Genomic DNA, 55981 nt, shown 5'->3' on the forward strand with positions numbered 1-55981 from the left:
GCTGCCGCAGCGCGTGCTGTCCGACACGCCGTTTCCCACCGCGCAGCATTTCGTGACGAGCGAGCTCGCCCGCACGATCGGCGAGCGCAACGATTCCGACGAACACCACGACCGCAGCCAGCAGCCGGGCCTGTTCGCGCCGCTCAGCGCGCACCGCAACGACATGCTCGGTTATGCGAACCTGTTCCAGTTCGCGGCCCCCGAAAACCGGCACGGCATGCGCGCGGGCGACATCGAGCTCACGCTGTCCGACACGCTGAACCGTCTCGACGTGCCGCCCGAGGTGCGCATCCAGCTCGGCGATCTCGTCAGCGGCAAGGTCGCGATGCGCGCGAGCGCGCAACGCGGCGACTACTACCGCGTCGCGTTCGATACGAACGACGGCACGCCGCGCCTTACCGCGCTCGAGCTGCGCGTCGCGGGCCGCACGTTCGGCGCGATCTGGTTCCGCGCGCCGGGCGCCGAGCACGGCGCATACTACGCGCTCGACGGCTCGCCGCTCGAAGCCGCCGCATTCACGATGCCGGTCAAATGGACGCGCATCAGCTCGTTCTTCGGCGAGCGCATCCATCCGCTGTCGCAGGCGATGGCATTCCACACGGGCGTCGATCTCGCCGCGCCGACCGGCACGCCCGTCGACGCGGCGGCCGACGGCGTCGTGTCGTTCGTCGGCACCGATCCGGGCGGCTACGGCCGCTACGTGATCGTCGATCACGCCGACGGTTACTCGACCTACTACGCGCACCTGTCGGCGTTCGCGCACGGCCTCAAGACGGGCGAAACCGTGAAGCAGGGCCAGCGCATCGGCTCGGTCGGGATGACCGGCGCCGCGACAGGCCCGCACCTGCACTTCGAGGTGCGGGTCGCGAACAACCCGGTCGACCCGCTCGTCACGCTGGCGAGCGCGCAGACGGCGCTGTCCGACATGCAGCTCACCGCATTCCGCCAGGAAGCGGCGCAATGGCGCTTCCGTCTCGCGTCGATCAATACGGCGCCGTTCGCGTTCGCGCAGAACGACGGGCCGCTGTGGGGCGATTTCGCGACCGACACGTCGACGCTGCGCGCGGTCTTCAATACGCACTACGCCGCGTCGTGACGCACCGGCCGCCCGCCGTCGCTCGACGAACAGCGGCGCGCGGCCGCCCCTCCCCCTTCCTTGTGCGTGCTGCCCGTAGGGCCCGACCAGCCCGGCGCGTTGTCCGCCGCGAAGATTCCCCGACACTGCCGCCTCACCGGCACGTCGATGCGGCCGCGGCTCGCCGTTACCGCGCCGGTTCCGTGTACTCGGCCGCCGCATCCGCGGCGCGTTGCGTGCGCGGGCGGCGTGACAACAGCCAGCGTGCCGCGCCGTCGAGCGACGTACACAGCACCAGGTAGATCAGCGCGACGAACAGGAAGATCTGCGCCGGATACACCATCAGCCGGTTGTTCACCTGCGTCGCGACAAACGACAGTTCCGGCACGCCGACGATATAGGCGAGCGACGTGTCCTTCACGAGCGCGACCCACTGATTGATGAACGACGGCGTCATGATCCGGATCGCCTGCGGCAGCAGCACGTAGCGCACCGTCTGCCAGCGCGTGAGACCGAGCGACAGCCCGGCCTGCCATTGCCCGTCGCCGGCCGCGACGATGCCCGCATGCACCGCGTGCGCGAGATACGCGCCGCCGATCAGCGCGAGCGCGCACACGACCGTCGCGAGCCCCGGCACGTCCATGTGCAGCAGCACGGGCATCAGGAAGTAGGTCCAGAAAATCAGCATCAGCACGGGAATCGCGCGGAAGAAGCCGATGAACGCGAGCAGCAGCACGCGCACAGGGCCGCGCGCGAGCGCCATGGCAACGCCGAGCGCGATGCCGAGCACGGCCGATGCACCGGCCGACGCGATCGCGAGCAGCAGCGACAGCGCGGCGCCGCCGAGCGGCCCTTCCGGGAACGCGCCGACGAGCAGGTACGGCAGATTGGCGAGCAGCAGCGAGAAATCCATCGTCAGCGCCCCGCTCCCAGCCGGTCGCGCCATTGCGTCGCCGCATACGCGCCCGCTTCGATCGCGGCCACCGCCGCGACGTACAGCACGGTCGCCACGCCGAATGCGGCGAAGGTCTTGAACGTTTCGGTCTCGACCTGCCGCGATGCATACGACAGCTCGGCCACGCCGATCGCCATCGCAAGCGACGAGTTCTTCACGAGATTCATGTACTGGCCGAACAGCGGCGGCAACGCGATGCGCACGGCCTGCGGCAGCACCACGTAGCGCAGCGACTGCATCGGCGTGAGGCCGAGCGCGGCCGCCGCATCGTGCTGTGCGCGCCGCACGCCGCGCAGGCCGGCTTCGCATTCCTCCGCGACGAACGCGGCCGTATACGCGCTCAGCCCGACCCAGCCCGCGACGAATTCGAACGACGGCCATGCGAGCGTGAACGGACCCATGCTCAACGCATGGCGCGCGTTCAGCCATGCGACCCACGTGTCGGGCAGCAGCGACGCGACACCGAAATACCAGAACAGCAACTGCACGAGCAGCGGCGTGTTGCGGAACGTGACGACGTACGCGGCTGCCACCGCGCGCGGTGCCGTGCCGCGCGCATGCCGCATGACCGCGAGCAGCAGACCGCCGGCGGTCGCGGCGACGGCCGACGCGGCCGCGAGACCGAGCGTCAGCAGGAAGCCCTGCCAGAGCCAGGACAGATATTTGGGAGCCAACCCGAGCATGCTGTGTTGCGGGCGCGAAGCGCGCGATCGGAAGAAAACGGAAAGCGCCGCGAGGCCGGTGATCCGGCCGGTCGCGGCGCGCGTGCGATGCGGATCAGGTCTTGTCGCCGATCCGGAAGATGCGCGTGAGCGGCGTCTTCGTCGTCGGCCCGAACCATGCGTCGTAGATCTGCACGGCGCGGCCGTTCGCCTCGAGCCCCTTCAGCGTGTCGTTGACGAAGCCGAGCAGGCGCGTCTCGCCTTTCGGCACGCCGACGCCCATGTAGTCATTCGAGATCGTGAACGCCGGGATCTCGTAGTTCTGCTTGTCCGGCACGTTCGCGAGCAGGCCGATCAGCTTCGGGCCGTCCTGCGTGATCGCCTGCACGTTGCCGGCGCGCAGCGCGGCGAACGCGAACGGCGTGTCGTCGTACGCGACGATCGTCGCCTTCGGGAATTTCTCGCGCAGCGTGATCTCGTTGGTCGTGCCCTTGTCGGCGCCGACGCGCAGCCCGTTCAGCTGGTCGGCCGATTTCAGCACGCCCTTCTTCGCGAGAAACTGCTGGCCCGACGAGAAATACGGGATGCTGAAGTCGACCTGCTTCGCGCGCTCGTCGGTGATCGTGAAGTTCGCGAGCACGAGATCGACCTTGCCGGACGTCAGGAACGGAATGCGGTTCGCGGGATTGGTCGGCTGGAGCTGCAGCTTCACGCCGAGCTTGTCGGCGAGCGCCTTCGCATAGTCGACGTCGAGACCGACGATGTGATTGCTTTTGCCGTCGACATAGCCGAACGGCGGGTTGCTGTCGAACGTCGCGACGCGCAGCACGCCGGCCTTCTTGATATCGTCGAGACGGTCCGCATGCGCGACGGTGCCTGCGGTAATGAGCGCAGCCCCGACGAGCCACGTAGCGAGAGTGTGGATTTTCATGAGCACGACCTGATTTGTTATGAAGGCCGCCGCGGATCGCGCGGCGGCCCGGTTCGAAGAACATCGCGACGGAGTGTGTCGTCGCGAAGCCGCTAACGTATCAGCGCGTGCGGCGAATCCGAACCAACAAATGGTGCTTTGCTCAGCGGGTTTCGTGATGAGGCTGGCGGCGCGGTCACGCGCCGTCAGCGCCCTCTTCCCCGTCCGCGGACGCCGCACACAGGAATTCGCCTGCGTCCGTGTCTTGCAGATAATCGAGCGAGCGGTCCATGCTGAGGAACGACAGCGTGCCCGCAGCGCCCAGTGCGTAGAGCGTGCGATGGTCTGGCGCGAAGATCACCTGCGACACGCCGCCCGCCACCGGAAATTCGCCGACCGTTCGGCGGGTCGCCACCTTGATCACGCGCATCGGCGAACCGTCGTACGCGGTCACGGCGATCAGCTTGCCATCATCGCTGCCGTCGAAGCTGTGTGCCGAAGTCTGGCAGACCGGATAGGTCTTCAGCGACGCCAGGCTCGCCGGGTCCACCCATTTGACCGACGACGCGCCGTAGAACCATGTTCCCGCGCCCGACGCGCCCGGTTCCGCCCGGATGAAACCTGCATCGAGCGGATACGAGCGGAGCGGCTCGTTCGTCGACGTATCGAACGCGACGATCGTGCCTTTCTGCATCGCGTTGACATTCAGTTGCTTGCCGTCCGGCGACAGCCACATCGACAGTGACCGCCCGAACTCGACGCCCGCCCCGTCGCCATCACCCAGTTTCAGCGTCGCGACCACCTGCGGCCAGTGCGTAATGCTGACGACGGACACCGTATCGTCGACGCCGTTCAGCACGTAGAGCCTGTCGTGCGATGCCGATGCGACGATCGCACGCGGAAACCGACCGAGCACCGCACTGTCGACGATCTTGCCGCTCGCCAGATCGATACGTACGACGCTGTCCTCGCGCATCGACGTCACATACGCGTAGCGCTCATCCGGGCTGACAACTACTCCGCTCGCGCCGCGGCCGCGGCACATGTTGCTTGGACAACCGTTGAGCCCCGTCTTGAATGGCTCGCCGGCAATCGTTTGGACCACCGTGCGCTTGTCGACGTCGACGACGACGAGCGTGTTCTCGTCGTTGTCGGTGATGTACAGGCGCTTGCCCGACGCTCCCATGACCATTGCATAGGTACCCTTGCCGACCGGAACGACCGTGCCTGCGGCCAGTTCCGCGGACACGGGTGCGGCGCGATGCTGCTCGTCCTCGCGGATCTGCTCGGCGATCGTGTCCGCATCGCGCTTCGCCTGCTGCCGCGCGTCGTCCTGCGCACGCTCGCGATCCACGGCCGTGCGTAGCTCCTGCAGCTCCGCGCTGCCCGCGCGCTGCGCCGCAAACAACATCACGCCGCTACCCAGCACCGCCAGCGTGACCGGCAGCACCGCGCCACGCAGCGAAGCGCCCGAAGGACGAAAACCGTACAGTATCCAGCCGGCGACGAAACCCGTGACGACACCGCCAAGATGCGCAGCCTGGTCGATACCGGAAATGAAGAATCCCGACGCCAGGTTGATGGCGATCACCTGGGCCACCGCGCCGAGATTGATGACGACGCCCGCATCGCGACCGCGGTCCGCACGCCGGTGCAATGCGAGCGCGGCGGCCGCGCCGGCCAGCCCCATCAGCGCGCCCGACGCACCGACGCTGACGACCGGGCGGATGCCGCTCGTCGGCATCACGATGCCGAACGCGACCTGCATTGTGCTGACCTCGTGATGCCCGGACCAGAGCGCGCTCAGCAGCGAGCCGCCGAGCGCCGACAGCAGGTACGCGACGCCGAACCGCAGTGAGCCGCCCGCGCGCTCGAGCACGGTGCCGAGCACGATCAGCATGTAAAGGTTCAGCGCCAGATGCAGCCAACCGCCGTGCAGGAACGCGCTGGTCAGCAGGCGCCACGGCTGCCCGGTCAGCGTATATGGCGCGAAGTTGGCGCCCCAGCCGAGCAGCAGACTGTTCGTCAGCGCACCGTACGATGCCTGTCGCCACATCAGCACGAAGACGGCGAGGTTGACGACGGCCAGCAGGATCGTCAGGCCCGGAACGGATGATCGTTGTTCTTTCATGGATATTTTTTCAATCGTCGATGGCGCCTCGGACAGGCGTTGGCGATTGTATATCCTGGACACGCGAATGATCGGAACAAAAAAAGACGCCCGCTGCACGCAGCGGGCGCGAATCCCAGTCAAGGAGGTGTCACACGAACTACGGGTTCAGGTTACGGAAATCGTCCGCAACGGACAACGAATCGATTTCGATAACGATATGACGCGACACGCTCACGCCGGCTGCTGTTGCGTGGTGCAGTGGATGCCGCCGCCACCCGCGGCGATGCCGTCGATGTTCAGCTGGATGACCTCGCGGCCGGGAAACAGGTCGACGAGCGTGTCGCGCGTATTGCGGTCGGCACGGCTGTCGCCAAATTGCGGCGCGATCACCGCGCGATTGCACACGTAGAAATTGATGTAGCCGGCCGCGAACTCCGCGTTCTCGTATTGGTGCCGGACGGTCTTCGGGCCCTGCAGCACGACGACCTTCAACGGGCGCCCCTTCGCATCGGTGGATTTCCGCAGGATCTCCAGATGCTGCCGCGTCACCGCGTGGTCGTACGACGAAGGGTCCGTGTCGAGCCCGGCCACCACGACGCCCGGGCTCGTGAAGCGCGCGTAGAAATCGGTATGCCCGTCGGTGATGTCCTTGCCGGCGATGCCCGGCAACCAGATGATCTTCTTCAGCCCGAGCAGGCGGCTCAGCTCGGCTTCGCACTGGGCCTGACTGACGCCCGGATTGCGGTTCGAATTGAGCACGCAGCTGCGCGTGATGATCGCCGTGCCTTCGCCGTCCACCTCGATGCCGCCGCCTTCCAGCACGAGCTTCGTGTCGATCAGCCGCGCACCGGCGCGTTCGGCCACGAACGGCGCGACTTGCACGTCCTGGTCGTGTTCCTGCTTGTTGCCCCAGCCGTTGAAATTGAAGCTCACGCCACCGAGCTGGCCCGACGCGTTCTTCACGAACACGGGCCCGGTGTCGCGCATCCACAGGTCGTCGACCGGATGCTGGACGAGCTCGACCGACGAGCCGCACAGGCGCGACGCGACCGCGTAATCCTCTTCCCGCACCAGCATCTTGACCGGCTCGTGCGCGGCGATCGCTTTCGCGACCGCGGCAAGATGCTCGCGCACCACCGGCAGCAGCCGCGCGCCCCAGATGTCCGCGCTCGGGCCGAACGCCATCCAGGTCGCCGTGTGCGGCGCGCCTTCGTCCGGCATGTGCCAGGTGGCGCCCTGCTGCGCATGCGCGGCGCGGCCGAACAACCCGCCCATCGCGCCGGCGGCCAGCGCCGCGCCCGAGACGGACAGGCCGCGTTTCAACAGTTGACGTCGTGTAGTCATGGCATTCCTCTTTCGCTTGCCGGTTATTTCGGTTGTTTCGGTTGTTTCAGGGCGGGCCGTCACGGTCGCGCCGTCTTGAAGCCGAGCCAGGTCCGGCCTTCGAGACGCATCGCGGCCGGCGATTCGGCGATCGGCGTGAACAGCCTGCGCCGCGTCGATTCGTCCGGATAGACGCCCGGATCGCGCACCAGCGCCGGATCCATCAGCTTCAGCGCGCCCTGGTTCGCATTCGCGTAGCGTGTCGAGTTCGAGATCTTCGCGATCACGTCCGGACGCAGGATGTAGTTGATGAACGCATGCGCGTTGTCCGAATGTTTCGCGGATGCCGGAATGACCATCGCATCGAACCACATCAGGGTGCCGAGCCGCGGAATGTCGTACACGACGTCGCGCTTCGGATCGCGCGCCTTCGCCTTCTGCGCGGCCAGGTTGATCGCGCCGGAAAAACCGACCGTTACGCACAGCTCACCGTCGATCAGCTCGTTGGCGTCGGACGAACCCACGAACTCGCGGATGAATGGCCGGATCTTCATCAGCATCGCCTGCGCGGCCGCGTAGTCCTGCGCGGACGGATGCATCGGATCGCGGCCGACATAGCGCAGCGCCAGCGGCAGCACTGTGCTCGCGGAGTCCTGCAGGCCCAGGCCGCACTTCGCGGCGACGCGCGACGCGATCTCCGGCTTGAACAGCAGGTCGAGGCTGTCGGCCGGCATGTCCTGGCCGAGGATCGCGCGCACCCTGGCGCGGTCGTAGCCGACGCCCACGGTGCCCCACATGTACGGCACGCCGTACTGGTTGCCGGGATCGGACTGCGCCATCTGCTTCAGCAGCGACGGATCGAGATACTTCAGGTTCGGCAGCCGGTGCTTGTCGAGCTTGCGAAACACACCCGCCTGGATCTGCCGGGCCATGAAGTCGTTGGTCGGCCACACGAGGTCGTAACCGCTGTTGCCGGTCAGCAGCTTCGACTGCAGCGTCTCGTCGCTGTCGTACGCGTCGTAGCGCACCTTGATGCCGGTTTCCTTCTCGAAGCCGGCCAGCGTATCCGGCGCGAAGTAATTGCTCCAGTTATAGAGGTTCAGCACCTTCTCTTCGTCGGCGCGCGCCGTTCCCGCCAGCACGCACAGCGCGACGCCCGGCGCCGCGACACGCAACCATCCTTGCCGTTTCATCGGGCCTCCCTCATCGATAGCAGGACGATACGCCGTCGCTGGTCAGCAACGTGCGATACATCTCCGGACGGCGATCACGGAAGAAGCCCCACGATTGCCGGTCGGCGCGGATCGCGTCGAGATCGAACGTATGCACGAGCACCGCCTCGTCGGTGCGGTTCGCCTCGGCCAGCTTCTCGCCGGTGTGATCCGCGATGAAGCTCGACCCGTAGAACACGCCGGTGAGCCCCTGCTGCTGCGGATTGCCGTTGCCGAAACCGGCTTCGCGGCCGATCCGATTGGCCGCCACCACCGGCACCATGTTGGCGGCCGCGTGGCCCTGCATCGTGCGCTGCCAGTGGCCGGACGAATCGAACGCACTGCTGAACGGCTCCGAGCCGATGATGGTCGGAAAGCACAGGATCTCGGCGCCCATCAGCGCGAGGCAACGCGCCGTCTCCGGATACCACTGGTCCCAGCAGATACCGATGCCGATCCGGCCGAAGCGCGTATCCCACACCTTGAAGCCGGTATCGCCCGGTGTGAAATAGAACTTCTCCGTATAACCCGGCCCGTCCGGGATATGCGTCTTGCGATAGACGCCGAGCACGCGCCCGTCCGCGTTCGCCACGGCGATCGAGTTGTACGCGGCATTGCCCGCACGCTCGAAGAAGCCGATCGGCAGCACGACGCCGAGTTCGCCGGCCAGCGCCGCGAAACGGGCGATCTGCGCGTTGCCTTCGAACGGCTGCGCGAGTTCGAGATGGCGCACGTTCTGGTCGAGGCAGAAGTACGGCATCGCGAACAGCTCCGGGCACAGCACGAGATTCGCGCCCTGCGCGGCGGCCGCGCGGATCAGGCGCTCCGCGGTGGCCATGTTGTCTTCGAGATTCCAGCTGCCCGACGCCATCTGGACGGCGGCGACGGTAATGTGTTTGGACGGCATTGCGATTGCTCCTCGATGGAACCGGAAACCGCTGACGGGACGTCGCTCAGTGCGCGACGGACGGCTGCTGCTGCGTCGAACAGTGGATGCTGCCGCCGCCGATCGACAGCGTCGGGATCGGCAGCATCTGCACCTTGCGCGTCGGGAACGCCCGGCTGAAAGCGTCGCGTGCGGCCTCGTCCTGCTCGACGCCGAATGCGGTCACGATCACCGCGCCGTTCACCAGAATGTAGTTCGCATAGCAGTCGCAGTAGCGCTCGGAGCCGAAGCGTTCGCTGACGATCGGCGACGGCAGGTCGAGCAGCTCGAAACGGCGCCCCGCGGCATCGGTCGCGAGCTCCAGCGCGCGGCGGTTTTCCCGCATCACGCGGAAATAGTCGCCCTGTTCCGGCAGTGCGGTCTGGCACAGCATCCGGCCGGGTGCGATGAACGACGCGATGCCGTCCACGTGCCCGTTCGTCTCCACTTCGTCGGGGTTGCCCGGCAGCCACACGATCTTCTCGACGCCCAGCATGCGGCGCAGCTCCGCCTCGATCTCCGCGCGGCTCAGGTGCGGATTGCGGTTGGGATGCAGCAGGCAGCTCTCGGTCGTGACCAGCGTGCCCTGCCCGTCGACGTAGAACGAGCCGCCCTCCAGCACCATGTGCGAATTGAAGATCTCGGCGCCGGCCGCGCGCGCGATGTCCTGACCGGCCTGCTGGCAGCCGTCGTACGGCTGGTACTTCTCGCCCCAGCAGTTGAAGCGAAACACGGCCGCGCCCAGCCCGTGCCGTTCGCTCACGAGGAAGATCGGCCCGCAATCGCGCAGCCAGTTGTCCTCGGCCGCGACCGGCAGCACGTCGACGCTCGGGCCCACCAGTTCGCGCGCGGCATCGGCCTGGCTGTGGTGCACCGCGACCACGCAGCGCTGATAGCGCGCGATCGTGCGCGCGACCAGCGCGAATTCGCGGCAGACCTGCGCGTAATGCGCCCCCCACAGGTCCTCGCGATTGTCGAGCACCGGCCATCCGAGCCACGTCGCGTGCATGGACTCCCATTCGGCGGGCATCCGGTAACCGCGCTGGCGAGCATCAAAGCGACCCATCGATCCGACTCCGTTGTGATTGATGAGCGATTTTCCGCCAGGTTAAACTTGATGAATATTGATATTTTTTGGCCGAATCAATCAATTCACCTCATATCTCGATGCAACGCGTTCCGTCCCTGAAACTACTGACCGGCTTCGAAGCCGCGGCCCGGCTGGGCAATTTCTCGCGCGCGGCCGACGAGCTGCACCTGTCGCAGTCGGCGATCAGCCATCAGATCCAGCAACTCGAAGCACAGCTCGGGCAACCGCTGTTCCGCCGGCGCGGCCGCGGCGTCGAGCTGACCATCGCCGGCGAGGTCCTGCAGCGCAGCGTCCAGCGCGCGATGGACACGTTGCGCGGCGGGCTCGACCGCATTGCGACCTACCTGAACCCGGGGCTCGTCGTGCTGGTGTGTCCGGCGCCGCTGCTGCACGGCTGGCTGCAGCCGCGCCTCGAGCAGTTGCAGCAGGCGCTGCCGGACCTGTGCCCATTGCTGTCGACCGACGAAACCGCGCGCTACGTCGACGAGATTGACGTCGACATGACGATCGGCACGCGGCCGATGCTGCAGCCGGGCCTGGTCGATATTCCGTTCATGCGGGACGAATGGGTGACGGTATGCGCGACGCCGCTGGCCGAGACGCTCGCCCGCGTGCCGCGCGCCGAACACGCGCGGCACGCGGGGCTCGTCTGCCTCGAAGCGAGCCTGACCGACGAGCGCATGGCGACCGTCTTTCGCGAGCAGCTGTCGGATTTCCGGATGCAGGCGATCTACGACGACCAGCGGCTCGTGCTGGACGCCGTGCAGCGCGGCCGCGGCATTGCGTGCCTGCCGCGCCTCGTCGCGCAGGCCGGCCTCGACCAGCACGTGCTGACCGTGCTCGCCGACTACCCGCGCCTGCCCGGCACCACATGGTGGCTGTCGCGGATGGAAGGCCCGTCGCGCTCGCCGATCGTCGAGCAGATGTTCGACTGGCTGGTCCAGCAAGGCATCCTGTCGAGCGTGGCCGACCTGGCGCCCGACCACGCACCGCCTCCGCCCGCGTAACCGAACGCCGAAAAAAAACGTCCCGCCGGCTGGCGGGACGTTCGTCATGAGGCGAATGCGTACGACGCGCGGTCGATCACGGCTCGTGACGCAGGTACCCTTCCTTGCTCGGATCGCGCATCCGCCACGACACGATCAGCGAGATCGCGCACAGCACGGTCACGTACCAGTAGAAGGTTTCCTCGCTGCCGATCGACTTGAACCACAGTGCGACGTACTCGGCCGAGCCGCCGAAGATCGCGTTCGCGACCGCATACGACAGGCCGACGCCCATCGCGCGCACTTCCGGCGGGAACATCTCGGCCTTGATCAGCCCGCTGATCGATGTGTAGAAGCTGACGATCGCGAGCGCGACCGTGATCAGCACGAATGCCGCCACCGGGCTCGTCACGTCCTTCAGCGCGTGCATCAGCGGCACCGTGCCGATCACCGCGAACGAGCCGAACAGGATCATCGACGTGCGGCGGCCGATCCGGTCGGACAGCGCGCCGAACACCGGCTGCATCAGCATGTAGACGAGCAGCGCGACGGTCATCACGTTGCTGGCCGTCTTCGCATGCATGCCGGCCGTGTTCACGAGGTACTTCTGCATGTACGTCGTGAACGTGTAGAAGATCAGCGAGCCGCCGGCCGTGAAGCCGACCACCGTGAAGAACGCCCCCTTGTGCTGCCACACGCCGCGGATCGTGCCCGCGTTTTTCTTGTCGCGCGATTCGGACGTCGACGTCTCGTCGAGCGACTTGCGCAGGTACAGCGAGATCAACGCGGCCGCCGCGCCGACCACGAACGGAATGCGCCAGCCCCACGCCTTCAGTTCGTCGCCCGACAGCGTCTGCTGCAGGATCACGAGCACGAGCAGCGCGCACAGCTGGCCGCCGATCAGCGTCACATACTGGAACGACGCGAAGAAGCCGCGGCGGCCCTTCAGCGCCACCTCGCTCATGTAGGTCGCGCTCGTGCCGTATTCGCCGCCCACCGACAGCCCCTGGAACAGCCGCGCGACCAGCAGCAGCGCCGGCGCGAGCGCGCCGATCTGCGCATAGGTCGGCAGCACCGCGATCACGAGCGAGCCGCCGCACATCATCAGCACCGAGATCATCATCGCGTTGCGGCGGCCGTGGCGGTCGGCGATGCGGCCGAACAGCCAGCCGCCGATCGGACGCATCAGGAAGCCGGCCGCGAACACCCCCGCCGTGTTCAGCAGCTGCGTCGTCGTGTTGCCGCTCGGGAAGAATGCCGGCGCGAAGTACAGCGCGCAGAACGAGTAGATGTAGAAGTCGAACCACTCGACGAGGTTGCCCGACGAGGCGCCGACGATGGCGAACACGCGCCGCCGGGTGTCATGCGCGGACAGCGCGGCTTGTTCGGTCTGGACGTCCATGGATTGGTCTGTTCCTTGTAGTACTTTCTGGGCGAGGCGGCTGGGCCGCCGCGTGCGGTCGAACGTGGCACCGGTTCCGGCGCACGGCGCTACGGGATTTTAGCGAAATGTAAAGTAACAGGCTCTCCGGGTTCGTCCGGATGTAGAAAATTTTTCTCCCGCCATGCGTTCGTCATATGAAAACGCCAGCCCGCAGGCTGGCGTTCGATGCAAACTTCCCGCTGGCGATGTTCAGATCCGCACCTCCGGCGGCACGTAGCGGCACTCGTAGCGCTTGCGCACGGTACCGGCCTCGTCGACGCTTTCCAGGAACACGTCGAATTGCCAGAGCCGGGCCATGTGCTTGAGCACTTCGTCGCTGTCGTTCGACAGGTGACGGTTGTCGGTCATGAAGTGGCGCAGCGTGAGGCTGCGGTCGCCGCGCGTGTTCACCGCCCACACCTGGATGTTCGGTTCGCGGTGATGGATGTCGTACTGCCTCGACAGTGCCTGCCGCACATACTGGTAGCCCGAATCGTCGTGGATCGCCGACACCTCGAGCGAATCGCGCATGTCGTCGTCGAGCACCGAGAAGAGCCGCATGTCGCGGATCAGGCTCGGCGACAGGTACTGCGCGATGAAGCTCTCGTCCTTGAAGTTGCGCATCGCGTAGTGCATCGCCGGCAGCCACGGGGTGCCCGCGATCTCGGGAAACCACTTGTAGTCTTCCTCCGTCGGCGCTTCGCAGATCCGCCGGATGTCGCTCATCATCGAAAAGCCGAGCGCGTACGGGTTGATCCCGCTGTAGTACGGCTTCGTGACGGGCGGCTGGTAGACCACGTTGCTGTGCGAATGCAGGAACTCCATCATGAAGCTGTCTTCCAGCTTCCCCTGGTTGTACAGCGTATTCAGCAGCGTGTAGTGCCAGAACGTCGCCCAGCCTTCGTTCATCACCTGCGTCTGCCGTTGCGGGTAGAAATACTGGCCGATCTTGCGCACGATGCGGATCACTTCCCGCTCCCACGGTTCGAGCAGCGGCGCATTCTTTTCCGCGAAATACAGCAGGTTCTCCTGCGGCTCGGGCGGATAGCGGTCTTCCTGCTCCTCCATCAGCTCGGGCTTCTTGCCCGGCAGCGTGCGCCACAGTTCGTTCACCTGCGACTGCAGGTACGCCTCGCGTTCGCGCCGCAGCGCGGCCTCCTTCGACAGCGAAGGCTTCTGCGGCCGCTTGTAGCGGTCGACGCCGTAGTTCATCAGCGCATGGCACGAATCGAGCAGTTCCTCGACACGATCGAGACCGTAGCGCTCCTCGCATTCCGCGACGTAGTTCTTCGCGTACACGAGATAGTCGATGATCGCGTGCGCGTCGGTCCACAGCCGGAACAGGTAGTTACCCTTGAAGAACGAGTTGTGCCCGTACGCCGCGTGCGCGATGACGAGCGCCTGCATCGTCATCGTGTTCTCTTCCATCAGGTACGCGATGCACGGGTTCGAGTTGATGACGATTTCGTACGCGAGGCCCATCTGGCCGCGACGGTAGCTCTTCTCGGTCGACAGGAAGTGCTTGCCGAACGACCAGTGACGGTAGTTGACGGGCATCCCGACCGACGCATACGCGTCCATCATCTGCTCGGCGCTGATCAGTTCGAGCTGGATCGGGTAGATGTCGAGCTCGTATTGTTCGGCGACCTGCGAGATGTGCGTGTCGTATTCCTCGAGCAATTCGAACGTCCAGTCGGACGGGCACGGCAGCGGCTTGCGTTCGGCAACGTTCATACGCGCTTCCTTTTGCCCTGGGCCGGGCAAATCGGCGGCCGGCGGCGGCGGTTCGGCCTGCCCGCGTTGCTGCGGTGCGGCAGGGCCGGCCGTGTCGTCGCCGGAAGGGCGCGGCGCATAGCCGCGCGACTCGTTGTGCAGATGGCGGGTCGTCATGACATTTCCACCTGCTTTTCGAACAATTCGCGAAACACCGGGTAAATGTCGGCAGCCGATTCCACTTTTTTCATCGCGAGATGCGGCTGAGACAGGGCCAGTTGCGCGTATTCCAGCCACAGGTTCTGCTCTTCCGGCGCGACCTGGATATACGCGAAGTAACGCACCTTCGTGAGGATATCCTCTTCCAGGATTTTGCGACACTTGGGCGAATCGTCAGTCCAGTTGTCGCCGTCGGACGCCTGCGCGCCGTAGATGTTCCACTCGGTCGGCGAGTAGCGCTCGTTCATCACCTTGCGCATCAGCTCGAGCGCACTCGACACCACCGTGCCGCCGCTCTCGGTCGAATGGAAGAAGGTGTCCTCGTCGACTTCCTCGGCACGCGTGTGGTGGCGGATGAACACCACCTCGATGCGCTCGTAGTTACGCTTGAGGAACAGGTAAAGCAGGATGAAGAAGCGCTTCGACAGATCCTTGCGCTGCTCGTCCATCGAGCCCGACACGTCCATCAGGCAGAACATCACGGCCTGGCTCGACGGTTGCGGCTGCTTCACGCGGTTGATGTAGCGCAGGTCGAACGGATCGATGAACGGAATCCGCCAGATGCGCCCCTTCAGGTGATGGATCTCGGCCTCGAGCACCGCGATCTCCGCGCGCCGGTCTTCCGGGTCGCTCTTCATCGCCTCGAGCTGCGCCTCCAGCTCTCGTAGTTCGTTGACGAGCGGCGAGCCGAGCGCGATGCGACGCCCGAGTGCGCTGCGCAGCGAACGCACGACGTCGATGTTGTTCGGCGTGCCTTCCGCCGACCAGCCCGCGCGCACGTTCTTCCAGCTCGGCACCGTCAGCAGGTGCGTCTTCACGAGGCGAGGCAGTTCGAGATCGTCGAAGAAGTACTGCATGAACTCGTCGCGCGACAACTCGAACACGAAGTCGTCCTGCCCTTCGCCCTCGTTGCTCGCCTGACTGCCTCCGCCGCCCGAGCCGCCCTGCGGGCGCGGGATCTTGTCGCCGCGCACGTAGTCCTCGTTGCCGGGGTGCACGTATTCACGACGCCCGCCAGGCGCGTGCCGGAAATTCGGCTCCGCGATGTCCTTGCGCGGGATCGTGATGCTCTGCGTGCTCTGGATATCCTTGATGCTACGGTCGCGCACCGCGTCGGACACGGCACGACGAATGTAGTTCTTGACGCGACGCAGAAAGCGTTCGCGGTTGGCGATGCTCTTGTTCTTGCCGGCCAGCCTGCGGTCGATGATTTGATGAAGCACTCCCGGTCTCCCGCTCGAAAGTCGATCTGCCGGGGCACTCGCCGCGCATGCCGTCTGCCGTCATGCGGGCGGCGCCTCTGAAAGCGCCCGTACGGTCTCGCCGTACGGGCGCAGTACCGCGCGCGTCATGATGACTTGCGCACGCGCAGGTACCAGTCGCAAAGCAGCCTCACCTGCTTCGGCGTATAGCCCTTCGCGACCATCCGGTTCACAAAGTCCTCATGCTTGCGCTGCTCCTCCGCCGAACCCTTCGCGTTGAACGAAATCACCGGCAACAGTTCCTCGGTATTCGAGAACATCTTCTTCTCGATCACGACGCGCAACTTCTCGTAGCTCGTCCACACGGGGTTCTTGCCGGCGTTCGCCGCCCGTGCACGCAACACGAAGTTCACGATCTCGTTGCGGTAATCCTTCGGATTACTGATGCCGGCCGGCTTCTCGATCTTCTCCAGCTCCGCGTTCAACGCGGCGCGGTCGAAGCTCTCGCCCGTATCGTGATCGCGGAATTCCTGGTCCTGGATCCAGAAGTCCGCATACGTGACGTAGCGGTCGAAGATGTTCTGGCCGTACTCCGAATACGACTCGAGGTAGGCCGTCTGGATCTCCTTGCCGATGAAATCCGCGTAGCGCGACGCCAGTACGTCCTTCACGAAGGACAGATACTTCTGCTCGGTTTCCGGCGGGAACTGCTCGCGCTCGATCTGCTGCTCGAGCACGTACATCAGGTGCACGGGGTTGGCCGCGACCTCGCTCGAATCGAAGTTGAACACGCGCGACAGGATCTTGAACGCGAAGCGTGTCGACACGCCCGTCATCCCTTCGTCCACGCCCGCGTAGTCGCGGTATTCCTGGTACGACTTCGCCTTTGGATCGGTATCCTTGAGGTTTTCGCCGTCGTACACCTGCATCTTCGAGAACAGGCTCGAATTCTCCGGCTCGTGCAGGCGCGACAGCACCGAGAACTGCGACATCATCTTCAGCGTGCCCGGTGCGCAGACGGCCTCGGCCAGCGACGAGTTGCGGATCAGCTTCTCGTAGATCTTGGTCTCTTCCGATACGCGCAGGCAGTACGGCACCTTCACGACGAAGATCCGGTCGAGCAGTGCCTCGTTGTTGCGGTTGTTGCGGAACGCCTTCCATTCCGACTCGTTCGAGTGCGCGAGGATGATCCCGTCGAACGGAATCGCGCCGAAGCCCTCGGTGCCCTTGAAGTTGCCTTCCTGCGTGGCGGTGAGCAACGGGTGCAACACCTTGATCGGCGCCTTGAACATTTCGACGAACTCGAGCAGGCCCTGGTTCGCGAGGCACAGGCCACCGGAGTAGCTGTACGCGTCGGCGTCGTCCTGCGCGTACTGTTCGAGCTTGCGGATATCGACCTTGCCGACCAGCGACGAGATGTCCTGGTTGTTCTCGTCACCCGGCTCCGTCTTCGCGATGCCGATCTGCCGCAGGATCGACGGATAACGACGCACCACGCGGAACTGGCGGATGTCGCCGTTGTATTCGTGCAGGCGCTTGACGGCCCACGGACTCAGGATGTTTTTCAGGTAGCGGCGCGGAATGCCGTACTGTTCCTCGAGGATCGGGCCGTCTTCGTCGTAGTCGAACAGCCCGAGCGGCGATTCGTTGACGGGCGAACCCTTCAGCGAATAGAACGGCACGCGCTCCATCAGTTGCTTCAGACGCTCGGCGATCGACGACTTGCCGCCGCCCACCGGGCCAAGCAGATAGAGGATCTGCTTCTTCTCTTCGAGCCCTTGCGCAGCGTGACGGAAATATGCGACCACCTGCTCGATCACTTCCTCCATTCCGTAGAACTCACGGAATGCGGGATAGACCTTGATGACCTTGTTCGCGAAGATCCGCGACAGGCGCGGATCGTTGCGGGTATCGATGTGTTCAGGTTCCCCGATTGCTGCCAGCATGCGTTCACCAGCCGTCGCGTACGCGGATGGATCGTTCTTGCAGAGCGCGAGATACTCCTCCAGCGAGAGCTCTTCCTCTCGCGTTTTTTCGAAGCGGTTCGCGAAGCTGCTGTAAATATCCATGCTACCTCCCTCGCCTGAGTCTGAAGACGTGCCTGCCTTCGTACGACTGCGCAGAAGCAAGCGCGTTCGAATTCATCCTAAACCCTTTCTTATTTTTTTTCACGAACTCTTCGTATGAAGTTCGTCATTCTCGACAACACCGCTTGGACAACGCATTTCGTCGTTTTACAATCGATCTCCCGAGCCGCAGAAACTGCATCCGTCGCGTCTCGTCGAACAACGGAACGTCTTGTGCGTTGGACACATCCGACGTCGTCACTTCCCCCTTCATCCCTATACGTTCGAGCAGCCGTTTGCGACGACACGTTGCGCGCGCCGTTACAAATTTTTTTCGCAGCGCCCTTACGGAGATACCCGTACGGCGAATGCGGGAACTTCACTCGCACCAGTGCGCAACTTCCGTCGATGCAGATCGCTCGATGCACGCAACCCTGCACGATCGTCGTTCATGTACGTCGACTGTCACATTTCTCCGCCGCAGAAACGACGACGCCCGCGTGTTGCGGGCGTCGTTCGCTACCAAATGGGGATAGATGCGCGGCACGCGCGAATCAGAAGGTTTCCCAGTCGTCCGCGCCACCGGTAGCGGCCGCCTGCGCGGGCGCAGCGGCGGCCGCGACGGGCTTGCGCACCGGTGCCGCCGCAGCCGCGCGTTTCGGCTGGGCATCGCGATCGTCGCGCGCAGCAGCGACAGGCGCGGCAACCGCCGCGGAAGACGCACGCGGCGCCTGACGCACCGCAACCGGTGCCGCGGCACCCGGCCGCGACGTGTCGTCGGCGAGCTGGAATACCGCTGCCGTTTCACGCAGGCGCCCGGCCTGTTCGTCGAGCGACTGCGCGGCGGCCGCGGCTTCCTCGACGAGCGCCGCGTTCTGCTGCGTGACCTCGTCCATCTGCGCGACCGCGCGCGCCACCTGGTCGATCCCGCCGCTCTGCTCCTCGGATGCCGCCGCGATCTCGCCCATGATGTCCGTCACGCGCTGCACCGCGCCGATCACGTCGCTCATCGTGCGCCCTGCCTCGTCAACCAGCGTGGAACCCGACCGGATGCGCTCCACCGACGCGTCGATCAGCACCTTGATCTCCTTGGCCGCGGCCGACGAACGCTGGGCCAGGCTGCGCACCTCGCCCGCGACGACCGCGAAACCGCGGCCTTCCTCGCCGGCCCGCGCGGCTTCCACTGCTGCATTCAGCGCAAGAATGTTGGTCTGGAACGCGATTCCCTCGATGATCGCGATGATGTCCGCGATCTTCGCCGAGCTGTCGTTGATCTCGCCCATCGTGCCGACCACCTGGCCGACCACCGTATTGCCCTTGTTTGCAATCTCCGACGCATTCGCGGCCAGCGAACTCGCCTGGCGTGCATTGTCTGCGTTCTGCTTCACGGTGCCGGTCAGCTGCTCCATGCTCGACGCGGTTTCCTGCAGCGCCGCGGCCTGCTCCTCGGTGCGCGACGACAGGTCGATGTTGCCGGCCGCAATCTGGCGCGCCGCGGTCGCGATCGACTCGCTGCCGCCGCGCACGGTGCGCACCGTCTCGACGAGCCCGCGCTGCATCTTGCCGAGGCCCTCGAGAAGCTGGCCCATCTCGTCACGCCGGTCCACGACGATCGGCCGGCGCAGGTCGCCGGCGGCAATCGCGTCGAAATGCGCGAGCGCGTCGGCAATCGGGCGGCCGATCGCGCGGCTCAGCGTCAGCCACGACACCACCGCGGCGGCGAAGCCGGCCGCCAGCGCGACGATCGCCAGCACACGCAGCGTCTCGTACACCGATTCCGCATGATCGAAGTTGGCTTGCGCGTCGCTGAACTGGTAGTTGCGCAACGCCTCGCTCGCCGTCGAGAGGTCGGTGTAGCGCGCCTGGAGCTGCTTTGCGCCGTCGCCGATGCGGTCGGCCTGATTCGCCCCGAGCACGCTCGCGAACGCGTCGCACTCGTGCTGCAACGCCTGCCGCTTCGCGGCGACGTCCTGTGCGATGCGATCCTCCTCCGGGCCGCGCGGCAACGCGAGATACTTTTGCCACCAGGTGTCCGACTGCGCGCGCATCCCGCGGCTTCGCTCGATGGCAGCCGCCGCATCGGGCGTGCCGGCCAGGAGCGCCGCCCGGTCGAGGGCCAGGCGTTCGCGCGCCGAATAGATCTCGGCAAGCGAGACATCGACCGCGCTTGGCATCTGATTCTTGAAAATCTCGCGCGTCGTGCCGTTCGCGCGCGTCATTCCATACACGCCGAGCCCACCGATCACACCGAGGAGCACCGCCAGAAACGCCATCGTGAAACCGATGCGCGCACGAATCGTCAGGTTTTTGAACGCCATCATCCTTCCTGTGTTGCGTCGTGATGGACGGGACGGACCCGTCGCTTCGAAGCATTGCTTCACTTGATGCATTTACGACCATGCATCGCACAACTTGATGGCGTTTCCGCTATTTTTTCGAATTATTCGTCTGTTTATTACAAATAGCTGAACGAAAATACGTGCATCGCCGTGCACTAGAGCGCACATCGATGGAAGGCCCTCCGTCGCCGGCGCGCATCGCGGATACGCGGCCGGCCGTCGTTTGCGACGAACCGGCTGCGATGCGTGATCAGGCCCTATCCGGCCAGTTCGGCAAGCGTGGGAATCGACGGTTGCGCGCCCGCCCGCGTGACCGACAGTGCCGCCGCGCGTTGCGCGAAGCGGATCGCCGTATCGACGTCCGCGCCGGCCGCGAGCCGCGCGGAAAAGCCGCCGATGAAGGTGTCGCCGGCCGCCGTCGTGTCGACGGCCTGCACGGCCGGCGCCGGATAATGCCGCGCGGCGCCGTCGGCCGTCAGCGCAAGCACGCCGCGCGCGCCCAGCGTGACCAGCACGTTGCGCGCGCCGCCAGCCTGCAGCGCGCGGGCGGCGGCTTCCGCCTCCGCCGGGTCGCGCACCGGCAGCGCGGTCAACGCGGCCGCCTCGACCTCGTTCGGGATCAGGTAATCGACGAGCGGCAGCCAGCCGTCCGGCAGCGGCGCGACGGCCGGGGCCGGATTGAGCACCACCGTGCGGCCGAGCCGACGTCCGGCCGACAGCGCCGCGAACACCGCATCCGGCGGCGTCTCGAGCTGGCAGATCACGACGTCGGCCGACGCCAGCGCGGCCTCGTGCCGCGCGACCGTATCGGTCGTGACCTCGCCATTGCCGCCCGCGACGATCACGATCGCGTTCTGGCTCGCATCGTCGACGACGATCAGCGCGACGCCGGTCGACGCCGACGCGCTCGTCGCGAGCCCCGCGCAGTCGATCCCCTCGGCTTCGAGACCCGCACGCAGTGCCGCGCCGTGCGCATCCGCGCCGACGCAGCCGATCATCGCGACCTGCGCGCCGAGCCGCGCGGCAGCGACGGCCTGGTTGCCGCCCTTGCCGCCCGCCGCCTGCGCGAACGCATGACCGGCGAGCGTTTCACCGGGCAGCGGCAGGCGCGGCGCCCGCACGACGAGATCCATGTTGAGGCTGCCGACCACCGTCACGCGGCCGGCGCCCGCTGCGGGCGCCGTCATGCGCGACCGCCGGAAGCCGGCGGCTCGCGGTAGATCGCCGTCGATTCACGCAGCACGAGACGCGGCGACACGACGCGACGGCGGCTCGGCACGGCCGACGAGCCGCCGCCGATGCGCTCGATCAGGGTCTGCGCCGCCATTTCGCCGAGCGCGCGCACCGACTGGCCGACCGTCGACAGCGCCGGATAGGTGTAGCGGGAGAATTCGATGTCGTCGAATCCGATGATCGAACAGTCGTCGGGCACACGCATGCCGCGCTCGGCCGCCGCACGCAGCGCGCCGACGCCCATCAGGTCGTTGCCCGCGAAGATCGCGCTCGGCCGCACCGATTCGAACAGCCGCGACGCCGCGTGATAACCGCCGAGGCACGAGAAGTCGCTTTCCGCGATCGCGCCCGGCACGATGTCGACACCGCGCTCGGCCATCGCACGGATGAAACCGTGCACGCGCATCGCGCTGACCGCCGTGTCGGTCGGCCCCGTGATGCAGCCGATCTTCGCGTGCCCGAGCTCGAGCAGGTGGCGCGTCGCCAGGTACGCGCCGCGCTCGTGGTCGATCTGCACGAGGTCGGCCGCGAGCCCCTCGATGTTGCGATCGACGACGACGAGCGGCGCATGGATGTCCGCAAGCGTCTGCGCGAGCACCGCATCCTCGCCCGCCGACGCGACGATCAGCCCGTCGATGCGCTTTTCCTGCAGCACGCGCAGGTAGTTGCGCTGCTTCACGGGATCGTCGTCCGAGTTGCAGAAGAACACGCAATAGCCATTGGCCGCGCACTGATCCTCGATGCCGCGCGCAAGTTCCGCGAAATACGGATTCGTGCTGTTCGGCACGACGAGGCCGATGGTCGCCGTCGCACGCGCCTTCAGCGAGCGCGCCACGGCCGACGGCACGTAATTCAGCTCGCGGATTGCGCCCTCGACCTTCGCACGCACATCCGCAGACACCGGCCGCGAGTTGTTCACCACGTGCGAGACGGTCGTAAACGACACGCCCGCCATGGCTGCCACATCCTTGATCGTCGCCATTTCCCGTTTCTCTCTGGTCTGTTCTGTCTGTCTTTCTACCGCACGCGCGTGCGCCGGCTGCGATACGTATCGAGCACGACCGCCACCACGATCACCGCGCCGGTGATGATCCGTTTCGTCGGCTCGTTCGCGCCGATCTGCGCCAGCCCCGCGGCCAGCACCGAGATGATCAACACGCCGAAGAACGTGCTGATCACCGAGCCGCGCCCGCCCATCAGGCTCGTGCCGCCGATCACGACGGCCGCGATCACCTGCAGTTCGAGGCCGACGCCCGCGTTCGGGTCGGCCGCCTCGAGCCGCGAAATCTGGAACAGCGACGCGAGCCCCGCGAGCGCGCCCATCAGCGCGAATACGAGAATTTTATACGGCCTCGGGTTAACCCCGGCAAGTCGGACGGCTTCTTCGTTCGTGCCGATCCCGACGAGATAGCGTCCGAACACGGTGCGCGTCAGCACGAACTGGGCCGCGATCATCACCGCGACCGCGATCAGGAACGCCGGCGAGATGCCGAGCGCGATCGGGTTCGACAGGAAATCGAACGCGTCGCCGATATAGGCGGTGCGCGAATTCGTCAGTTGGTACGCGAGGCCGCGTGCGGCCTCCAGCACGCCGAGCGACACGATGAACGACGGGATCCGCCAGCCGACCGTGACCGCGCCCGTCAGCGCGCCCGTGACGGTCGCGACCGCGATGCCGATCAGCGCGGCCGGCAGCGGCCCCCACTGCCATTTCAGCGCGGCGACGCTGACCATCGACGCGGCGAGCGCGAGCACCGAGCCGACCGACAGGTCGATCCCGGCGATGATCAGCACGAAGGTCATCCCGACCGACATCACGACGAGATCGGGAATCTGGTTCGCGATCGTGCTGAACGTATCGTAGGTCAGGAAATGCGAGCTCAGCGTCGAAAACAGCACGATCATCGCGGCAAGCGCGCCGGCGAGCCCAAGATAGTTCGACAGGCCGAGCCGCGTGCCGGACAGCGTGCGCGCGCGGCGCCCCGTCACGTCCTGCTGCGCGCCTGCGTCGGTCGGGGATACGGGAGGCTGGGTCATTGCTGTCGTCCTGTCGTCGAAGTGCCCGGAGCGGCGCCTTGCGCCTGCCCCGCGTCCGGATGCCGTGCGCCGTCCGGCGGCGTCTCGCGGCCGAAGCCGGCGAATGCCGCGGCCAGCAGTGCATCCTGGGTCCAGTTGCCGCGCTCGAACACGGCGGTCATGCGCCCGGCCGACATCACGCCGATCCGGTCGCAGATCAGCATCAGCTCACGCAGGTCGCTCGACACGACGACGAGCGCGCGGCCTTCGCGCGCGAGCGCGCCCATCAAAGTGTAGATCTCGAACTTCGCGCCGACGTCGATCCCGCGCGTCGGCTCGTCGAACAGCAGCACGCCCATGTCGCGCGCGAGCCAGCGGCCGATCACGACCTTCTGCTGATTACCGCCCGACAGCTCGCCGACCGCCTGCGCCGCACCGTGCGTGCGGATTCGCAGCGCGTCGATCTGCTGCTCGGCGAGCGCCGTTTCACGCGCGCTGTCGACGATGCCGCCGCGCGCCAGCCGGTCGAGCTGGCCGAGCGACACGTTCGCGGTGATCGACTGCGTGAGCAGCAACCCTTCGCCCTTGCGATCCTCGGTGATCAGCGCGATGCCGTGCTTCACCGCCTCGACGGGCGAGCCGATCCGCACCGGCTTCGGCGGCTGGCCGATCGCGATCGTTCCCGCATCAGGCGCATCCGCGCCGTAGATCAGCCGCAGCAGTTCGGTACGTCCCGCGCCGATCAGCCCCGAGATGCCGAAGATCTCGCCCGCGCGCACCTCGAGCGACACGTCGCGCACCGCCGTCCCGCGGGCGAGGCCCGACACGACGAGCCGCGGTGCGCCGATACGGCGCTCGCCGAGATCGATGTGCTCGCCGATCTCGCGCCCGACCATCAGCGTGACGAGCCCGTCGGACGTCGTCGCCGCCATGTCGCCCGCATGGACGAGCCGGCCGTCGCGCAGTACCGCGACCCGCTCGGCGACACGCGCGAGCTCCTCGAGCCGGTGCGAGATGTAGATGATCGTGACCCCGCGTGCCTTCAGCCGGTCGATCTGCTCGAACAGCAGCTCGACTTCACGCGCGGTCAGCATCGCGGTCGGTTCGTCGAGAATCAGCACGCGACAGTCGCCGATCAGGTTGCGCGCGATCTCGACCATCTGCTGATGGCCGATGCCGAGCGCGCCCACCGGCGTATCGGGATCGACCGTGTCGAGCCCGACCTGCGCCATCGCGGCCCGCGCGTCGTCGCGCAACCGCGCGCGGTCGATGATCCCGAAGCGCCGCGGCAGGCGGTTCAGGAACAGGTTTTCGGCGACCGTCAGGGTCGGCAGCAGGTTCAGCTCCTGCATCACCATGCGCACGCCGAGCGCCTCGGCCTGCGTCCGGCTCGCCGGCGCATAGGGCTGGCCGCCCAGCTGCATCGTGCCGACGGTCGGCTCGACGAGCCCGCCGATGATCTTCGACAGCGTGCTCTTGCCGGCGCCGTTCTCGCCCGTCAACGCAAGCGCGTGGCCCGCCTCGAGCGTCAGCGTGACCTCGGCGAGCACGGGTTCGGCATAGGTCTTGCCGATGCCGGATACGGACAGCACGGGAGCGGCTGCGCGGGAGGGTTGGGAAGTCGGGTCCATCGCGATCCTGATTGCGGCCGCGCGCACGCGGCGCGCGGGTATGACGCTCACAAGTGCATGTGCATGCAGTGGCCGTGATCGCGCTCACCCCTGATAACGGCCGCCGCGCCCGATTCTTGAGGGCGGCGGCCGTATCGGGGTTGCGTCACTTCGTCACGAGATCCACCGGCGTCTCGACCACGCCCGACATGTCGGCCTGCTTGCGATGCTCGGAGATCGCCTTGAGCGCCGTGTCGATGCCGAACACGGCCTGCTTCGCCGCGTACTGATCGGCCGTCGCGAGCACGCGGCCGTCCTTCAGCATCGGCTTGATCGCGTTGATGTTGTCGTAGCCGACCACGAACACCTTGCCCTGCTTGCCGGCCGCGCGCACGGCCGACACGGCGCCGATCGCCATGTTGTCGTTGCCGCACAGCAGCGCCTTCAGGTTCGGGTATTCGTTGAGCATCGCGGCCGCGACCGCATTGCCCTTGTCGATCTCCCATTCACCGGACTGCACCGATACGACCTTCATCCCGCCCGCCTTCATCGCATCCTCGAAGCCGGCCGTGCGCTGCTGCGCATTGGTCGTCGTCGACACGCCCTCGACGATGCCGACCTGGTCGCCCGCCTTCAGCCGCTTCGCGAGGTAATCGCCGATCTTGCGCGCGCCCTTGCGGTTGTCCGGGCCGACGAACGGTACGTTCAGGTTCTTCGATTTGAGCACGTCGGGATCGAGCCGGTTGTCGATGTTCACGACGATGATGCCGGCGTCGACCGCCTTCTTCACGACCGGCACGAGCGCCTTCGAATCGGCCGGCGCGAGCACGATCGCGTCGACCTTCGACACGATCATCTGCTCGACGATGCGGATCTGGTTCGCGGTGTCGGTCTCGTCCTTGATGCCGTTGGTGATCAGGTCGAACTGGTTCGCGTTGTGCTTCTGGTATTCCTTCGCGCCCGTTTCCATCGTCAGGAAGAACTCGTTGGCGAGCGACTTCATCACGAGCGCGACCTTCGGCTTGGCCGATGATTGCGCATGGACGGCCGGTGCGGCGGCAACCGCGACGGCGGCGAGCGCGGCGGTCAGGAAGCGACGGCGAAAGAGGACATTCATACACATCTCCTGGCGACCGGCCCCAAGGACCGGACTATTGTTTGACTGTTGTTTTAATGTGAGCAAACGTTTGCGCCACACTACCCGGGCAATGGCCATCGATGCTGCTGTCGGTACCACGGAATGGAAGCGAGGCAGACGGCCGACTGCCTGACGCGTGCTGTTGTTTACGCGCCGCCGCCGGCGGGAAGCCGGCGGAGTGAAGGCTATGCTGTACCGATTCGCGTCGGCGCGCAACCTGTCTGATCAATATTTAAGGGTTTATTCGGAGCGCGTGTCACGCCGGATCCCGCGGCGCCGGCTCGTCTTCATCGGCTGACGGCGGCTCGCCGAATCGGTTCGCATGCGGCGTGCCGGCGATGAAGCCGTTCATCACGAACAACGCGAGCGCGCCGACGATCGGCACGAACACCAACAGCATCCACCATCCCGACTTGTCGATGTCGTGCAGCCGCTTCACACCGACCGCAATCGACGACCACGCCGCGACGACGGCGACCACGATGAGCACCAGCATCGCCAGCAGCGGCAGATCGTCATCCGGCGAGCGGTACGAATCCGCATCGAAAAACACGCTGAGCAACGCGGAAACCAGTGCGTAGATCCACCACGGCAGGCGTCCGATCCGGCCTTCGAAGGAAAAGAGAAACCATTTCAGGTTCATTGTTTACCTCGTCGTCACGCGTGTTGCGTGCTGTGCGCCATGCTGCCGAATGTGTCCGAACAGGCAATCCGCGTGCGGTGTGTTGCGAATGCGAACGGGCTGTCGGTCATGTGCCCCGCGCTTCGTTCCGGCGTCGCGAAGGGTGTCGTTGAAGCGGGCCGGCCGGTCGGGATGGTGCCGGAGAGTCGCGGCAACACCCGTCAGCCGGTATTCACGCGCATTGAATCACAGACAAGGAGAAACGGGGCGGCCGGTATGCAGGATGGCAAGGCCCGATGCGAGGCGCTCGAACGTACCGTCTTGATTTCTCGCTGGCAGGCGAGCGCATGTCGTGCGCCGGGTGCGGGGATGAATCGGCAGGAAACCGCGATTGCGGCCGGTGATTCGATGAGTCTGGGTCGAACAACCAGGCGGCGGCAGATCGCCTGCCGCCGCCTGGTGCATGACGGGACGTCGCGCCATCCGCGGTGATCGCGCGGACGGCGCAGGACGTACTGTCGTCAAACGGCTTCGCGCAACAGCCCCGCGATTTCCGCTTCGTTCAGGTGCGGCGCGAACATCTCGATCAGCCGGTACGCATACGCACGCAGGAATGCGCCCTTGCGCAGGCCGACCCGCGTCGTGCTCGCCTCGAACAGGTGCTGCGTATCGAGCGCGACGAGCCCCGTGTCGCGCTGCGGATCGTAGGCCATCGCCGCGACGACGCCGATCCCCATTCCGAGCTCGACATAGGTCTTGATCACGTCGGCGTCGATCGCGGTCAGCACGACGTCGGGCACGGCACCCGCCTGCGTGAATGCCTGGTCGATGTGCGAGCGGCCCGTGAAGTCCTGGTCGTACGTGATGATCGGGTACTCGGCGATTTCCTCGAGCGTCAGGTTCTCGCGACCGACGAGCGGATGGCCCTTCGGCACGACGACCGTGTGGTGCCACGAATAGCACGGGAACGTGACGATGTCCGGATAGCGGTCGAGCGCTTCGGTCGAGATGCCGAGATCGGCCTCGCCGTTCAGGATCATCTGCGCGATCTGCTGCGGGCTGCCCTGGCGCAGCGCGAGATGGACCTTCGGGAACACGTCGGTAAACTGCCGGATCACCTTCGGCAGCGCGTAGCGCGCCTGCGTGTGCGTCGTCGCGACGACGAGGTGACCGCTGTCCTGGTCGGCGAACTGGCGCGCGACGCGGCGCAGGTTCTCGGCATCGAGCAGCATCCGCTCGATCAGCTGGTGCACGGCCTTGCCGGGCTCCGTGAGCCCCGTCAGCCGCTTGCCGCGCCGGATGAAGATATCGACGCCCAGCTCATCCTCGAGATCCTTGATCTGCTTGGACACGCCGGACTGCGACGTGTACAGCACGTTCGCGACTTCCGTCAGGTTCATGTTCTGGCGCACCGCTTCGCGCACGAACCGCAATTGCTGAAAATTCATGGGTATGCCTCTTAGGCTGTCGTTGTTTGATTGTCTGATCGGAGCGCGCTCCGCCCCCTGCCCTGCATTCTGGCGTCAACGCGCGGGAAACACACGCACCGCGCGCGGCACGGCCGTCGCACCGTCGCCGACCTGCAGCGACAGCGCACGCCATGCGTCGCGATCGAGTTCCGCCTCGAGCGCGCCGCCCGCGCGCGCCTCGAGCTCCACGCGCACCGAACCGCCGAGCGGAATCACGCGGCGCACGTCCACCGCGATGCCGTCGCGGTGCCCCTCACCGGCCGGCCAGAGCTGCAGGTCGTGCGGCCGCACGTACGCGTTCGCCGGTCCCGCGAAATCGGCATCGACCTCGATCGGCGCAGCCGCGCCCTCGGCCACGAAGCCGCGCCCGGCGACCGTGCCCGGCAGCCGGTTGGCCGCGCCGAGGAACTCGTAGACGAACGCGCTCTGCGGATGATCGTAGACGTCCTGCGGGCTGCCGACCTGCTCGACGTGGCCGCGGTTCAGCACGACGATGCGGTCCGCGACTTCCAGCGCCTCCTCCTGGTCGTGCGTGACGAAGATCGTCGAGATGTGCAGGTCGTCGTGCAGACGGCGCAGCCAGCCGCGCAGTTCCTTGCGGACCTTCGCGTCGAGCGCGCCGAACGGCTCGTCGAGCAGCAGCACCTTCGGCTCGACCGCGAGCGCGCGGGCGAGCGCGATGCGCTGGCGCTGGCCGCCCGACAGTTCCGACGGATAACGCTGCGCGAGCCAGTCGAGCTGCACGAGCTTCAGCAGCTCGTGCACCTTGTCGCGGATCGCGCTTTCCGACGGCCGCTCGCGGCGCGGCTTCACGCGCAGCCCGAACGCGACGTTCTCGAACACGGTCATGTGGCGGAACAGCGCGTAGTGCTGGAACACGAACCCGACCTGCCGATCGCGCGCGCCGACCGACGCGACGTCGAGCCCCTGCAGCACGACCTGGCCGGCGTCCGCGTGCTCGAGGCCCGCGATCACGCGCAGCAGCGTGGTCTTGCCGCAGCCGGACGGCCCGAGCAGCGCGACCAGTTCACCGGGCGGGAAGTCGAGCGACACGTTGTCGAGCGCCGTGAAATCGCCGAAGCGCTTCTGAAGGTTACGGACGGTGATACCCATTCTGGTTGCCTCTTTACGATTTCGACGAAACGGCGGCGGGGCCGGCGTGTGCGGGAACGGTGTCGCTCGCGCCGGCCAGTTCGGCGGCGAGATGACGCTCGGCGATCAGTTTCAAGGCGAGCGTGACGAGCGCGAGCAGCGCGAGCACCGACGCCACCGCGAACGCTGCCGCGAAGTTGTACTCGTTGTACAGGATCTCGACGTGCAGCGGCATCGTGTCGGTCACGCCGCGGATGTGGCCCGATACGACCGACACCGCGCCGAACTCGCCCATCGCACGCGCGTTGCACAGGATCACGCCGTACAGCAAACCCCACTTCACGTTCGGCAGCGTCACGCGGCGGAAGATCTGCCAGCCCGACGCGCCGAGCACGCGCGCGGCTTCTTCCTCGTCGGTGCCTTGCGCCTGCATCAGCGGAATCAGCTCGCGCGCGACGAACGGAAACGTGACGAAGATCGTCGCGAGCACGATGCCCGGCACCGCGAAGATGATCTGCACGTCGTGCGCCTGCAGCCACGGCCCGAGCCAGCCCTGCGCGCCGAACAGCAGCACGTACACGAGACCCGAGATCACCGGCGACACCGAGAACGGCAGGTCGATCAGCGTCGTCAGCAGCGCCTTGCCGCGGAATTCGAATTTCGCGATCGCCCACGACGCGCACACGCCGAACACGAGGTTCAGCGGCACGGCGATCACGGCGACGGTCAGCGTCAGCTTGATCGCCGACCACGCGTCGGGATCGGCCAGCGATTCGAGATAGAAGCCGACGCCTTTTCTCAGCGCCTCGACGAACACCGCGGCGAGCGGCACGACGAGGAAGAACGCAAGGAACGCCAGCGCGATGCCCGTGAGCAGCCAGCGCACGACGCGCGACTCGCTGACGGGGTCGAGCCGCTTCGCAGCGCGCCCTTGCTCGGCCGAAGACGGGGTTTTCAGCACGACGGTGGCCTCCTGGCTCATTGCTGGCCTCCTGCTGCGGCGGCGGTGACGGTAGCAGGCGCGGGACCGCTCGCACCCTTGCTCGTGCGGCGCTGCAGATACCACTGCAGCGTGTTGATCAGCAGCAGCATCAGGAACGACACGACGAGCATCACGACCGCCAGCGCGGTCGCGCCCGCGTAGTCGTACTGCTCGAGCTTCGTGATGATGAGCAGCGACGTGATCTCGGATTTCATCGGCACGTTGCCGGCGATGAAGATCACCGAGCCGTATTCACCGAGCGCACGCGCGAACGCGAGCGCGAACCCGGTGAGGAGCGCCGGCAGCACGGCCGGCAGCACGACACGGCGGAACGTCAGCCAGCGCGACGCGCCCAGGCACGCGGCCGCCTCTTCCTGCTCGCGCTCGAAATCCTCGAGCACCGGCTGCACGGTGCGCACGACGAACGGCAACCCGATGAAGGTCAGCGCAACCAGCACGCCGGCCGGCGTGAACGCGATCTTGATGCCGAGCGGCGCGAGATACTGGCCGACCCAGCCGTTGGTCGCATAGACGGCCGCGAGCGAGATGCCGGCAACCGACGTCGGCAGCGCGAACGGCAGGTCGACGATCGCATCGACGAGGCGCTTGAACGGGAACGTGTAGCGCACGAGCACCCACGCGACGAGGAAGCCGAACACGGCGTTGATCAGCGCGCCGCCGAGTGCGGACGTGAACGTCAGCCGGTACGACGCGAGCACGCGCGGCGACGCGACGGCGGTGACGAACTGGTCCCACGACAGCGTCGCGGTCTTCAGGAACGTGGCGGCGAGCGGTATCAGCACCACGAGGCTCAAATAGGCCACCGTGATGCCTAGCGTCACGCCGAAACCGGGCAGCGCGCTCGGCTTGCGAAAGGTGTACGTCGTCATCGGATGCTCTTGCTGGGTCGATGCTGCTCATGGGTCCGACGCAAACGCCGGCGCGATGCTTTGCGCCGGCGGCCCGCCGAGGGTGCGGCGCGCTGTCGTGGCGCGCCGCTGTCGTTATGGTGTTACTGCGGCTTGTAGATCGAATCGAACACGCCGCCGTCCGCGAAATGCGTCTTCTGCGCATTCGTCCAGCCGCCGAAGGTATCGTCGACCGTGTACAGCTTCAGCTTCGGGAACTGCTTGGTCAGCTCCGCCGGCACGTTCTTCGAACGCGGCCGGTAGTAGTTGCGTGCCGCGATCTCCTGGCCCTGCGGGCTGTACAGGAAGTTCAGGTACGCATCGGCCAGCTTGCGCGTGCCCTTCTTGTCGACCACCTTGTCGACCACCGCGACGGGCGGCTCGGCCAGGATGCTCACCGACGGCACGACGATCTCGAACTTGTCGGTACCGAATTCCTTGACCGACAGGAACGCCTCGTTTTCCCATGCGATCAGCACGTCGCCGATCCCGCGCTGCACGAAGCTCGTGGTCGCGCCGCGTGCGCCCGAATCGAGCACGCCCGCGTTCTTGTAGAGCTTCGTGACGAATTCCTTCGCCGTCTGCTCGTTGCCGCCCGGCTTGTGCACCGCGTACGCCCATGCGGCCAGGTAGTTCCAGCGTGCGCCGCCCGACGTCTTCGGGTTCGGCGTGACGATCGAGATGCCCGGCTTGGTCAGGTCGTCCCAGTCCTTGATCCCCTTCGGGTTGCCCTTGCGCACCAGGAACACGATCGTCGACGTATACGGCGACGCATTGTCGGGCAGGCGCTTCTGCCAATCCTTGTTGACGAGGCCCTTGTTCGCGAGCGCGTCGATGTCGTACGCCAATGCCAGCGTGACGACGTCGGCCTGCAGGCCGTCGAGCACCGAGCGCGCCTGCGCGCCCGAACCGCCGTGCGACTGCTTGAAGTTGACGGTCTCGCCCGTCTTCGCCTTCCACTCCTTGCCGAACGCCTGGTTGAAGTCCTGATACAGCTCGCGCGTCGGGTCGTACGACACGTTCAGGAAGGTCGTATCGGCCTGGGCGTGCGTCGCGACGCCCAGCGCCGCCGCCGCGCCCAGCGCGAGTGTTGCGATCAGGCGGCCCACTCCGCCCACCAGCCCCGTATTGCGCTTGCCCATCCTTGGTTCTCCAGTGTTGTCGGTATTGCGATGTCGGGCCAGTCTAGCGAACGGGTTACATGATTAAAAATAATCGTTCCTCATTTTTTAATACTCAAAAGTGCTAACGCAGACGGGATGGACGGTTGCGGCAGATGAACCGGCGTCCGGACGTCGCAAAATCACGTCGGAACCGGCGTGATCGCGTCGAACCTCACGTAACACTTGAAATTCGCGAACTACTGTATAAAAATACAGCTCACTGTCTATCCATACAGTTGAGCCATGACCAAACTCACCGCCCGTCAGCAGCAAGTGTTCGACTTGATCCGTCGCGCGATCGAGCGCTCCGGATTCCCGCCCACCCGTGCCGAGATCGCGGCCGAACTGGGCTTCAGCTCGCCGAATGCGGCCGAAGAGCACCTGCGCGCGCTGGCGCGCAAGGGTGTGATCGAGCTGGCCGCCGGCGCGTCGCGCGGCATCCGCCTGCTCGGCATCGACGATGCCCCGCACCAGTTCACGCTCCCGCACGCCGGCCTGATGCAGCTGTCGCTGCCGCTCGTCGGCCGTGTGGCAGCCGGTAGCCCGATCCTCGCGCAGGAGCACATCTCGCAGCATTACGCGTGCGATCCCGCGCTGTTCACCAGCAAGCCCGACTACCTGTTGAAAGTGCGCGGCCTGTCGATGCGCGACGCCGGCATCCTCGATGGCGACCTGCTCGCCGTGCAGAAGCGCACGGAAGCGAAGGACGGCCAGATCATCGTCGCGCGTCTCGGCGACGACGTCACGGTCAAGCGCCTGATGCGCCGGCCGGGCGGTCTCGAGCTGATCGCGGAGAACCCGGATTACGAAAACATCTTCGTCAAGGCCGGCAGCGCGGAATTCGCGCTGGAAGGCATCGCCGTCGGGCTGATCCGCTCGGGCGAACTCTGACATTCCGTCTCGCTGAGGAGAACATCATGGAACGCCTTGCCCGCCTGCTGCCTTTCCGTCAATTCGGTCGCCTGCGTCACCTGCGCGGCCGCACGCCCTGCGCACCGCTGTCCGCGGCGGCGCCTGTGCAAGAAGAAGTCGCAGTCGAACGGCAGGCGTCCCTGCTGCCGTCGGCGCTCCCCGCTTTCGCGCGGGTATCGCTGAACGCCGGCCTGAATCACGCGGAACCCGCGCGTCGCGCGCCGGTGCGCGTCTATCACGGTCGGTCGCGCCTGATCATGGTCGGCACGATCGATGCCGTGTGCCGGATGATCGATCGCTGCATTGCAGAGGAACGATCGGCTACGCCTGGCGGTCTCTGATTGCGGAACATCCCCGCACCGGAGGCAACGTGACCGGATCTTCGGGCCGCGCATGGCGGCTCAAACCCCTGCTGATCATCGTGCTGGCCATCGCCGCCGTTGCGGCGATCGGCTATGCCTACGCGTCGCCGTACGTCGCGCTCGGCCGCCTGAAAACAGCGATCGATGCGCGCGATGCGCAGGCCATCAGTGAATATGTCGATTTTCCGTCGCTGCGCATCAGCCTGAAGCAGCAGGTCACGGAAGAGCTGATGCGCCGGATCGACGCGGTGAAGAAGAGCAATCCATTCGCGGTGCTCGGTGCACTGATCGGGTCGGCATTGATCGGCCCGCTGGTCGATGCATACGCGACCCCGGAGGGTGTGGCCGCGCTGATGAGCGGATTGCCACCGCGTGGCAATCCGGGAGAGCGTCCACCTGACTTGTCGAATCTGCCACCAGGCAGCGATGCATCGGGCAACACGCCGGCCGCACCGGCGCCCAATCAGGCTTCGGCAAGCGCAGCCGCTCCGGGCAGCAACGCGGTAGCCGCATCATCGCCGCCCCCTGCTGCTGCCGCGCCGGCCAGCCCGGTCGAAGCACCGCATTCGCCGCATCAGCAGCAAACCAGCGCCGGCTACCGGAATATCGATGAATTCGTCGTGACCTACCAGCGCAGTGCCGACGGCACGCGCTATGCGGCGATATTCCACCGCTTCGGCCTGTTCTCGTGGAAGTTGTCCGCAATCGACCTGCACGCTTGACAGGGCCCGACAGGACTTGACTGGCTCGGGGGCGTCGCCCGAGCCACTGAGGCGGCGTGACTGCCCGACCGGCACGGTTCGCCAGTCAGGCAGTCATCGAATCATTGGATCATTTGCCGTTCGCCGTGGCCGCTTCACGCTCGCGTGCGATTTCAGCCTTCTGCTCTTGCGCCGACGAACACGCGACCAGAATGCTGCAGTTCACGCGATCGAGCAGTTGTGTGTTGCCCGAGCCCATCCACCATCTCGACAGCCCGCTGCGGCACCGGTGGCCGACGACGACGAGATCGGCGTTCAGTTCCGTCGCGAGATTCGCGATTTCGTCGATCGGATAGCCGAATGCGAAATGGCCTTCGGCCTGCACGCCGCGCTCGCGCAGCCAGTTCACCCCTTCCTGCAGGATTTCACGCGCGGTTTCCTCAAACCGGCCGCACGCGACGTCGGTCAGCAAACCCGCGCTCTGTGCAATGCTCGAGCGCATGTCGACGACCGACAGCAAATGCGTTTCGGCCTTCAGGTCCATCGCGAGATTGGCGCCGCAGCGCAGTGCCTTGCGCCCTTCGAGCGTGCCGTCGTAACACAGCAGAATCTTGTTGTAGCTAGCCATGAAACCTCCCTATCGCAACAACGAGCCTACGCATTCATCATGGTGCGCCGCAATTCAGGACGCAAGGGATGGAAAACGCTGATTCGCCCCGCTCGGCGCGTGCGCGATGATGCGGTGCACGATCGGTGCGCGCATGCATCGCACCGCGCAGGCATGCCCTGAAGAGACGCAGCCGATGCACTAGAATGGCCCGTTCGTACTCCAGCGGGCCACCAGGCGCCGGCGTCGTGCGCTTCGGTCATGCCCGTGTGACAGGCAATCGTCCGATCGGTTCGCCAACCGGCCATGCATCCGGCAGCGGAACGCTGCCGCGCCCGCTTACAACGACAACACACCCATGCTCGTTGCACCGATCGATTTCCGGAACGTCGAAAAGCGCTATGGCGACAAGCTCGTCGTCAACGGCCTGTCGTTCACCGTGCAGGCCGGCGAATGCTACGGCCTGCTCGGCCCCAACGGCGCGGGCAAGACCACCACGCTGAAAATGCTGCTCGGACTCACGCACCCCGATGCAGGCACCATTTCGCTCTGCGGCGAACCGGTTCCATCGCGTGCGCGGCATGCGCGCCAGCGTGTCGGGGTCGTCCCACAGTTCGACAATCTCGACCCCGACTTCACCGTGCGCGAGAACCTGCTCGTCTTCAGCCGCTATTTCGGCATGTCGGCGCAGGCTGCGCACGCGCTCGTGAAACCCCTGCTCGAATTCGCGAAGCTCGAGAACAAGGCCGATGCGAAGGTCGGCGAGCTGTCGGGCGGCATGAAGCGCCGGCTCACGCTAGCCCGTGCGCTCGTCAACGATCCCGATGTGCTGGTGCTCGACGAGCCGACGACGGGCCTCGACCCGCAGGCGCGCCACCTCATGTGGGAACGCCTGCGCTCGCTGCTCGCTCGAGGCAAGACGATCCTGATCACCACGCACTTCATGGAAGAAGCCGAGCGCCTGTGCGACCGGCTATGCGTGATCGAGGAAGGCCGCAAGATCGCCGAAGGAGCGCCGCACGCACTGATCGAATCGGAAATCGGCTGCGACGTGATCGAGATCTACGGGCCCGATCCGGCCACGCTGCGCGACGAGCTGGCGGCGTTCGCGAAGCACACCGAGATCAGCGGCGAGACGCTGTTCTGCTACGTGAGCGACCCGGAACCGCTCAGTGCGCGACTCAAGGGTCGCACGGGGTTGCGCTATCTGCATCGCCCGGCCAATCTGGAAGATGTGTTCCTGCGGCTCACGGGCCGCGAAATGCAGGACTGATCGATCATGGACGTGCGCAACTATTCCGCCACCGCCCCGTCGGCACCGCCACGCGTGTCACGCTTCGCGATCGCGATGCCCGCGAACGCAACCAACTGGATCGCCGTCTGGCGGCGCAACTATCTCGTCTGGCGCAAGCTCGCGCTCGCGTCGATGTTCGGCAATCTTGCCGATCCGATGATCTATCTGTTCGGCCTGGGGTTCGGGCTCGGCCTGATGCTCGGCCATGTCGACGGCGTGTCGTATATCGCATTCCTCGCGGCCGGTACGGTCGGCTCGAGCGTGATGATGTCCGCGAGCTTCGAGTCGATGTATTCGGGTTTCTCGCGGATGCACGTGCAGCGCACGTGGGAAGCGATCATGCATACGCCGCTTGCGCTCGGCGACATCGTGCTCGGCGAGATCGTCTGGGGGGCCAGCAAGGCGATGCTGTCGGGGGCCGCGATCATGCTCGTCGCGGGGGCGCTCGGCTATGCGCAGTTTCCGTCGATGCTCGCGGCGCTACCCGTGATCGCGCTCGCGGGCCTCGCGTTCGCAAGCGTCGCGATGATCGTCACGGCGCTCGCACCGTCCTACGATTTCTTCATGTTTTATCAGACGCTCGTGCTGACGCCGATGCTGCTGCTGTCGGGCGTGTTCTTCCCGACCACGCAGCTGCCGCCGATCGCGCGGCACGCGGCGCAGGCACTGCCGCTCGCGAACGCCGTGGAGCTGATCCGGCCCGCGATGCTCGGCCGGCCGGCGACCGACGTCGCGCTGCATGTCGCGGTGCTCGCCGGCTACGCGATCGGCGGGTTCCTGCTGTCCGCCTGGCTGTTCCGGCGGCGGATGATGCGCTGACGGCCGGCGCACCGGGCGCCGGCTTCATGCGACGACGTTACTCGTCGTCGTCGCTCCACGGGATCTCGACGTCGGTCAGGAACGCCACGGTCGCGAGCGGGCCACCTTCCTGGCGGCCGAGCTTGCCGTCCGCGCGATGCCATTCGACGCGGAACTGCGTGCCCGGATCGTCGGCGACCAGATAAACCGAGCGCAGCTCTTCCTTGTCGGCCTCGTCCACCGGGCCGTCGAACGACACCAGCATCTTCTGCGGCCACAGGCCGTTGACCGGATCGTAAATGCGGTCGCCTTGCGGAATGTCGATGCTGGCCTCGACGCCGATCGTTGCGGAGGCCTCGATGATCATCGTGCCGAGTGCGTTCAGCACGGCAGTCGCCCGCGCGGAATTGGCCTGACGGATCGCGAGATCGCCGCGCGTCAGCGCCTTTTCGAGTCGAGGATGAATCTTCGGTTGGGTCATGCGTTTTCCTGTTTGCTTCTTGTAAATGGCGCCGCACGCGTGAAACGGCGGCGCCGGATGAATACGACGATTGCGCCCGGCCGGCGCACCGCTTGCGCGCGTCAGAACCCGAGCGCGATCGCGAGCAGGCCGCTCGCGATCCCGAACACGACGACGAGGATCGCGACGATGGCCAGCATGTAAGGCTTGAACGAACGCGCGAGCATCGCGAGCGACGGCACGCTGATCGGCGGCAGCGTCATCAGCAGCGCGGCGGCCGGGCCGACGCCCATGCCGAGCGACAGCATCGCCTGGATGATCGGCACCTCGCCCGCCGTCGGGATCACGAACAGCATGCCCGCGACCGCGAAGGCGACGATCCAGCCGAGATGATTGCCGATGTCCGGGCCGATATGCGGGAACAGCCATGCGCGCGCGGCGCCGAGCAGCAGCACGAGCACGATGTATTCGGGTACGAGCCGCACGGCCATGCGCGCGAGCAGCTTCATCCAGCGGACGAACGGATTGCCGGCCGCGGCCTGCTCGGCCGCCAGCGCGGCGAGCTGCGCATCGTCGATGCGGGCGTCTTCAGGGCGCGCGATCCGGTTCAGCAGATAGCCGATCCCGAATACCATCGCGACGCCCAGCACGAGGCGCAGCGCACTCCAGTGCCAGCCGAGCACGAAGCCCATGAAAACCAGCGCCGCCGGGTTCAGCACCGTGTTGCCGAGCCAGAACGCGACCGCGCCGCCCGGCGAGGCATGACGTGCACGCAGCCCCGCGACGACCGGCGCCGCGCAGCACGTGCACATCATGCCGGGCAGCGACAGCAGGCCGCCCGCGGCGACGCTGCCGAAGCCGGTGCGGCCGAGCACGCGCGCGACCCAGTGCGCGGGCAGCAGCGCCTGTACGGCCGAACCGAGCAGCAAGCCGAGCACCATCGCCTGCCAGATCGCCTTCCCGTACGCCCATGCGTAGTCGAGCGCGGCCTTCAGCGACGGCTCGGGCGCGGCCGCCGACGTGCCCATCAGGATCGACTGTCCGATCGAGTGATGCTCGGCGGCAACGAACGCCTTGTTGTAGTACGGGAACCATTTCACATAGAACAGCCCCGCGACCGCGATCAGCAGGAAGGTCATCCAGCCGAGTGCCGGATTGGGTTGGGTGCGTGTGGTCGTCATCGTGTGATCGTCGATTGGTTTTTGTCGGTGGCGGGCTTCACGCCTGCCGCAAGCGCGGCCGACGCGGGCAGCCCGGCCTGCGCGAGTTGCGCCAGCAGCGTGCGCGCCTGGTCGCACACATCGGCCGCGTTGGGCCGGAAGGTGAACGTCAGCGCCCGGTTCGGCTTGTTGTACGTCGCGCGATAAGTGCGCGCATAGGCGGGATCGTAATGCTTGTCGATCAGTTCGGTGAACAGTTCGGCACGCGCGCCGGCATCGATCAGCGCCTTCCAGTGCGTCACCTGTTCGCGGCTGTGCAGGCCGATCAGCCGGTGCAGCTGTGCCTTGAACGCGTCCGGTTCGTCGAACAGGTGCGCGTAATCGTCGAGGAGGAACGCGATGCGCTCGTCGTGCGCCGCGTCGACATGCACCCACGGCCCTGCGTGAAACGCTTCGATCAACGCGATCGGCAACTGCACGAGCCCGATCCTGCGGCTTTCCGACTCGACGAACACCGGCCATTCGGGGTCGAAACGCCCAAGTGTTTCGACGAGCCCCGAATCGAACCCCTTCTGCGCCGGCTGCGGCTTGCCCGGCAGCGCGCCGAGCAGCGAACCGCGATGGCACGCGAGCGCCTCGAGATCGAGCGTCTGCGCGCCCGCGTCGCGCAGCGCGTTCAGCAGGCGCGTCTTGCCGCAGCCCGTATGGCCGACGAGCGCGATGTAGCGAAAGCGCGTCGGCAGCGAGTCGAGCGTCGCGCATACCGACTGGCGGTATGACTTGTAGCCGCCGTCGAGCTGGCGCGCCTTCCAGCCGATCAGGTTGAACCAGGTCGTCATCGAGCCCGAGCGCTTGCCGCCGCGCCAGCAGTAGATCAGCGGCCGCCAGTTGCGCGGCCGGTCGGCGAACGTCGTGTCGAGATGACGCGCGATGTTGCGTGCCACCATCGCCGCGCCGACGCGCGTCGCCTCGTACGGCGACACCTGCCGGTACATCGTGCCGACGAGCACGCGCTCCTCGTTGCTGAGCACGGGCGCGTTCAGCGCGCCGGGGATATGATCCTCGGCGAACTCGAGCGGCGTGCGCACGTCGATGATCTCGTCGAACTCGCCGGCGCGATCGAGGGTGACAATCAGGTTCTTCAATTTGGCGTCGAACAGGGGCGATGCGGCTCGATGAGCCGCATGGGCACGGAAGGCGGATTGGCGATTATCTCACGGGCCGGCGTCTCGGGCCGCGCGCGGCGGCCGGCGGCGGCGATGCGGCCTGCATCGCGTCGATCAGATGGTCGCGGAACGCGCGAACCGACGCGGGCAGATCGCGCCCCGCCATCGTCTGTACCTGGATGCTGCGCTCGCGCAACTGCGGGTTCGTCACGGGCACGACGACGAAGCCGTCCGCGGCGCAGCGGTCGCGCACCGACAGCAGCCCCGTGAACATCACCGCGCCCGTGCGCCGCGCATAACCGTACATCGCCGCCGTGTTGTTGCTCGTCAGTTCAGGCTCGAGCAGCAGCCCGTCGAGCGCGCATGCGATGTCGATCAACTGGCGCACCGTGGTGCCGGCCTCGGGCAGCACGTGCGGGTGACGCGCGACATCGGCGAGCGACACCGCTTCACGCGTCGCGAGCGGATGGTCACGTCGCACCAGCGCGAAGATCGGCGCGCGCTCGGTATGCTCGACGCGCACGCCCTTCTCCGGCGCGAGGCTGAAGCTCAACGCGATGTCCACGTCGCCGTCGCGCACGCGCCGCGTCGCGTCCGCCGGCGACACGACCCACACCGAGAAATCGACGCCCGGATGACGCGCCTTGAAGCGCGCGAGCGTGCCGGGCAGGAAATCGATCGCGAACCCTTCCGAGCAGGCGATCTTCAGCAGGCTGCCGTGCAGCGCGTCGAGCCCGCCGATGTCCTTCATCACGTGCTCGGCCTCCAGCAGGCTGCGCTGCGCGAACGCCAGAAGCCGCTCGCCGGCCTCCGACAGCGCCATCCCGCGCGGCCGGCGCTCGAACAGCGGTGCGCCGAGCTCGCTCTCGAGTTTCGCGATCTGGCGGCTGATCGCCGAGACGGCCACGTGCAGCCGCGCGGACGCGTCGCTGATCGAACCGGTGCGCGCCACCTCGACGAAATACCGCAACGCCAGGCCATGCAGGAAAGCCGCCATCGTTCTGTCTCCACCCGGCTGCCGGCCGCGCTGCTTTGCCTTTTCGGCAAAGAAAGGTTCGAAATTCGATCATTGTGACAAAAAAAACGGCTTTCTAGAATCGATCGCACTTCACGCTGCACACACGATCCGCGGCGTGCAGCGAACCCGACAGAGGAGACACGACTTGAGCCGTACCGCCGCCATCCAGCACGCGCTGAACCAGTTCGAATCCTGTGCGTTCTTCACGACCCTGAGCCGCCGCGTCGGCTTGCGAACCGAAAGCCAGGAGAGCGGCAACGGTGCCGCGCTGCGCGCCTACCTGACCGACGAGATCGCACCCGAGGCCGCGCGCCTCGGCTTCACGTCGCGGATCGTCGACAATCCCGTCGACGGCGGCGGCCCGTTCCTGCTCGCATCGCGCCACGAAGACGATGCACTGCCGACCGTGCTGATCTACGGCCACGGCGACGTCGTGCGCGGCTACGACGCGCAGTGGCGCGCACCGCTGTCGCCGTGGACGCTGACGGCCGACGGCGACCGCTGGTACGGCCGCGGCAGCGCCGACAACAAGGGCCAGCACACCATCAACCTGGCCGCGCTGGCGAGCGTGCTCGATGCGCGCGGCGGCCGGATGGGCTTCAACGCGAAGCTGCTGATCGAGATGGGCGAGGAAACGGGTTCGCCGGGCCTCGACGCACTGTGCCGTCAGGAGCGCGATGCGCTCGCGGCCGACGTGCTGATCGCGTCCGACGGCCCGCGCATCGCGGCCGCGCGCCCCACGGTGTTCCTCGGCTCGCGCGGCTCGGTCAATTTCAAGCTGAGCCTGCGCGCCCGTGACGGCGCGCATCACTCCGGCAACTGGGGCGGGCTGCTGCGCAATCCGGCGATCGTGCTCGCGCACGCACTCGCGAGCCTCGTCGACGCGCGCGGCGCGATTCGCGTCGCGGGGCTGCGTCCGCCGCCGATCCCGGCCGCCGTGCGCGAGGCGCTCGCCGATCTCTGCGTCGGCGGCGGCCCCGGCGATCCGGCGCTCGACGCCGGCTGGGGCGAGCCCGGCCTCACCGCGCCCGAGCGTGTGTTCGGCTGGAACACGTTCGAGATCCTCGCATTCAAGGCCGGCAACCCCGAGCACCCCGTCAATGCGATCCCGCCCGCCGCGTATGCGCACTGCCAGTTGCGCTTCGTCGTCGGCACCGACTGGCAGGCGCTGCATGCGCACCTGCGCACGCACCTCGATGCGCACGGCTTCGCCGACATCGAGATCGACGTCGAGCGCGGTGCACCGGCGACGCGCGTGTCGCCGGACGATCCGTGGGTCCGCTGGGCGGTCGCGTCGCTGGCGCGGACCACCGGCAAGAAACCCGCGATCCTGCCGAATCTCGGCGGCACGCTGCCGAACGAAGTGTTCGCCGACACGCTCGGGCTGCCGACCCTGTGGGTACCCCATTCGTACCCCGCGTGCTCGCAGCACGCGCCCGACGAGCACCTGCTCGCGAGCGTCGTCAGCGAGGGGCTGCAGATGATGGCCGGCCTCTTCTGGGATCTCGGCGAGGACGCCCCGACCGTTCGCCGCGCGGCGCCCGCCGCGGCCGGCGCCACCCTGTAACGCGCTTCGCCCCTTTCACGGGATCTGCCCACACGATGAACACGACCCCCCTGACCTCGCGGGAAGCCGCCCACCCCAGCGCCGCGAAGATCCGGCGCATCATCTTCGCGGCGTCGATCGGCAACGCACTCGAATGGTTCGACCTGATCGTCTACGGCTTCTTCGCGGTGACGATCGCCAAGCTGTTCTTCCCCGCCACAAGCGAAGCGACGTCGCTGATGCTCACGCTCGGCACGTTCGGGCTGTCCTACCTGATCCGGCCGATCGGCGGCTTCGTGCTCGGCGCGTACGCGGATCGCGCGGGCCGCAAGGCGTCGCTGCTGCTGTCGATCGCGATGATGATGGCCGGCACGCTGCTGATCGCGTCGATGCCGACCTATGCATCGATCGGCATACTTGCGCCGCTCGGGATCATGTTGTCACGGCTGATGCAGGGCTTTTCCGCGGGCGGCGAATTCGCGAGCTCGACCGCGTTCCTCGTCGAGCACGCGCCGCAGCGGCGCGGTTTCATGTCGAGCTGGCAGTTCGCGAGCCAGGGCCTCGCGACGCTGCTCGCGTCGGGCTTCGGTGCGCTGCTGACGTCCACGCTGACAACCGCGCAACTCGAAAGCTGGGGCTGGCGCGTGCCGTTCCTGTTCGGGCTCGCGATCGGCCCGGTCGGGCTGTACATCCGCCGTTACGTCGACGAAGGCGTCGAGTTCAAGACGCAGGCACGCTCGGAAGCGCCGGTGCGCGAACTGTTCGCGGATCAGAAGCTGCGGCTGCTGCTGTCGATCGGCGCGCTCGTGATCTCGACCGCGATCAACTACATGGTGCTGTACATGCCGACCTATGCGATCAAGCAGCTCGGCCTGCCCGCGTCGACGGGCTTCGCGGCGACGCTCGCGACCGGTTTCGTACTCACGCTCGTCACGCCGGTCGTCGGCCACCTGTCCGATCGCACGGGGCGGATCCGCATGATGGCGGCCGCGGCCATGCTGATGCTCGTCAGCGTGTGGCCGACGTTCGCCTGGCTCACGCGCCACGCGTCGTTCGCAACGATGCTCGCCGCACTGGTCTGGATCGGCGCGCTGAAGGCGATGTACTGCGGCGCGCTGCCGGCGCTGATGGCCGAGCTGTTCCCGTCGCAGACGCGCGCAACGGGGCTCGCGGTCAGCTACAACACGGGGGTCACGCTGTTCGGCGGCTTCGCGCCGTTCGTCATCACCTGGCTGATCAGCGCAACCGGCAACCGGCTGTCGCCGGCGCTCTACCTGATGGGGTGTGCGGTGCTGAGCCTCGTCGCGCTGTTCGTCGCGCGCACCCGGCTCAAGATGCGATAACGGAAGAAACGACGGCGCGGCGACGCGCCGCCGGTGCGGCCCGGCGCGGCATCGTCGCCGCGCGGGCCGCGCGCCGTTTACGGCGCCGGGTTCGGCTGCCGTTCGTGCAGCGCATCGATCTCGGCGAGGATCTCGTCGGACAGCTTCACGTCGACGCTGCCGATGTTCTCCTTCAACTGCTCGAGCGACGTCGCGCCGACCAGGTTGCTGCGCACGAACGGCCGGCTGTTGACGAACGCCAGCGCGAGCTGCGCGGGCGACAGCCCGTGACGCCGCGCGAGCGCGACATAGCGCGACGTCGCCTCGACGGCCTGCGGCTTGCTGTAGCGCTGGAAACGCTCGAACAGCGTGATGCGCGCACCGGCCGGACGCGCACCGTTCTCGTACTTGCCGGACAGCCAGCCGAACGCGAGCGGCGAATACGCGAGCAGGCCGACGCCGTCACGATGCGTGAACTCCGACAGCCCGTTCTCGAACGTGCGATTCACCAGGCTGTACGGATTCTGGATGCTCGCGATGCGCGGCAGCCCGAGCATCTCGGCCGCGCGCAGGAACTGCGCGACGCCCCATGGCGTTTCGTTCGACACGCCGATCGCGCGTACCTTGCCGGCCTTCACGAATTCCGCGAGCACGCCGAGGGTTTCCTCGATCGGCACCGTGTAGGCGTCGTCGACCCACGGATAGGCGGGACGGCCGAACGTCGTCGTGCTGCGGTCGGGCCAGTGCAGCTGATAAAGATCGACGTAGTCGGTCTGCAGGCGCTTGAGGCTGCCGTCGAGCGCTTCGGTCAGGTTCTTCCGGTCGAACTGGTTGCCTTCGCCGCGAATATGGCGCGGATTGTGCGGCTGCCGCGCCGGCCCCGCGATTTTCGTCGCAAGCACGATGCGCTCGCGCTGCGCGCGATGCTGCGCGAGCCACGTGCCGATGTACTGTTCGGTGCGCCCCTGCGTATCGGGCTTCGGCGGCACCGGATACATCTCCGCGGCATCGATCAGCGTCACGCCTTGCCCGATCGCGTAGTCGATCTGCTCGTGCGCATCGCGCTCCGAATTCTGCTCGCCCCACGTCATCGTGCCGAGGCCGATCAGGCTGACCTCGATGCCCGAATCGCCGAGTGTGCGGTATTCCATGCTGTTCCTGTCGCGTCAGTGGAAAGCAGAAACGCTATCACATTGAAGCGACCGCTTCAGACAGGTGCCGCACACGCTTACAGGCGGCCTTCGGTAAAGGTGCGAGCGTTCACGCGCAGGGCCCGAACGAAGGCATAGCAGCCCCCGTTACTGCGGCCGCTGGATGAAACAGGTCGCCGACGCATGCGCGACGATCTTGTCATCCGGCGTCTTCAGCGTGCCCTCGGCAACGCCCAGCGAACGCGACAGGTGAATCACACGCCCTTCCGCAACCAGCTCGACGTCGCGCGGCACGGGCCGCAGCATCTTCACATGCAGATCGACCGTACCGTAGCCTACGCCCGCATCAAGCATCGAATGCACCGCACACCCCGTGACCGAATCGAGCACCGTCGCCGCGAACCCGCCGTGCACGCCGCCGAGCGGGTTCAGGTGCCGGCCGTCCGCCCGCGCCGAAAATTTCACATAACCGAGCTCGACGTCGAGCGGACGCATCGGGATCGTCTCGGTAATCGACGCGAGCGGCGCATCGCCCGATACCGCTGCGCGCAGCAGATCGAGACCAGACAGGGAAAGCGGGTTCATCGGGTTGTCTCCGGGTTGAAAGCGCGTCGCCGCGCGAGTAAGTTCCAAATTGGAACTGATTATTCACAACGATCACGGTCGTTGTCAACGTGGCCGGGCTCGTTGCAGTCGAAGGCGGGTTCTATAATCGAGCCCGCTATTTCGCTGAACCGCCGCAAGAGACTCGACGATGAAATGGGATGACATCGGCACGCTGAACTGTTCGGTCGCGCGTACGCTTGCCGTGCTCGGCGACCGCTGGACCATGCTGATCCTCCGCAACGCGTTCCTCGGCTGCCGCCGTTTCGACGCGTTCCAGACCCAGCTCGGCGTCACGCGCCATGTGCTGGCGGAGCGGCTCGCGCGGCTCGTCGACGAAGGCGTGCTGGCCAAGCGCGCTTATCAGGAACGCCCGCCGCGTTTCGAATATCGTTTGACGGACAAGGGCCTCGACCTCTATCCGACCCTGCTTGCGCTGACCGCATGGGGAGACCGCTGGAAAGACGACGGCCAGGGGCCGCCAGTGCAGTTGCGTCACCGTACCTGCGGCCATCTGATGCACGCGGTCACCGTATGCTCGGCGTGCGGCGAGCCGCTCGACGCGCGCGACGTGCAGCCGGAGCGTGGCCCCGGATGGGTCGCAGCCGAAGCTGCCGGAAGGGCTGCGGCCGAGGACTGACGCATCGCGCATACTGGAGCGCGTGACGCACACGGATCGTTCGTTGCGTTCGCGTTGCTGTCGCCGGTTCCAGCGAGCCTACCTGGTTGCACTCTCGCACGGCTTGCACGCCGACACCCTGCTGCCACCGCACGCGCATTCACGCGCTGCCATCGCCCCCATCCGCCGATCGCCCCGATCGCACACACGGATCCCGCACAACGCAACTTTGCGTCACCGCCTCTGCCATCGCCGGTCTTCGCGATGCGTCATCCCGTTGCATCCGCACGTGACCGGGCCGCCACGTGTGCGTTACACTCACGGCCCGCTGTCTCGAAATTATTCGCTGTCCAAGATGTTGTCGCGCAATCGCCTCGCCGCTGCCTGTCTCGCCGCCTCCCTGCTCGCCACACCGTTCACCGCTTTCGGCAAGACGCAAAGCGAATCGCTGCTCCAGCAGGCGATCGACTTCGTGTCGCAGTGGCTACCGGCCCCCACTCACGAAGCGCCCGCAACACAGGTCGTCGAATCGGCATTTTCGCCCGATGGCGGTGCCGAAGCGCTGGTGCTGAAAGCGATCGGCGCCGCGCGCAGTTCGATCCGCGTCGCCGCCTATTCGTTCACGTCGCCGCCCGTCACGCGCGCACTGCTCGCCGCCAAGCGACGCGGTGTGAATGTCGCGGTGGTGGTCGACGACAAGGGCAATCGCGCAAAGAGCAGCAAGCAGGCGTTGAACCTGCTCGTCAACGCAGGCATCCCGACACGCACGATCGACGCCTATGCGATCCATCACGACAAGTACCTCGTGATCGACGCCGAGCACGTCGAAACGGGTTCGTTCAACTACAGCGCGTCGGCGGCCAGCCGCAATTCCGAGAACGTCGTCGTGGTGTGGAACAACCCGCAACTCGCGTCGCGCTATCTCACGCACTGGCAAAGCCGTTTCGACCAGGGCACGCCGTACCGCTCCAGCTACTGACACGCGCCGCGCTCACCCTCGCGTTCGATCCGCCGTATTGCAGATGATCGGCGAGCATCGCGCGAAGCTCAATTCGGCCGAATGGCCAACGCGTCGCCTTGCTTAATGGATTTCAGCCGTCCGCCCGGTCGCGGCACCGGCCTGCGTCATCGGCGTGCAGCGATTCGCATGCGCACCCGCGCCGCGTACCGACGACGTCGACAAGCCGCTGGCGCCGCCCGGCAGCGCGTTGCTCACACATACGACGCCGAACGCCAGCGTGTTCTGGACCATCGGATAAAGCAGATACAGCGCAAACGCGAGATAGCCCGCGTACAGAATTCGAACCATGGTGGAGTGGGAGGCGATGAACGATTGGACTCGCCCTGTTTACGGCACTGCGCCGGGCACCTTGAGACGTCGCGCACCGGATTGCGCATCGGGGCGAAACGCGGGCCCATGACGCCCGCTTCTCACCGCATCTGCAACGATCCGGGCCAGGCCGAAACCGCCCGCTTCCGGATTGCCGGAATGGCGATGCGCCGCGCAATGCGCGATACTGTCCGGCATACGATCCCGTGACCGGCCTCGCAGCCGGGACAAAGGACACGACCCATGCAAATTGCACCGAAACCGGCCGACGAGGCGGCCCGGCTCGATACGCTTCATTCGCTCTCGATCCTCGACACGCCGCCCGAAGAACGGTTCGATCGCCTGACGCGTCTTGCACGCAGGCTGTTCGACGTGCCGATCGCACTCGTCAGCCTCGTCGACGACGATCGCCAGTGGTTCAAGAGCCATGCCGGGCTCGACGTCACGCAAACGTCGCGCGACGTGTCGTTCTGCTCCCATGCGCTGCTCGCGGGCAATACGATGGTGATCCAGGATGCGCTGAACGACGATCGCTTCCACGACAATCCACTCGTCACCGGCGCGCCCGGCATCCGCTTCTACGCCGGCCGGCCGCTCGCGGCGCCGAACGGCGCGCCCATCGGTACGCTGTGCCTGATCGACACGCGGCCGCGCTCGCTCGAACCCGACGAGCTCGCGCTGCTCGGCGATCTCGCCCACATGACCGAACGCGAGATCGCCGCGCTGCATTTCGCGACCACCGACGAGCTCACCCAGCTGACGAACCGCCGCGGCTTCGAGATCCTGGCCCGCCACGTGCTGAGCCTGTGCGATCGCCTGAGTCGTCACGCGGTGCTGCTGTTCTTCGACCTGAACGATTTCAAGGCGATCAACGACCGCTTCGGCCATGCCGAGGGCGACCGCGCGCTCAAGGCATTTGCCGACACGCTGACGGGCGCACTGCGCGACAGCGACGTGATCGCACGGCTTGGCGGCGACGAGTTCGTCGTGCTGCTGAGTGCCACCGATCCGGCCGACGTCGCCGAGCCGGTCGACCGCGTGACGCAGGCGCTTGCGCTGCGCAACACGGCCGACGCGCGCGGCTATGACATCCGGTTCAGCGTCGGGCACGTCGACTACGACCCCGCGCACCATCACGACGTGGCCGGCCTGCTCGCATCGGCCGACCAGCGGATGTACGAGCACAAGCAGCGCGGCAGGTCGGCCGGCGCGTGAGCGCGGGCGCATGCCGCCGCCCTGCCGTTCAACTGCGGTGGCGCGGCTGTGTCAGTTGCCGCACGGCGGCGCGCTGGCCATCGCCTCCGCGATCTGCTCGGGCGTCAGGTCGCGCTGGTGCGTTGCGAGCGACCAGCGATGTCCGAACGGATCCTCGACCTGTCCGTAGCGGTCGCCCCAGAACATATCTGCGGCAGGAATCGTCACCGTCGCGCCGGCCGCGACCGCCTTCGCGATCGCCGCGTCCGTATCAGGCACGTACAGGTGCAGACAGACCGGCGTGCCTTTCAGGGCCTTCGGCCCGAGCGCGCCGTGTTCGGGCATTTCATCCACCAGCATCAGTGTCGAATCGCCAATCGCGAGGCACGCGTGCGCGAGCCGGCCGTCAGGCATCGCCAGGCGAAACTGTTCGCTCGCATTGAACGCGCGCTTGTAAAAGTCGATGGCTGCGGTTGCGCCGGCGCAGATCAGGTGCGGCGTCAGCGTACGCATCCCTTCCGGGATCGGTTTGACGGACGTGGACATGGGTGTCGCTCCTTCGGTCGGTTGTCGTATCGGAATCGGGACGGACGCGCGATGCGCACGCCTCCGATGCTACGACGGACGACCCCGGAGGAAATCGACACGGCGCCCTGCATTTTTTTTTGTTTTCTCGAGTATCAGGGCGCCCGGAGTCGCCGCATGGGGCGTCACCCGCCCGTTCGGTCGGCCTCGTTGTCCGGCATGCCGAACTGCCGCCGACATGCCTCGAGCAGTCCTGCCACCACATCGAGCGGAAGATCGGCAAACCGGGCAATCGGCAGCATCACGCCACCCGGCACCCTGGTGCGCGACGAATGCGCCGAGAACTGGTAGCCGATGTAGCGATTGCCTGCGACGCTGATGATCCGGAATTCGGTGACATCACGCCATGGCGTGGCGGGTTGTTCGCGTACGCCTCCGATCAGCCTGAAACCCGTCTCGTCGACATGCAGCACCATCCTGCGTCGCGACGACACGAAGAAGGCGGCCCCCGCCAGCGCCAGCAATCCGGCCAGCGCCGCTACCGGCCAGAGTGCCGGAGCGGCCGCATAACCGCACAGGCTTGCCGCGGCCAGCACCATGCACGCGATCGCCCTTCTTTTCAGGCTCCGGCTGTCAACCGCCAGCGTCACCGGCAACTGGCCGATGATCGTTCCCGCGACCGGATCGACGTGCCAGCCGGAATCGATGGATTCAAGTGCGTCTTTCATTGTGCGATCGCTCACCTCGACGGCCGCCGGGTGATCGAAGTTGGACACCCCGTCGATGCGCTGAAACGGTCGGCGTGCCGACGGGAAATGATCGTGATTGAAAAAGGTACGCATCGACGCACGGCAGCACGCACTCGTCCACGCGGAACGGGCAGTACGCGGCCGGCACCGGTCATATTCAGTTGCACACCTTGACGGTGCCGTTGGTCGTGCATTGACCGGTGGCCCAGTGACTCTGCCCTGCCAGATGAGGCGCCAGGCCGATGCCACGGATCGGTGCGGTTGGCGACGATGCCGGAACGGCTGCGGCCGCCGACGCGGTGTCGGGCGACGGCAGCGGAGGCGGCTCGGACGCCGTCTGGCAAGCCGACAGCGCCAGACAAAACGCGGATGCCCACGGAGCGATGAGGGATCTGGACATGATCTCGTACGCGTTTGCGAAGTTCGCTTCCGGTAACGGCTCGCTGAAGATCGCGTGGCCCGTCAAACCGTTCGGCACAACCGGCCATGCGGCACGACGATCGTCCAATACTACTCCTCGCGATCGACGTCGTGCGAGCTACCGTTCGGCCAGGTGCTGCCATTCATGTGACGGCGCATGCCGCTTCGGTCAGATTTGCGGCAGATCGCGCAACGTGCGCGATTCGTTCGTTGCATCGATGTCGAGCTCGATGCCTTCCGATGCATCGCGATACAGCACGCGTTTGAGCCGGGGCCCGATCGCGGTGGCGTCCGATGCCGAAAAGATTGCGCGGACATCGTTGCCGGACGCGAGCGCGCGCGCCACGTCCGCCACCGGCGCCTCGCTCGGCGTCGCCGCCCACGACCGGTCGGACGGATTCACGGCCGCCCAGCGCACGTGCGTCACGCGCGCGCTGAGCGGATCGATTCGCACACCATTCACCGCAAACATCGACATCGGCATCTCCTTCGAATATTTTTGCGGCCCGCCGTACCGATGCACGGTCACGGACGGCCCCAGATCTCGCAGACGTTTCCCGCCGGGTCCGCCACGGAAATCGCAACCGTGCCGTCGCCGTAGTCCCACTCGTTCAGGATGCCGACGCGGCACGACTCGAGCCGTGCGACGGCTTCCGACACATGCGCGACTTCAACGGCCAGCGCAATGCCATGGCCGGTCGGTCGAAACTCCGGATACGGAAACCTGCCGCCGCTGCCGGTGTGAACGGTCAGCGTTGCTCCGCCCATCACGAAGCGGTGCCACGGATTCCCCGCGGCCGACACGCCTTCGGAGTGAACCGGCAGCGCAAGCGCCAGACGGTAGAAATCCACCACCGCCCGAAAGCGATCGTCTTCGACCGGCACCAGGATGCCCAGACTCGCGATCACGTGCGCCCCTCCGGTCAACGCGATTTTCGATGATACATTGGGACGCTTTACAACCGTCAACAGACAATCGTGCACGGGAGAAACACATGACCGACGCCTGGGGAACCTTCCCTGCCAGAATGGGCGACCATCAGGCTTTCATCAGCTTCAACCACGACTTTGCGGAAATCGCGGAAGGCGATCCGCGCACGTCGCTGCTCAGCGTGCGCGTCCCCTTTGCGCATCCGACGCCGGAAGGCCTGCCGACCGGCGACGAATTCGCCGATCTCGCGAAGATCGAGGACCTGCTGGACGCCACGATCACGGCGAAAGGTGGTGTGCAGGTCGGCCGCATCACCGTCGACGGCCATCGGGATTTCCTTTTCTACGTATCGCTCGACGAAGAGGCCGCGGCGGAGATCATCGACGCGCTGGCCGATCAGACGACCTACGCGTTGCAGTACGCGCACCAGGACGATCCGGACAAGGAAGCGTACTGGCAGACGCTCTACCCGACCGACGACGACCGGCAGATCATGCGCGACATGCGCGTGCTGGACGAATTGCGGAAGAAAGGCGACGCCGGCGATGTCAGCCGGCGCGTGATGCACTGGGCGTACTTCCCCGACCAGAGCGACGCGCATCAGTTCGCGGACTGGGCCGAAGCGAAAGGCTATCCGGTCGAATCGGTCGCCCCCACCGAGGACGGCAAGTCGGCCGTACGGTTCTCGCACGAGGGCACCATGGCACTGGCCGACATCACGCGCCATACGGTCGCGATCAATCGCGAGGTACATTCGTTCGGAGGGGAATACGACGGATGGGAAACCAGTGTCGAACAGGCTGGCCGAGCGGGTTGACCTGCCCGCCGCAAGCGACGTGATGCAACGCATCCGGCGCAAAAAACATCCCGGCGGCATTGATGCGCGCCGCCGGGACCAAGGCATCACCGGCCGAAACCGGCGATGGGCCTGAGGGTTCGCTCAGGCACGAGGAAAGCGATACGTGCGGACCGGGCGATCGGATGCAGGGACACGCAACCGGTGCGATTGCGCTGCCCGCCGAACGCCTGTCCGGTTCCGCCGACGCGGCCTTGCGGCGTCGGACGGGCAAAAAGCCCCCGCTCCTGCGCGAGCGAGCGGGGAAATGGTTGACCGGGCCGGGGAAGAACGGTCAACCGGCCAGATTGTGAGCGCCGGCCGCGCAACGATCTGTGCGGCAACTCACCATTTGGTGACAATGCCGCGGCAACCGGCACGCTCGCGTGCCGCGCGGATCGCGTCACGGCCCGAGCGCGACGCCCGCGACCGGCGCGAGCAACACCACGATGACGGGCGACAGCACCACCGCCCCGATCATCATCACGCCGTCGGCCGCGAGCGTGACCGGGGTCGCGAGTACGCGCACGGCCTTGCCCGCCGTGGTGATGCGATCGGTGACGTCGATCTTGTACGAATGCGCAAACGACGACCACGTCTTGCCCTGTGCAAAACCATCGGCCAGATAACGCGAACCGGCCAGTTCACCCTTCATCTCCAGATCCCTGCTCCCGCGCATCGTGAAGCCGTCCTCCAGCGCGCGGTCCCAGCCCTCGTCGGTCATATCGGCGCGACGGAGCCGGAGCCGGAACTTGCCCGAGATCTTGCTGCCCTGCGCGACGAATTCATAGAGCGACGCGTTGATCGACTTGCGGTAGGGCGATGCCAGCACGGCACCGAGGTGCTCGGGCATATCGAAGATGTAGTGATATTTCTCGCCGAGCACGACGAATTTCTTGCCGTCCTCGCTGACGAGAAATCGGTCGACCGTCTCTTCATATCGGCCATCTTCGAACAGCATTGCCGTGCAGCCTGTCAGGCCGGCGGCGACAACGATCGCGCCCGCCGTCAGCAGCGCTCTTCTTTTCATGTCTGGAATTTGATCTTGTTTTAATGCAAGCGGATATCTTCAGGCCCGGCGCAAGTCTCCGTTAAGTCGCGGCTGCTGTCAAAGCAAGTTTATTCTATTTTTCCGATCGACACGATTCAGGCTTCATTTTTTCTGCATCTTTTTTTGAAACCATGTTTCGCGAACACAAGAGCCCGCATCATGACAGCCGGGTTTCGTCCTCATACCGGTCAGCTGAAAAGCCATTCGGCAACCATCTCGATCCAGTCGAGATCGCTGGCGATGTCGATGACGGTTTCGCCGACGATTTCGGCAGTCGATGTGGTCGATGTCGTTGACGCGTTCGATGCAGTCGATGCGCCCGTCACCAACGCGCCGGCAACGACCATATTCGCCTTCGCCATTTCCGCGGAAGCACCCAATCCCGGAGCGGCCAGCCGCTCCAGCCAGTCGACGATATTGGCACGCGCATCCTCTTCATCCGCGAAATCATTCCGCTCGAGATAGCGGTCGAATACGGTCCACGCAAGTGTCTTGCTTCGCGAATCGGATTCGAGATGCCAATCGACAACGCCCGTCCGACCGGACTCCCTGACTTCGAGCGTCGCGGTGAAACAGTAATCGAGATATTCGATCTCAAGTTTCGACGACATGGTTTTCTCCGGTCAATCCGCCCTCTCTGTTCTTGTGATCATCCGGGCTTGCCGGGTTTCGCGACACAGTGTGAATTCTGCATGAAATTCGCGCGACGGATCATTCCCGCTGGCGGGATCACGATATTCTCATAACCTGTCGATAACGATCGCCGACACATGACTGTACTCGATTTGCTTACCATTCCCCTCGGCGCTTTCGCTCTTGGTTCAGTTCTGCTGCAAGTCACCACGCTTTCCTGTACCGGGTATTGCCCTGCTTCGCCATCGCAATCGCACTGCTAAACTCCGGCCAAGACGGCCGCTTGCAATACCAGAGGAAAAAATGGCACTCGCCCGCGCACAAAAAAATGGCGTAGAGGTCTGGATTGTCCAGCTTCCCGGGCACACTCCGTATGCCCATACGCACCTCAAGCGGGTATTCTCGTGCGACGATACGCGACACAGGGTCGTGACGATCGACCTGCCGAAACTGCTGGCATGTGCCGACCGGGACACGACGGACTACGTGTTGCCGCCTGTTCTTTACTGGGCCCCAGGAAAAGCCGCGGGCATTCGCGAATTCCTCGATCCTGAACAGGACAGGATTCCGGACATGCCGTACATCACGTTTCGCGAGACGAGAACGCGAACGCTGCTCGGCATCCCCGGGCTGTCGAAGGTCGGCGTCGCGTCGTTCCGGAACGGCCAGCATCGCGCGCGCTATCTTGCCTATGCAGGTGCAACGACCCTGCCCGTCGAAGTGCACGAGACGGAAGCCGATTTGCTCGTGCAGTACTGCGGCGTGTCACCGTGAAGTACGTTCGGCTTTCGCCCGGCGATGGCCGCGCATCATGCGGCCGTTCGCTCGAATGTGGCCAGGTGGCTAGGCCTGTATCGCGTAGATCCGGTCGGTGACTTCCGTCTGGCCGATGCGGCTCGTTTCGATACCCGCCAGTTGCCATCCGTTGTGCTCGTAGAAACCGATCGCGCGCTCGTTGCCCGCCAATACCTTCAGATGGACCTGGTGCACGCCGAGCGTTCGCGCCCATGCACGGACGGCTTCGATCATGTGCTTGCCCGTGCCGCCTCCGTGATGCGAAGGATGGACGTGCAGGCAGTCGAGCAGCACGCCCAGCGCCGGATCGACGGGGCGCTCGGCACTGACGAACCCCACGGGCTCGCCGTCCGCCTCGGCGATCAGCACCAGGCCCCGCTCGTTTTCGTTGCGATCGAAATATTGCCGCCACCGAGTCGCATGTTCCGTCGGCACCTCGTCGGACAGGTAGGTCGCCGGCAAGATATGGCTGTATGCAGTTTGCCAGCTCAGCGTGTGCAGGCGGGCGATGTGCCGTGCGTCTTGCGCTGTCGCGGCACGCAGCGTGGCACGGGTTTCCGGCATCGGTGGTTACTCCTTCCACTTGTTCTCTTGATCGGGACGTCTCGCCGCGAAATATACCGCGTGGAGGCGCGCAAGGCTCAATGTCGCCACGCGCAGGTTATCGTCGCGTACCTTGCAAGTGCCGTCGCCGCACGTTGGCTCGTGATGTTTGCAGGCGCTCGCCTCCGTCACGCCTGACGCGATCGCGTCAGCAGTTGTCTGCCGGACGCCATGCAGGGTTCGTGCACCACTGCAGTTCGTTGCCAAAACAACGAGGCACAGGCAAAAAAAATCCCGACACTGTCATTGGCTGTCGGGATCGAACGGCCCTGCAAAGCATGAGGGCACGAGGAAGTCGATACGTTACACCAATGTAAGACTGTTGCGCGCTGTCGGCTCGCGCCAAGTCCCTGTCTCATTCCGCCATAAACGAAAAAAGCCTGCTCACGCGAAACGCGAGCAGGCAAGAAAGCGGATCAGCATTCGAGGCACGAGGGCTGTCCAGAAAAGATAACGGCACCGGGAGCGAGAACCTTAGTCGAAAAAGGAAATTGCGCAACATCACGTCGACTGAATACGGCCATACAATCTCGCGTCGACGATGGATTGCCGAATACCGGCGGCACTGTGGCGATATCCTGTCCAATCGGCCATGTATGGCAAACTTCGGCTCCGAATCGACGCAGCGCGCACTCTTTACCGCAGGGGAATCATGTACGTCTTGATCTATATCGCAGCGGTCGCCGTCGCCAACCTGATGGTCGCTCATTTCGGGCCGGCTGCTACACCGATCATCGCGTTCCTGCTGATC

The 55981-nt window shown here is 66.0% G+C and carries 56 protein-coding genes (1 of these 56 cut by a window edge); 16 read left to right on the forward strand and 40 right to left on the reverse strand.

Annotated features, from left to right (window positions below):
* Nucleotides 1-1096: M23 family metallopeptidase (locus ABY44_RS38985; protein WP_431643583.1), on the forward strand; the 1096-nt coding region annotated here is incomplete at its 5' end.
* Between the two features lie 166 nt (nucleotides 1097-1262).
* Here the strand turns inward: ABY44_RS38985 and ABY44_RS38990 are convergent.
* From ABY44_RS38990 to ABY44_RS39025, 8 genes are all read right to left on the reverse strand, one after another.
* Complete coding sequence (locus ABY44_RS38990) at nucleotides 1263-1988, reverse strand: amino acid ABC transporter permease (protein WP_060172158.1); 726 nt, start codon at nucleotides 1986-1988, stop codon at nucleotides 1263-1265.
* Nucleotides 1989-1990: 2 nt separating this feature from the next.
* Nucleotides 1991-2713, reverse strand: a complete 723-nt coding sequence (locus tag ABY44_RS38995; protein WP_027787462.1) for an amino acid ABC transporter permease — start codon at nucleotides 2711-2713, stop codon at nucleotides 1991-1993.
* Between the two features lie 94 nt (nucleotides 2714-2807).
* Entirely contained in the window at nucleotides 2808-3623 is an 816-nt protein-coding gene (locus ABY44_RS39000) for an ABC transporter substrate-binding protein (protein WP_059682687.1), read from the reverse strand.
* A gap of 175 nt (nucleotides 3624-3798) precedes the next feature.
* Entirely contained in the window at nucleotides 3799-5733 is a 1935-nt protein-coding gene (locus tag ABY44_RS39005; protein ID WP_060172155.1) for a rhomboid family intramembrane serine protease, read from the reverse strand.
* 213 nt (nucleotides 5734-5946) lie between these two features.
* Nucleotides 5947-7059 carry an agmatine deiminase family protein gene (locus ABY44_RS39010; RefSeq protein ID WP_060172153.1) on the reverse strand — a complete coding sequence of 371 codons (1113 nt, stop codon included), beginning with the start codon at nucleotides 7057-7059 and terminating at the stop codon, nucleotides 5947-5949.
* A gap of 59 nt (nucleotides 7060-7118) precedes the next feature.
* A complete protein-coding gene (locus ABY44_RS39015) occupies nucleotides 7119-8231 on the reverse strand; it encodes a polyamine ABC transporter substrate-binding protein (RefSeq protein ID WP_060172151.1) in 1113 nt (370 codons plus the stop codon).
* A 10-nt stretch (nucleotides 8232-8241) separates the two neighbouring features.
* Nucleotides 8242-9156: an N-carbamoylputrescine amidase gene (gene aguB, locus ABY44_RS39020; RefSeq protein ID WP_060172149.1), complete on the reverse strand. Its 915-nt coding sequence runs from the start codon at nucleotides 9154-9156 to the stop codon at nucleotides 8242-8244.
* A gap of 46 nt (nucleotides 9157-9202) precedes the next feature.
* Nucleotides 9203-10240, reverse strand: a complete 1038-nt coding sequence (locus tag ABY44_RS39025) for an agmatine deiminase family protein (RefSeq protein ID WP_060172147.1) — start codon at nucleotides 10238-10240, stop codon at nucleotides 9203-9205.
* A gap of 101 nt (nucleotides 10241-10341) precedes the next feature.
* Here ABY44_RS39025 and ABY44_RS39030 point away from each other — a divergent pair, with 101 nt between their 5' ends.
* Entirely contained in the window at nucleotides 10342-11271 is a 930-nt protein-coding gene (locus ABY44_RS39030) for a LysR family transcriptional regulator (protein WP_060172144.1), read from the forward strand.
* A gap of 76 nt (nucleotides 11272-11347) precedes the next feature.
* Here ABY44_RS39030 and ABY44_RS39035 read toward each other — a convergent pair whose 3' ends face one another.
* The 11 genes from ABY44_RS39035 to ABY44_RS39085 form a co-directional block, all read right to left on the reverse strand.
* Nucleotides 11348-12652, reverse strand: coding sequence for an MFS family transporter (locus tag ABY44_RS39035; RefSeq protein WP_021163178.1), 1305 nt, complete (start codon nucleotides 12650-12652; stop codon nucleotides 11348-11350).
* Between the two features lie 231 nt (nucleotides 12653-12883).
* Complete coding sequence (locus ABY44_RS39040; RefSeq protein ID WP_027787471.1) at nucleotides 12884-14563, reverse strand: SpoVR family protein; 1680 nt, start codon at nucleotides 14561-14563, stop codon at nucleotides 12884-12886.
* Nucleotides 14560-15828, reverse strand: coding sequence for a YeaH/YhbH family protein (locus ABY44_RS39045; RefSeq protein ID WP_021163180.1), 1269 nt, complete (start codon nucleotides 15826-15828; stop codon nucleotides 14560-14562). The genes ABY44_RS39040 and ABY44_RS39045 overlap by 4 nt, the downstream gene beginning before the upstream one ends.
* Before the next feature lie 125 nt (nucleotides 15829-15953).
* Nucleotides 15954-17876, reverse strand: coding sequence for a PrkA family serine protein kinase (locus ABY44_RS39050; RefSeq protein WP_021163181.1), 1923 nt, complete (start codon nucleotides 17874-17876; stop codon nucleotides 15954-15956).
* Between the two features lie 551 nt (nucleotides 17877-18427).
* Nucleotides 18428-20191, reverse strand: coding sequence for a methyl-accepting chemotaxis protein (locus tag ABY44_RS39055; RefSeq protein WP_060172142.1), 1764 nt, complete (start codon nucleotides 20189-20191; stop codon nucleotides 18428-18430).
* Between the two features lie 278 nt (nucleotides 20192-20469).
* Nucleotides 20470-21399 carry a ribokinase gene (gene rbsK / locus ABY44_RS39060; RefSeq protein ID WP_021157020.1) on the reverse strand — a complete coding sequence of 310 codons (930 nt, stop codon included), beginning with the start codon at nucleotides 21397-21399 and terminating at the stop codon, nucleotides 20470-20472.
* Nucleotides 21396-22427: a LacI family DNA-binding transcriptional regulator gene (locus ABY44_RS39065; protein ID WP_027787474.1), complete on the reverse strand. Its 1032-nt coding sequence runs from the start codon at nucleotides 22425-22427 to the stop codon at nucleotides 21396-21398. The genes rbsK and ABY44_RS39065 overlap by 4 nt, the downstream gene beginning before the upstream one ends.
* A gap of 35 nt (nucleotides 22428-22462) precedes the next feature.
* Nucleotides 22463-23482 carry an ABC transporter permease gene (locus tag ABY44_RS39070; protein ID WP_027787475.1) on the reverse strand — a complete coding sequence of 340 codons (1020 nt, stop codon included), beginning with the start codon at nucleotides 23480-23482 and terminating at the stop codon, nucleotides 22463-22465.
* A complete protein-coding gene (locus tag ABY44_RS39075) occupies nucleotides 23479-25092 on the reverse strand; it encodes a sugar ABC transporter ATP-binding protein (protein ID WP_060172140.1) in 1614 nt (537 codons plus the stop codon). The genes ABY44_RS39070 and ABY44_RS39075 overlap by 4 nt, the downstream gene beginning before the upstream one ends.
* Before the next feature lie 145 nt (nucleotides 25093-25237).
* On the reverse strand, nucleotides 25238-26188 hold the full coding sequence (locus ABY44_RS39080) for a sugar ABC transporter substrate-binding protein (RefSeq protein ID WP_027787477.1): 951 nt from the start codon (nucleotides 26186-26188) through the stop codon (nucleotides 25238-25240).
* A gap of 277 nt (nucleotides 26189-26465) precedes the next feature.
* Nucleotides 26466-26852, reverse strand: coding sequence for a DUF805 domain-containing protein (locus ABY44_RS39085; protein WP_060172138.1), 387 nt, complete (start codon nucleotides 26850-26852; stop codon nucleotides 26466-26468).
* Nucleotides 26853-26891: 39 nt separating this feature from the next.
* Here ABY44_RS39085 and ABY44_RS39090 point away from each other — a divergent pair, with 39 nt between their 5' ends.
* A complete protein-coding gene (locus tag ABY44_RS39090) occupies nucleotides 26892-27323 on the forward strand; it encodes a hypothetical protein (protein WP_155637880.1) in 432 nt (143 codons plus the stop codon).
* A 29-nt stretch (nucleotides 27324-27352) separates the two neighbouring features.
* On the opposite strand, the gene ABY44_RS39095 is transcribed toward ABY44_RS39090, so the two are convergent.
* The 5 genes from ABY44_RS39095 to ABY44_RS39115 form a co-directional block, all read right to left on the reverse strand.
* Entirely contained in the window at nucleotides 27353-28279 is a 927-nt protein-coding gene (locus tag ABY44_RS39095; protein ID WP_006484201.1) for a CysB family HTH-type transcriptional regulator, read from the reverse strand.
* 75 nt (nucleotides 28280-28354) lie between these two features.
* Nucleotides 28355-29413 carry a sulfate/molybdate ABC transporter ATP-binding protein gene (locus ABY44_RS39100; RefSeq protein ID WP_027787478.1) on the reverse strand — a complete coding sequence of 353 codons (1059 nt, stop codon included), beginning with the start codon at nucleotides 29411-29413 and terminating at the stop codon, nucleotides 28355-28357.
* Nucleotides 29414-29426: 13 nt separating this feature from the next.
* Complete coding sequence (gene cysW / locus ABY44_RS39105; RefSeq protein ID WP_027787479.1) at nucleotides 29427-30374, reverse strand: sulfate ABC transporter permease subunit CysW; 948 nt, start codon at nucleotides 30372-30374, stop codon at nucleotides 29427-29429.
* Nucleotides 30371-31264, reverse strand: a complete 894-nt coding sequence (gene cysT, locus ABY44_RS39110) for a sulfate ABC transporter permease subunit CysT (RefSeq protein ID WP_027787480.1) — start codon at nucleotides 31262-31264, stop codon at nucleotides 30371-30373. The genes cysW and cysT overlap by 4 nt, the downstream gene beginning before the upstream one ends.
* A 122-nt stretch (nucleotides 31265-31386) precedes the next feature.
* On the reverse strand, nucleotides 31387-32424 hold the full coding sequence (locus ABY44_RS39115; RefSeq protein WP_011351893.1) for a sulfate ABC transporter substrate-binding protein: 1038 nt from the start codon (nucleotides 32422-32424) through the stop codon (nucleotides 31387-31389).
* 264 nt (nucleotides 32425-32688) lie between these two features.
* Between ABY44_RS39115 and lexA the strand changes: the two genes are divergently transcribed.
* Genes lexA through ABY44_RS39130 form a run of 3 tightly spaced genes read left to right on the forward strand, consistent with a single transcriptional unit; the run spans nucleotide 32689 to nucleotide 34441 of the window.
* Nucleotides 32689-33336 carry a transcriptional repressor LexA gene (lexA, locus tag ABY44_RS39120; protein ID WP_006754655.1) on the forward strand — a complete coding sequence of 216 codons (648 nt, stop codon included), beginning with the start codon at nucleotides 32689-32691 and terminating at the stop codon, nucleotides 33334-33336.
* Between the two features lie 26 nt (nucleotides 33337-33362).
* Nucleotides 33363-33698 carry a hypothetical protein gene (locus ABY44_RS39125; protein ID WP_006476078.1) on the forward strand — a complete coding sequence of 112 codons (336 nt, stop codon included), beginning with the start codon at nucleotides 33363-33365 and terminating at the stop codon, nucleotides 33696-33698.
* A gap of 29 nt (nucleotides 33699-33727) precedes the next feature.
* Nucleotides 33728-34441, forward strand: coding sequence for a DUF2939 domain-containing protein (locus tag ABY44_RS39130; protein ID WP_060172136.1), 714 nt, complete (start codon nucleotides 33728-33730; stop codon nucleotides 34439-34441).
* 109 nt (nucleotides 34442-34550) lie between these two features.
* Here ABY44_RS39130 and ABY44_RS39135 read toward each other — a convergent pair whose 3' ends face one another.
* The gene (locus ABY44_RS39135; RefSeq protein ID WP_021157010.1) at nucleotides 34551-35048 is read right to left on the reverse strand and encodes a universal stress protein; all 498 of its coding nucleotides are present in this window, start codon (nucleotides 35046-35048) and stop codon (nucleotides 34551-34553) included.
* Between the two features lie 337 nt (nucleotides 35049-35385).
* Here ABY44_RS39135 and nodI point away from each other — a divergent pair, with 337 nt between their 5' ends.
* Entirely contained in the window at nucleotides 35386-36300 is a 915-nt protein-coding gene (gene nodI / locus ABY44_RS39140) for a nodulation factor ABC transporter ATP-binding protein NodI (protein WP_021157008.1), read from the forward strand.
* A gap of 6 nt (nucleotides 36301-36306) precedes the next feature.
* Nucleotides 36307-37140 carry an ABC transporter permease gene (locus ABY44_RS39145; protein WP_027787482.1) on the forward strand — a complete coding sequence of 278 codons (834 nt, stop codon included), beginning with the start codon at nucleotides 36307-36309 and terminating at the stop codon, nucleotides 37138-37140.
* A gap of 37 nt (nucleotides 37141-37177) precedes the next feature.
* On the opposite strand, the gene ABY44_RS39150 is transcribed toward ABY44_RS39145, so the two are convergent.
* From ABY44_RS39150 to ABY44_RS39165, 4 genes are all read right to left on the reverse strand, one after another.
* Nucleotides 37178-37600: a hypothetical protein gene (locus ABY44_RS39150; protein ID WP_027787483.1), complete on the reverse strand. Its 423-nt coding sequence runs from the start codon at nucleotides 37598-37600 to the stop codon at nucleotides 37178-37180.
* Between the two features lie 101 nt (nucleotides 37601-37701).
* Complete coding sequence (locus ABY44_RS39155; RefSeq protein ID WP_060172134.1) at nucleotides 37702-38760, reverse strand: permease; 1059 nt, start codon at nucleotides 38758-38760, stop codon at nucleotides 37702-37704.
* The gene (gene mnmH, locus ABY44_RS39160) at nucleotides 38757-39884 is read right to left on the reverse strand and encodes a tRNA 2-selenouridine(34) synthase MnmH (RefSeq protein WP_027787485.1); all 1128 of its coding nucleotides are present in this window, start codon (nucleotides 39882-39884) and stop codon (nucleotides 38757-38759) included. The genes ABY44_RS39155 and mnmH overlap by 4 nt, the downstream gene beginning before the upstream one ends.
* Before the next feature lie 64 nt (nucleotides 39885-39948).
* Complete coding sequence (locus ABY44_RS39165; protein ID WP_060172132.1) at nucleotides 39949-40902, reverse strand: LysR family transcriptional regulator; 954 nt, start codon at nucleotides 40900-40902, stop codon at nucleotides 39949-39951.
* Nucleotides 40903-41068: 166 nt separating this feature from the next.
* On the opposite strand from ABY44_RS39165, the gene ABY44_RS39170 reads away from it, so the two are divergent.
* Nucleotides 41069-42490 carry a M20 family metallopeptidase gene (locus tag ABY44_RS39170; RefSeq protein WP_431643584.1) on the forward strand — a complete coding sequence of 474 codons (1422 nt, stop codon included), beginning with the start codon at nucleotides 41069-41071 and terminating at the stop codon, nucleotides 42488-42490.
* 35 nt (nucleotides 42491-42525) lie between these two features.
* Nucleotides 42526-43812, forward strand: coding sequence for an MFS transporter (locus ABY44_RS39175; RefSeq protein WP_060172128.1), 1287 nt, complete (start codon nucleotides 42526-42528; stop codon nucleotides 43810-43812).
* Nucleotides 43813-43889: 77 nt separating this feature from the next.
* Here the strand turns inward: ABY44_RS39175 and ABY44_RS39180 are convergent, their stop codons facing one another.
* Nucleotides 43890-44942 (reverse strand): NADP(H)-dependent aldo-keto reductase, encoded by a 1053-nt coding sequence (locus ABY44_RS39180; protein WP_060172127.1) that lies wholly within the window; start codon nucleotides 44940-44942, stop codon nucleotides 43890-43892.
* Between the two features lie 147 nt (nucleotides 44943-45089).
* A complete protein-coding gene (locus ABY44_RS39185; protein ID WP_059700144.1) occupies nucleotides 45090-45527 on the reverse strand; it encodes a PaaI family thioesterase in 438 nt (145 codons plus the stop codon).
* Between the two features lie 169 nt (nucleotides 45528-45696).
* Here ABY44_RS39185 and ABY44_RS39190 point away from each other — a divergent pair, with 169 nt between their 5' ends.
* Nucleotides 45697-46185 (forward strand): winged helix-turn-helix transcriptional regulator, encoded by a 489-nt coding sequence (locus ABY44_RS39190; protein WP_060084825.1) that lies wholly within the window; start codon nucleotides 45697-45699, stop codon nucleotides 46183-46185.
* A gap of 334 nt (nucleotides 46186-46519) precedes the next feature.
* A complete protein-coding gene (locus ABY44_RS39195) occupies nucleotides 46520-47143 on the forward strand; it encodes a phospholipase D family protein (RefSeq protein WP_060172125.1) in 624 nt (207 codons plus the stop codon).
* 102 nt (nucleotides 47144-47245) lie between these two features.
* Here ABY44_RS39195 and ABY44_RS39200 read toward each other — a convergent pair whose 3' ends face one another.
* A complete protein-coding gene (locus tag ABY44_RS39200; RefSeq protein ID WP_060172123.1) occupies nucleotides 47246-47473 on the reverse strand; it encodes a hypothetical protein in 228 nt (75 codons plus the stop codon).
* 264 nt (nucleotides 47474-47737) lie between these two features.
* Here ABY44_RS39200 and ABY44_RS39205 point away from each other — a divergent pair, with 264 nt between their 5' ends.
* Nucleotides 47738-48709, forward strand: coding sequence for a GGDEF domain-containing protein (locus tag ABY44_RS39205; RefSeq protein WP_059700139.1), 972 nt, complete (start codon nucleotides 47738-47740; stop codon nucleotides 48707-48709).
* 51 nt (nucleotides 48710-48760) lie between these two features.
* On the opposite strand, the gene ABY44_RS39210 is transcribed toward ABY44_RS39205, so the two are convergent.
* The 5 genes from ABY44_RS39210 to ABY44_RS39230 all read right to left on the reverse strand — a co-directional run bounded on the left by ABY44_RS39210 (nucleotide 48761) and on the right by ABY44_RS39230 (nucleotide 51351).
* On the reverse strand, nucleotides 48761-49234 hold the full coding sequence (locus ABY44_RS39210) for a VOC family protein (protein ID WP_060172120.1): 474 nt from the start codon (nucleotides 49232-49234) through the stop codon (nucleotides 48761-48763).
* A gap of 164 nt (nucleotides 49235-49398) precedes the next feature.
* Nucleotides 49399-49941, reverse strand: a complete 543-nt coding sequence (locus ABY44_RS39215) for a hypothetical protein (RefSeq protein ID WP_060172323.1) — start codon at nucleotides 49939-49941, stop codon at nucleotides 49399-49401.
* Between the two features lie 178 nt (nucleotides 49942-50119).
* Nucleotides 50120-50362: a hypothetical protein gene (locus ABY44_RS39220; RefSeq protein WP_060172320.1), complete on the reverse strand. Its 243-nt coding sequence runs from the start codon at nucleotides 50360-50362 to the stop codon at nucleotides 50120-50122.
* Between the two features lie 189 nt (nucleotides 50363-50551).
* Nucleotides 50552-50860 carry a phosphatidylserine/phosphatidylglycerophosphate/cardiolipin synthase gene (locus ABY44_RS39225; protein ID WP_048020799.1) on the reverse strand — a complete coding sequence of 103 codons (309 nt, stop codon included), beginning with the start codon at nucleotides 50858-50860 and terminating at the stop codon, nucleotides 50552-50554.
* A 47-nt stretch (nucleotides 50861-50907) separates the two neighbouring features.
* Nucleotides 50908-51351, reverse strand: coding sequence for a VOC family protein (locus ABY44_RS39230; protein ID WP_431643585.1), 444 nt, complete (start codon nucleotides 51349-51351; stop codon nucleotides 50908-50910).
* A 26-nt stretch (nucleotides 51352-51377) separates the two neighbouring features.
* Here ABY44_RS39230 and ABY44_RS39235 point away from each other — a divergent pair, with 26 nt between their 5' ends.
* A complete protein-coding gene (locus ABY44_RS39235; protein ID WP_059700135.1) occupies nucleotides 51378-52130 on the forward strand; it encodes a DUF695 domain-containing protein in 753 nt (250 codons plus the stop codon).
* Nucleotides 52131-52551: 421 nt separating this feature from the next.
* Here ABY44_RS39235 and ABY44_RS39240 read toward each other — a convergent pair whose 3' ends face one another.
* Both ABY44_RS39240 and ABY44_RS39245 read right to left on the reverse strand, forming a co-directional pair.
* Complete coding sequence (locus ABY44_RS39240; protein ID WP_059700133.1) at nucleotides 52552-53178, reverse strand: hypothetical protein; 627 nt, start codon at nucleotides 53176-53178, stop codon at nucleotides 52552-52554.
* A gap of 209 nt (nucleotides 53179-53387) precedes the next feature.
* Nucleotides 53388-53810: a hypothetical protein gene (locus ABY44_RS39245; protein ID WP_060172118.1), complete on the reverse strand. Its 423-nt coding sequence runs from the start codon at nucleotides 53808-53810 to the stop codon at nucleotides 53388-53390.
* 325 nt (nucleotides 53811-54135) lie between these two features.
* Between ABY44_RS39245 and ABY44_RS39250 the strand changes: the two genes are divergently transcribed.
* On the forward strand, nucleotides 54136-54606 hold the full coding sequence (locus tag ABY44_RS39250; protein WP_060172116.1) for a plasmid fertility inhibition factor family protein: 471 nt from the start codon (nucleotides 54136-54138) through the stop codon (nucleotides 54604-54606).
* 69 nt (nucleotides 54607-54675) lie between these two features.
* Here ABY44_RS39250 and ABY44_RS39255 read toward each other — a convergent pair whose 3' ends face one another.
* Nucleotides 54676-55191: a GNAT family N-acetyltransferase gene (locus tag ABY44_RS39255; RefSeq protein ID WP_060172114.1), complete on the reverse strand. Its 516-nt coding sequence runs from the start codon at nucleotides 55189-55191 to the stop codon at nucleotides 54676-54678.
* Between the two features lie 691 nt (nucleotides 55192-55882).
* Here ABY44_RS39255 and ABY44_RS39260 point away from each other — a divergent pair.
* Nucleotides 55883-55981, forward strand: partial view of a VUT family protein gene (locus ABY44_RS39260; RefSeq protein WP_059682734.1) — the 5' end (the start) only. 420 nt of this gene lie beyond the right edge of the window; the window shows 99 of its 519 coding nt (coding positions 1-99); it begins with the start codon at nucleotides 55883-55885; its stop codon lies beyond the right edge, outside the window.

Source organism: Burkholderia sp. ZZQ-2 (genome assembly GCF_050768715.1).
In the GTDB taxonomy this organism is placed as follows: domain Bacteria; phylum Pseudomonadota; class Gammaproteobacteria; order Burkholderiales; family Burkholderiaceae; genus Burkholderia; species Burkholderia cepacia.

What these genes read in the sequence shown, in the direction of transcription:
- ABY44_RS39065 (WP_027787474.1), bottom strand. Translation starts at nt 22,427, where the DNA reads ATGGCGACGATCAAGGATGTGGCAGCCATGGCGGGCGTGTCGTTTACG.
- ABY44_RS39015 (WP_060172151.1), bottom strand. Translation starts at nt 8,231, where the DNA reads ATGAAACGGCAAGGATGGTTGCGTGTCGCGGCGCCGGGCGTCGCGCTG.
- ABY44_RS39240 (WP_059700133.1), bottom strand. Translation starts at nt 53,178, where the DNA reads ATGAAAAGAAGAGCGCTGCTGACGGCGGGCGCGATCGTTGTCGCCGCC.
- ABY44_RS39095 (WP_006484201.1), bottom strand. Translation starts at nt 28,279, where the DNA reads ATGAATTTTCAGCAATTGCGGTTCGTGCGCGAAGCGGTGCGCCAGAAC.
- ABY44_RS39090 (WP_155637880.1), top strand. Translation starts at nt 26,892, where the DNA reads ATGCTGCCGAATGTGTCCGAACAGGCAATCCGCGTGCGGTGTGTTGCG.
- ABY44_RS39255 (WP_060172114.1), bottom strand. Translation starts at nt 55,191, where the DNA reads ATGCCGGAAACCCGTGCCACGCTGCGTGCCGCGACAGCGCAAGACGCA.
- ABY44_RS39010 (WP_060172153.1), bottom strand. Translation starts at nt 7,059, where the DNA reads ATGACTACACGACGTCAACTGTTGAAACGCGGCCTGTCCGTCTCGGGC.
- ABY44_RS39215 (WP_060172323.1), bottom strand. Translation starts at nt 49,941, where the DNA reads ATGAAAGACGCACTTGAATCCATCGATTCCGGCTGGCACGTCGATCCG.
- ABY44_RS39195 (WP_060172125.1), top strand. Translation starts at nt 46,520, where the DNA reads ATGTTGTCGCGCAATCGCCTCGCCGCTGCCTGTCTCGCCGCCTCCCTG.
- ABY44_RS39220 (WP_060172320.1), bottom strand. Translation starts at nt 50,362, where the DNA reads ATGTCCAGATCCCTCATCGCTCCGTGGGCATCCGCGTTTTGTCTGGCG.
- ABY44_RS39100 (WP_027787478.1), bottom strand. Translation starts at nt 29,413, where the DNA reads ATGGGTATCACCGTCCGTAACCTTCAGAAGCGCTTCGGCGATTTCACG.
- ABY44_RS39180 (WP_060172127.1), bottom strand. Translation starts at nt 44,942, where the DNA reads ATGGAATACCGCACACTCGGCGATTCGGGCATCGAGGTCAGCCTGATC.
- ABY44_RS38995 (WP_027787462.1), bottom strand. Translation starts at nt 2,713, where the DNA reads ATGCTCGGGTTGGCTCCCAAATATCTGTCCTGGCTCTGGCAGGGCTTC.
- ABY44_RS39050 (WP_021163181.1), bottom strand. Translation starts at nt 17,876, where the DNA reads ATGGATATTTACAGCAGCTTCGCGAACCGCTTCGAAAAAACGCGAGAG.
- ABY44_RS39085 (WP_060172138.1), bottom strand. Translation starts at nt 26,852, where the DNA reads ATGAACCTGAAATGGTTTCTCTTTTCCTTCGAAGGCCGGATCGGACGC.
- ABY44_RS39005 (WP_060172155.1), bottom strand. Translation starts at nt 5,733, where the DNA reads ATGAAAGAACAACGATCATCCGTTCCGGGCCTGACGATCCTGCTGGCC.
- ABY44_RS39225 (WP_048020799.1), bottom strand. Translation starts at nt 50,860, where the DNA reads ATGTCGATGTTTGCGGTGAATGGTGTGCGAATCGATCCGCTCAGCGCG.
- ABY44_RS39000 (WP_059682687.1), bottom strand. Translation starts at nt 3,623, where the DNA reads ATGAAAATCCACACTCTCGCTACGTGGCTCGTCGGGGCTGCGCTCATT.
- ABY44_RS39040 (WP_027787471.1), bottom strand. Translation starts at nt 14,563, where the DNA reads ATGACGACCCGCCATCTGCACAACGAGTCGCGCGGCTATGCGCCGCGC.
- ABY44_RS39030 (WP_060172144.1), top strand. Translation starts at nt 10,342, where the DNA reads ATGCAACGCGTTCCGTCCCTGAAACTACTGACCGGCTTCGAAGCCGCG.
- ABY44_RS39035 (WP_021163178.1), bottom strand. Translation starts at nt 12,652, where the DNA reads ATGGACGTCCAGACCGAACAAGCCGCGCTGTCCGCGCATGACACCCGG.
- ABY44_RS39245 (WP_060172118.1), bottom strand. Translation starts at nt 53,810, where the DNA reads ATGTCGTCGAAACTTGAGATCGAATATCTCGATTACTGTTTCACCGCG.
- ABY44_RS39145 (WP_027787482.1), top strand. Translation starts at nt 36,307, where the DNA reads ATGGACGTGCGCAACTATTCCGCCACCGCCCCGTCGGCACCGCCACGC.
- ABY44_RS39185 (WP_059700144.1), bottom strand. Translation starts at nt 45,527, where the DNA reads ATGAACCCGCTTTCCCTGTCTGGTCTCGATCTGCTGCGCGCAGCGGTA.
- ABY44_RS39125 (WP_006476078.1), top strand. Translation starts at nt 33,363, where the DNA reads ATGGAACGCCTTGCCCGCCTGCTGCCTTTCCGTCAATTCGGTCGCCTG.
- lexA (WP_006754655.1), top strand. Translation starts at nt 32,689, where the DNA reads ATGACCAAACTCACCGCCCGTCAGCAGCAAGTGTTCGACTTGATCCGT.
- cysT (WP_027787480.1), bottom strand. Translation starts at nt 31,264, where the DNA reads ATGACGACGTACACCTTTCGCAAGCCGAGCGCGCTGCCCGGTTTCGGC.
- rbsK (WP_021157020.1), bottom strand. Translation starts at nt 21,399, where the DNA reads ATGACGGCGCCCGCAGCGGGCGCCGGCCGCGTGACGGTGGTCGGCAGC.
- ABY44_RS39070 (WP_027787475.1), bottom strand. Translation starts at nt 23,482, where the DNA reads ATGACCCAGCCTCCCGTATCCCCGACCGACGCAGGCGCGCAGCAGGAC.
- cysW (WP_027787479.1), bottom strand. Translation starts at nt 30,374, where the DNA reads ATGAGCCAGGAGGCCACCGTCGTGCTGAAAACCCCGTCTTCGGCCGAG.
- ABY44_RS39075 (WP_060172140.1), bottom strand. Translation starts at nt 25,092, where the DNA reads ATGGACCCGACTTCCCAACCCTCCCGCGCAGCCGCTCCCGTGCTGTCC.
- ABY44_RS39055 (WP_060172142.1), bottom strand. Translation starts at nt 20,191, where the DNA reads ATGGCGTTCAAAAACCTGACGATTCGTGCGCGCATCGGTTTCACGATG.
- nodI (WP_021157008.1), top strand. Translation starts at nt 35,386, where the DNA reads ATGCTCGTTGCACCGATCGATTTCCGGAACGTCGAAAAGCGCTATGGC.
- ABY44_RS39200 (WP_060172123.1), bottom strand. Translation starts at nt 47,473, where the DNA reads ATGGTTCGAATTCTGTACGCGGGCTATCTCGCGTTTGCGCTGTATCTG.
- ABY44_RS39155 (WP_060172134.1), bottom strand. Translation starts at nt 38,760, where the DNA reads ATGACGACCACACGCACCCAACCCAATCCGGCACTCGGCTGGATGACC.
- ABY44_RS39210 (WP_060172120.1), bottom strand. Translation starts at nt 49,234, where the DNA reads ATGTCCACGTCCGTCAAACCGATCCCGGAAGGGATGCGTACGCTGACG.
- ABY44_RS39250 (WP_060172116.1), top strand. Translation starts at nt 54,136, where the DNA reads ATGGCACTCGCCCGCGCACAAAAAAATGGCGTAGAGGTCTGGATTGTC.
- ABY44_RS39175 (WP_060172128.1), top strand. Translation starts at nt 42,526, where the DNA reads ATGAACACGACCCCCCTGACCTCGCGGGAAGCCGCCCACCCCAGCGCC.
- ABY44_RS39135 (WP_021157010.1), bottom strand. Translation starts at nt 35,048, where the DNA reads ATGGCTAGCTACAACAAGATTCTGCTGTGTTACGACGGCACGCTCGAA.
- ABY44_RS39150 (WP_027787483.1), bottom strand. Translation starts at nt 37,600, where the DNA reads ATGACCCAACCGAAGATTCATCCTCGACTCGAAAAGGCGCTGACGCGC.
- ABY44_RS38990 (WP_060172158.1), bottom strand. Translation starts at nt 1,988, where the DNA reads ATGGATTTCTCGCTGCTGCTCGCCAATCTGCCGTACCTGCTCGTCGGC.
- ABY44_RS39025 (WP_060172147.1), bottom strand. Translation starts at nt 10,240, where the DNA reads ATGGGTCGCTTTGATGCTCGCCAGCGCGGTTACCGGATGCCCGCCGAA.
- ABY44_RS39115 (WP_011351893.1), bottom strand. Translation starts at nt 32,424, where the DNA reads ATGGGCAAGCGCAATACGGGGCTGGTGGGCGGAGTGGGCCGCCTGATC.
- ABY44_RS39235 (WP_059700135.1), top strand. Translation starts at nt 51,378, where the DNA reads ATGACCGACGCCTGGGGAACCTTCCCTGCCAGAATGGGCGACCATCAG.
- ABY44_RS39165 (WP_060172132.1), bottom strand. Translation starts at nt 40,902, where the DNA reads ATGGCGGCTTTCCTGCATGGCCTGGCGTTGCGGTATTTCGTCGAGGTG.
- ABY44_RS39080 (WP_027787477.1), bottom strand. Translation starts at nt 26,188, where the DNA reads ATGAATGTCCTCTTTCGCCGTCGCTTCCTGACCGCCGCGCTCGCCGCC.
- ABY44_RS39190 (WP_060084825.1), top strand. Translation starts at nt 45,697, where the DNA reads ATGAAATGGGATGACATCGGCACGCTGAACTGTTCGGTCGCGCGTACG.
- aguB (WP_060172149.1), bottom strand. Translation starts at nt 9,156, where the DNA reads ATGCCGTCCAAACACATTACCGTCGCCGCCGTCCAGATGGCGTCGGGC.
- ABY44_RS39205 (WP_059700139.1), top strand. Translation starts at nt 47,738, where the DNA reads ATGCAAATTGCACCGAAACCGGCCGACGAGGCGGCCCGGCTCGATACG.